Here is a 55,683-nt window from a genome sequence, read left to right as displayed (position 1 = left end):
TTAATAGCTAGCTGTTAGCCCGCCCTCAATCCGGCAAATCAATGGCCTAACAATGTGTATTTACCCCACGCTGTGTGCCAACAAGTTGTACTGAGATCAAAACAACCCCGGCTTTGACTCGCAACCTGCCGCTAAAGCGATTGGACGATTAAAAGCTAGCTGTTAGCCCGCCCTCAATCCGACAAATCAATGGCCTAACAATGTGTATTTACCCCACGCTGTGTGCCAACAAACTGTACTGAGATCAAAACAACTCCGGCTTTGACTCGCAACCTGCCGCTAAAGCGATTAGTATTTAGCTGTTAGCCCGCCCTTAGTCCGGCAAGTCAAGGAGTTAGTATGAGTATAAAGCGGATCAACCAGTTTTTTAATCCCCGTTCGGTGGCGGTTATTGGTGCCTCTAGTAATCCAGGCCGAGCCGGTAACGTGGTGATGCGCAATCTGCTACACGGCGGGTTTAAAGGCCCTATTATGCCCGTTACACCAAAATACGCTGCCGTTCAGGGGGTATTAGCTTACCCAACCATTGCCGATCTCCCCCAGGTACCCGACCTGGCCGTTATCTGTACCAACAAAGCGACGCTGACACAGATTTTAACCGAGCTATCTGAGCGGGGGTGCAAAAATGCTATTGTTGTGGCTGCGGGGCTCGACAACGAGCAAAAACAACGCTTGCAGGCACTTGCCAGAGACAAGCAAATCACACTGCTGGGCTCTAATAGCCTGGGTATGCTGCTCCCTCACCTCGGGTTAAATGCCAGTTTTTCTCATACCACCGCCGACGCGGGCAAACTGGCCTTTATCTCTCAATCTGCCGCGGTCTGCTCAACCATACTAGACTGGGCTAAAAGCAAACGCATCGGGTTTTCCTATTTTATTTCTCTGGGCGACAGCCTGGATATCGACTTTGACGAATTACTGGATCTATTCGGTAGGGATGCCAAAACGAAAGCGATTTTGCTGTATATTGACAACATCAAAGATGTACGTCGTTTTATCTCCGCAGCAAGAGCTGCCGCATTTAGTAAACCCGTCATTGCTATCAAAACCGGCCGTACTCAAGCGGGTGCTGAGGCCGCGGTGATCCATACAGGTGGGTCAACCTCAGACGATGCGGTGTACGATGCCATGTTTCAGCGCGCAGGTATGCTCAGGGTCACCGATCTGCGAGAGCTATTTGCAGCCACACAAACGCTGGCTCTGCACCCAAAGCTATTACAGGTTGAACATCTCACCATACTCACCAATGGCGGTGGCCCTGGTATAATGGCCGTGGATACCTTATTACAGCGCAGCGGTAAACTCGCCGAGCTCAGTGACAAAACCATTGCGGCGCTCAATGCCGTGATCCCGCAATCAAACCACACTGCAAATCCGGTTGATATTTTCGGCGACTCAGCGCCTCACCGCTATCAACAGGCACTGGAGATTTTACTCAAAGCGGAGGAAGTGAAGAACTTACTCATCATTCATACGCCATCCGCCCTGGCCCCCAGTGAAGCGTATGCCCAGATCATTGCACAAACCCTGAGTACGTTACCTAAAATGGCTCGCCCCTTTGTGATGACCAACTTTATGGGCGAAGAAGCTGCCTGGGAGGCCCGCGATGTCTGTGTCGAGCACAGCATTCCAACGTATCGCACACCCGAGGGCGCCGTCGGGGCTTTTATGCACCTGATCAGCTACCGGCGTAACCAAAAACACCTGACGCAAACCCCGGAGTCCATCAGCCAGGATGAACTGATCCACAGCCACAGCGCCAAAGCGCAGATTGATAGCTACCTTGATCAGTCACTCACTCAGCTCTCGACCCATCAGGCCAGCCAGATCCTCTGCCATTACGGCATGGAATGCATAGAGACAGACATAGCACTGACTCCCAGTGAGGCCAAAGAGCAGGCACAAATACTCGGCTTTCCTGTCGCGCTCAAACTGCTCAGTCCGTCTATACCGTCAAAATCTGAGGTCGGCGGCGTGGTGCTCAACCTCAATGATGGCGATGAAGTGGAACAAAGTGCCTTCGCTATACTCCTGCGTATCAAGCAAGCCTACCCGGATGCCATTATCGAAGGTTTCTCTTTGCAAAAAATGGCGCCCAGGGCTGGCAGTCAGGAATTACGCATTGCGGTCAAAACCGAGCCCGATGTCGGACCCGTTATATTGCTCGGTGAGGCTGGCACCGGATATAACTTCAATCAGGCGGCCGTTGCCCTGCCCCCGCTAAACATGAATCTGGCTAAATACCTGATAGCAGCGGCGTATGATAAGGGCGTCCTGAAAGAACGCCTGTTACCGGAGAAAGTAGATAAGTATCGTCTGTGCGCGTTGCTCACCCGCGTCTCCCAGTTAGTGGTGGATCAACCAGATATTCAGGCTGTGGAACTGAACCCCATTTTAGCGACCGATGGACACTTTTTGATCCTCGATGCCAATATTGCTTTGCAGCGTTACGAACCGCTCCCCGGGCGCAAGCGATTAGCCATCAAACCCTATCCAAAAGAGTGGGAGCGATCGGTTACCCTGAAAAATGACACCCAGGCGCAGCTAAGGCCAATCCGCCCCGAGGATGAACGTAACCACCAGGAATTTGACCAGTCCCTGAGTAAAGAAGACAGATACCGACGCTTTTTCGGAGAGCTGCCACAGTTTACCCATGAGCAATTGGCTAAAATGACGCAAATTGATTATGACCGTGAAATGGCATTTATCATTACCGAGCCCTATAAAAGCGCGCAACGGACACTAGGGGTTTCGCGAGTGCTGATGGACCCGGACAATTTACTCGCCGAATTTGCTGTGGTCGTGCGTTCAGATTGCCAGGGTCTGGGCCTGGGTAAACTCCTGATGGAGGCAGCCATCAACTACTGTAAACGTCAGCGCGTCGGATCTATTGAAGGGATCACCTTACCAGAAAACACCGGTATGATTGGGCTGGCGAAAAAACTGGGGTTCACGGTGACCCGAGACTTTGAAGAAGGCACTGTGGTAATGAGAATGCCACTCACAGCACAGTCATGAAATACAACCCCAAATTGCAAGGTTAACAAGATAACTATGGATCTGACACTCAGACAAAAAACCGCCGGGCTACTGGAAGCCAGTGGGCGATTCAGAAAAGCCGGGCATGCCATAGATGTGTTTCTGATCTCGCTCATCATTATCAACGTCATTGCCATAGTACTGGAGTCTGTGCCAGCACTTGCTACGCGATATCACAGGTTGTTCTTTTTCATCGAAGTCACGTCAGTGGCGATTTTCACCATTGAATATCTGCTCAGGCTATGGTGCTGCGTTGATAAACTGGAATTTAAACATACGTCAGGCAACAACACGAAAAAACGTATGCGTTATGTGTTCTCGCCACTGGCCATTATCGATTTACTGGCCATTCTCCCCACGATACTCATGGTGTTCTTCACCTTTGACCTGCGTTTTTTACGAGTATTCCGTTTGCTGCGTATTTTCAAACTGACCCGCTACTCTCGCGCAATGCAGCTATTATTAGCGGCATTCAGAGAAGAGAGCAGTTCATTACTGGCAGCTTTCTTTATTATGTCACTGGTGTTGATTGTGGCGTCGTGTGGCATCTATCTCATTGAACATGACGTGCAGCCCGATAAGTTTGGCTCTATCCCGGCCGCCATGTGGTGGGCAATGGCCACACTCACCACGGTGGGATATGGTGATGTGGTGCCCATCACACCTTTGGGGCGATTTTTTGGCGGAGTGATCACCTTACTGAGTATGGGTATGGTCGCTATCCCCACGGGTCTGCTGGCGTCCAGCTTTGCCGATCAACTGAGAAAACGCCGCGATGCCTTTAATGAAGCCGTGCTGCACTCACTGATTGATGGGGTCGTCGATGAGCAGGAAAAAGAGCACCTTGAAGCCCTCCGAATTGAACTGGGACTCAGCGCAACGGAAGCCAATCAGGCCATCAAAATGATGACCAGCCAGCGCGTACACAACCACTACTGCCGTCATTGTGGCGGCAAGCTATAGCACAACAAAGGCCTGCTTCACGCAGGCCTGTCACTAGCTGGCACGTGCAAATACCTGATGCCAGTTGCGTCTTAATAGTGCGCCGGCTTCGCTCGCAGGTAAGGCTTTACTGAACAGATAGCCCTGGAAACGCTCACATCCCAGCATTCTCAGAAAAGACAGCTGCTCCATTTGCTCTACGCCTTCCGCAACACAATACTTACCCAGACTATGTGCCAGCGATAAGGTGGAGTGAATGATCACTTCGTGTTCCTTGTCGCAGCCAATGTCGCTGACAAAACTGCGATCAATTTTGAGCGCATCGACTGGATACTGTTTGAGGTAGGTCAGCGAGGAGTACCCCGTCCCAAAGTCATCCATATAAAGTCGGCAGCCCAGCGCCCTGAGTTCATGCATACGCACGATTGCCTGCTCCGCATCTGCCATCATCACTGATTCGGTGATTTCGAATACCAGATAGCGACCGTCTATACCATTACGTGCCAGAATATCGGTGATCCGGGCCAGTAACTCTTCGTACTGGAAATCCAACGCCGATAGATTAACCGAAATATATAGATCGGGATGGGTTGTGTGCCACTCTTTCAAATCGACCAGCGCCCTTTCCAGGGTTTGCAACATGACCCGGGTAATGATCCCCGTCTGCTCTGCGGTATGGGCGAGCTCCTCGATGCTATAACTGGGCGTTTGTGGCCAGCGCAGCAAGACTTCAAAGCCTTCTACCGACATATGTGTCGCATTGATGATGGGCTGATAATGATTACGAAATGCTTCTTCCTGATAAGCTTTTAACAGCGCCTGTTCGATAGCCAGAGCACGCTGAACCTGCTCATTGATCTCACTATGATAGAATTGATAATCCGTGACCAGAGACTGTCTCGCATGGTTCAGTGCCGTCTCCGCGGCCTGATTCAGGTCAAAGGCATCACTGGCATCATCAGGGAACATGGCAATCCCCAATTTCGCTTTCACATGGACCTGTTGCAGCTCAATCTCAAACCCTTTTTCAAATCGCTCAAGCAAGCAATGAATATATCGCATTACCTGTTCCACGCCTGTCAGCTGCTCCATTAGAATATAGAAGTCTCGCTCATTACCAATGGCCAGGCTGTCGACTTCCCGAAAACAACACTGCAAGTTGGTTGCAAGTTTTTGCGTAACAAGCGCCAGGAAGTCGTTGCCATAGGTATCCGCGAATCTTTGCAAGCGGCTGAACTTAATCGCAATAATCGCCAGAGGCTGACGTGATAAATGCGCCTGCTCTATCGCATGCTGCACGCGGTCCATGAACAGTACTTTGTTTGGCAGCTTGGTCAACGCATCATAGTTGGCCAGTTGATACAGCTCTTTCTCTGTACGCTTTTGTTTGGTGATATCGGTCAGTACTAAAATATAATGCTTATCTTCCGTCGCACTGATTTTTAGCAGTACCTGGCGCTTTTCGCCGCTGGGCAGTCGCAAAGTTTCCTCGGCAACATATAAGTCATCGACTTTTAATTTACTGATTGCACGCAGATACTTCATTCTGACGTCTCGCTCCAGACCCAAAGTAACACTGGTACTGGATGAGGGCGCCGCACTGACAGAGAAGGCACTTTGCAGGGCTTTGTTGCAAGCCAGAATACGCAAATGCTTGTCAAAGATCATGACCCAGTCACGAGTTTGCTCAAACGCCGCACCAAACAGGGTTGCCCGCTCTTCGAACACACGCTCCCGAGTCAGGTTAGTATAGGTCCCGGCAACCTGCACTGGCACGCCATCCTGCCACGCCATCACTTTGCCGTAGTCCTTGTACCAACGCCATTGACCATTGATGTGACGCAGACGATAAGTGCAGTCAATAAACCCTTTTTCGGTTGAGACAAATTCCAGCCATTCAATCCGGAACAGAGCGCGGTCCTGTGGGTGGATCAACTCCAGGTATTCGTCTAACACCAGGCTCTCGTTACTGTAACCCAGGTCGCTCACGAGCCGTGGCTGGTACACAAACTGGCTTCCGGATTGCCAATCCCAGACGCCCGAGTTACTGCCCTCCAGAGCCATCTTCAGGCGCGTTTCGCTGTTTTGTGTCTCTCGGTGCGCAGCCAGGATCATACCCGCCACTTTGTTTTTCCGGTGCACCCAAAAAGCGAATAAAGCGGCAGCCAGCAGGACATAGCAAAACAGTGCCCAGGGCGCACGCCAGATGGGGTAATGCACCACAATCTCTAATTGAGCAGGTGGGGTATAATCCCCCGTCAGTGGGTCCTTCGCCCATACTTTGAGGCGATAATTGCCGGGGCTTAATTTAGGAAAAACCACCCGGTTACTATTACGGCTCAGAATGCGCTGCTCACCCGAGAGCTGATATTCATAAACGATACGCTCTTGCAGCGTAAACGCCATGGCCGAAAACGACACTTCCAGCCCAATATCATCATGATTCAGTTCGATGTATGAAAATGACTTGAGCCCGGATGGCAAAAGATCCCGAGACATCAGATCAACATCGGTTATGTTCACCCGATTTAGCAAGGATTTAGCAGGACGATGTGCCTTGGGATCGAATAGCGTGAAGCCCTGTAACGAGCCATAACCAATGCGGCCATCCGACAGCTTGACTGACGCCCCACCGTTAAATTCATTGCTCATCAGACCGTCGGCCGTGGTAAAGCCCTGAAGATGAAAGTTGTCCGGATCCAGCCGCCAGATCCCCTGGTGAGACGACATCCAGATCATGCCGACATCATCCTGCACCATTTCATACAAGATATTATTGGTGACGGTATGCTGCTCATTGGGCATAGGCAACAACTCGTAACCATCTGCTGTAAGGCGCACCAGCCCATGCCTGGCAAACGACAGCCACAGTACATTATGCTTATCTATGGTATAGCTCAGTAAATCGACCGCACTTTGCTTATGTGCTTTGGGCACCTGGTATATCTCAACCAGCTGGTGCGCCTGCGTATCATAACGGAACAACCGACCCTCGCTATAAAAAACAGGGTCCTGAGGGTGTGTACTTAATGGCTTATAAAAACCATAGCTCAGGAAAGGGTCAAACCGATCGAATTCTTCGCCTAATTTCGAGAGCGTGCCGGTATTAATGTCAAACACATAAAAGCCAGTTTTCTCATCGACCAGATAGAGCTGACCATCCCCTACAATTACCGCACCTTTGACAAACCCGGACAGTACGGCAGTGGCAGTGTCATCCTGTGCCTGGGGCCGGTAAATTTGCTCAGAATCAGGCTCGAAAATAAACAGCCCACGGTTACTGCTCAGCCATAGTTTGTCCTGATAATTCAGTAAACCAAAGATGGTAAACTCGGGATAAAAACCATCCCCCAAAAAGCCCGCTAAATACTGTTCGGAAGTTCGGGTTTGTGGATCATAACGGGTTAACCCATCTCGTGTACCGGCCCAAATAAAGCCATCGTACTCGACCAGGCCCCATACCGTGCCTTTCGAAAAGCGTCCTTGTACAGATCCCGGATGAACATTATCAAACCCCTGCGACTCTGCCGGTAAGTAAAATGCGCCGTCTTTTTTGGTCGCGATCCAAATACCACCAAAATCATCACGAATGAAGTAAATCACGCTGCTGTCCGAAACCGCATAATGACTACTGGCAAGCCTTGTATCGCGATGGACTGCACCAGTGGCGATGTCATAGTGCATCAGACCATGATCTGTCCCCAGTAACAGCTGTGTGCCATTGCGCTCAATTTGCCAAATATTGAGCTCTTCAATCAAGGTTTGGTAAGGCACGTCGGCCTCAAAATCACGGCGTAATGCACTGATATCCAATTGGTACATGCCAATTACGGCCCCCAAGATCAAAGTGTCGTCATCGAGCAGATGCATTGATTTGGTATTGGTCTGAAAAGGGTGCGTGATCTGATCACGGTGAGTAATAGCGCGCAACTGCTCTGTATCCGTGTTATACACAAACAAGCGTTCAGCCGATGCTATGAACAATAAGTTATCGTGTTTAAGTAGACCTCGCACTGCCATTTGACGATCTTCGACAGGCAACATTATCTCCTGAGTGATGTTCCCTGTACGCGTATCCATCACAGCGACATTTTGTGCTCTGCCCAACCACAGCTCATACCTACTCTTACTGAGCATTTGAAACACGCTATTTTTAAAGTAATCCTCTTCAGACTCTGGCGCTGACGTATAACGACGATAGCTGTCTTTCTCGGGGTCATAACTAAACAAGCCTGCACGCCCCGACGCTATCCAGATGATGCCATTTTCGTCCTGATAAATGCGGTCGATCTGCATTTTGTTCAGGTCCTGATTTGGCCCACCGACCTCTAGCACCTGATACCCATCATAGCGATTCAGGCCGCCTTCGGTTGCCAGCCAAAGGTATCCATTGTCATCGACCAGCAAGGTGTTCACATAGCTTTGCGACAACCCCTCTGCCGGAGATAAGCGAGATACCTGCGCCAACGATAGGGAGGTAAACACAACAAGGATAAAGCTGAGAATTATTCGCAACATAGTCGATTCTACTCAGGGTTAATACATTGCATTGGCAGGATCTGCCGACCTTGTGCAACATAGGTATGATATTTGTCTGCCAGTCCCTGAGGCAGTGCCAATGGGTCAATCGCCTTAAAGCCCAGACCTGCGTAAAACGCACTCAAATGACGATAAGCAAAGGTGTACAGTGGAGCCTGTTGGTGTGCCAGCACGGCATTCAAGAGGACTTTTGCAAACCCCTTGCCTCGTTGCTCAGGCGCAACCAGCACTGTTGACAAAAAACAATGTCCTGTGACGTGCTGTACTCTGCACGCCGCAACAATATCCGGGCCTTTAAGCACCCAGTTTTGATCCTGGCGAGTCGCCTTCCCCCGGGCTTTGTGGGTTTGATAAAACTTATTCACCAGAGGTGTCTGAATGGCCGGTAATACCTGAGCAACAACTTTCATGGCTATGCCAGCATCAGCCCCAGATAAAATTCGAATTTTTCTTTCAACATCGCCTGCTCTGACAGAGGGCGCTGATTAATCGCATCATAAATGGCCTCACGGCTATTCTTGCCGCGTTTGATTTGATAAGCCCAGAAAGACGCTTCGTACTCTAATTGAATTTGATATTTATCTTGTCTCGATAAATTACACAGGTTATAGCTCATAGTAAATTTGGTTACAGCAATCTCTGTAAAAAGTGTATCATAATTACGCTAAGGTGTATCCGTTCATGTACACGCTCAACGCATGTTACCGACGTGCTACTTTCTGCCGCAGCGCCACTGCTAAAATAAGTGGGGTCGATTTTTATAGGGAGAACCATTGCGAATTTTCAGTTTGTTATTGTTATGCTGTCTGAGTGCACACAGCGTCGCAACCGATAACCGCACACTGTACTTTAATCGCCCGGCGGATACCCCTCAGGCGAGATACGTGATTGAGTTATTACAAACCGCTTATCAGCAGCTGGGTTATAAGTTAGAGGTTGTTGATTTTAATCGCCAAAGTGCCCTTATCGCTGCCAATAATGGTGCCCTGGACGGGCAACTTGGGCGGATCCATGGCGTGACCAAGGCCTACCCCAATTTACTCCAAGTACGCTTTCCTTTGTATACTTTTAACTTACAGTTACTCAGTCGCTGTTTAAGTTGTAGCTTTGAGCAGCTCGACTCACTGGTTATTCAAAGCGGTTATCTGGTTTCAAACCAGTATCTGGATAGCGCGCCCTTCAATGGCCAGCTAATCGAGGTAAAAAACAATATCACTCAGCTCAATCTGGTTACCCAGGGAAAAGTGCAGGCAGCGTTGGTGGTTGACTTTCACTTGCGAGAGCATCTGGCGGATATGGATTTGGAGACATTTAAAATTGATACGCTGCTGACCATTGAGACTTATCATTATTTACACATTAAGCACAAAGCCCTGATCCCCCGCCTTGAAGAGGCCTTACATACCCTGGCAAAAAAGGGCACTGTGGCCATGCTCAAAGCAAAATACCAGATTTAAAATAAGTCTTCCTGATCCCCTTGCTGTTGAGCATCCGCTGGTTCAGCCTCTGCGCTGCGCTTTTTCGCCGCCATCACCCGCTTTTGGCGTTGCGCGCATAGCTCAATCACCTTACGCTTTTGCTGCTCACTCAGCGCATGCCAATGAAAGCGCTCTTCGCGACTGCGAAAACACCCTTTGCAATAACCCCGATTATTCACCTCACAAATACCCCTGCAAGGGCTGGGAATTTCAAAAATCTCAATCTGTTCCATATGCTTCACTGGTTACTCTTTATCCGGTACTATGGCCAAATTGATACTCAGATCGCGGCTTACCAACATTAATTTGAGTATAATATAGACTAAAATTAATTATCCATAACTGTATAGTCTCAAGGAGACACCACACATGAAAAAATGGTTTTACCTATTCCTACTTTTGCCCTGTTTTGCTTACGCAGATTGGCACAGTGGCAAGGTTGAAATGATAGCAATAGGCTATGATGGCAAAACAATTTCTATTGGCATGGAAGGCTCAACAAAGACAGAATGTACCTGCTATCCAACCTGGCCAAACCGGTTTTGCCTGAATAGAAACAGAGTTTCATTCAACGAGGAGTTTTCGTTACTATTATCTGCCAAAGCGCAAGGTAGAAGTGTTTCACTGCAAATAGATGAGACCACTTGTATGGTGAATGCCATGTATGAAAATTAATGCCTGTTAATTTGATTTTAAATAGCCTGACTGTAGGTAATTGAACTCAAAAAGAAAGCCTGCGGATGTGAGGCTTTTACATAACGGTCCAATGAGTTTTGCCTACAGTGCATGTTTTTAGGGAAATGGTGATGTGACCCCGCCTTAGCAAAGCGTTCGGAAGATCACCAGCAGGTATATCTTGTTCAATTGAATAGGTGCCACATTCAGTTCCTTTATTGTTGCTCGTACATGCCGCAATCCGCTAGTTCTTCCATTCGTATTTATCGATAAAATAACCAAAGTGATAAGCAATTATAAAAGTCACCAAGAGAACTAATAGAGAGACTCCCAACCTCTTCCAAGCAACGACTTTTAATTCAACAGGGTTCATCAGAGTAGCCAATAAATTCCCCAGTACACTAAAGAAAGAACCTAAAAGCATAAACAAAAGAGCAAAGCCCAATATTTTATCAGTCATTTAATTACCATATAGTGCTTTCGCGCTCTTTTTAAAGTGAAATATATAGACGCTCTCGCGATGTCCATTCAACCACGTCTAGCTTACAAAAAAGCGCTCACTGAGCGCCGATTTTAAAAGGGTGTCATCTTAAACTATTTCTCTTATTTCACCTTAGATTCCAAGCGGTACTGTTCTTCAAAATCCTTTAAAAACTCCTTTGCCAAATCTTGGCCTAGCTTATCTGCTTTTAATAGTAGCCTCTTAGCCTCGGTAAAGTTACGCTCTTTAACAAAAATAATAGTCGCTAGCGCTAAAATTCCATCTGCATTATTAATATCTTCAGCATGCCTGAGATAGCCTAAGATCACCTGACTATCCATAGTGGCTAAAGCGCCTTCTGAATCGTGGCTCAACTCATTCAAGAATTTTGTTGTTAAATTTACACCTAACAGAACACTGGCCTGCCTATTACCTTGATCTGCTGAGCTTTTTAACCATTTATTCGCAATTTCAATATCATGTCTGACAAACAAACCATGGTTGATTATGAAACCCAGAAAATACTGAGCTTCATGATCACCATAACGTGCTGCTTCAATTAAATAATTAACCGATTCATGAGCTTTCTCTGAGAGAGAGTCTGTGAATTCATAAAACACCAAAAAAGACATCACCTTCGATTTAATATCACCTAACTTTGCCAAGTTACTAAATTTCTCATACGCTTTTATTTCTGAAAAATCAGCACCTCTATTTTCATAATAAGACAAAGCATCATTTAGTAAATTTGGGGCAGCGTCATCAGCCTTCACTAAATTTGAGTAAATCATTATGGATAAAACAAAAAACAAAAAACATCTCATTCTACTTTATTCCATTTGGACTTGCCGCTTCACGACTTGCTTCTAAGTTAATTTGAATTAGCTTTTGAAAATTATTAAAAGCATTTACTGGCGCGAAAGAACTTGAAAGTTCGACTGCATGGTTTTCAAAGTATACCTCACCTCCGAGTCCCAGCTCATAAGTGCTATCAACTGAAACTTTAGGTGCTATACCAAATGTATCATTTCCAATAGGCCTGCTTATATTAAGTGCATACTTACTCTCGCCGGTAGATAAATTCGTCACATGCTCGATATTAGCATCAATTACTTTAACACTGCCACTCACAAGCTCCACGCTTAACTCTGTTTCGCCTTCATTATTATGACTTACAGCGAAAGGACCTTTTTTCCTCTGTATTTTTCCTGTTGCATTTACTACACGCTCAAACTTCGTTTGCTTAAACTTGCTATTCCATTTACTTGCAAGTCTTTTATAATAGTCATTCGAACTTACATGTGTAGAAAGTTCATTAACCACAAACTGTATAGCTGCAGTCGTTGCACCATTAGCAAACTTGCCACCGGTAATCCTCGAAACAGTACCACCTGCTATTGCCTGCAATACAACACGTCCAGGCGAAGGGCCATTTGCTAATTTACCCACGCCTTTCATGATACCTGCGGATACAAATCCATGTCCAAAATTTCGACCCTGAATATCGCTGAGTACGCCACCGGCTACGGCATGTATACCCATTTGAGCCGCAGGGTTTGTAATACCCCCGGCTGACATTGCTTTACCTATACCGCCAAATACTGCGCCCGACAATGCACCGCTCCACGCGCCTTTGCCTGAGCCTGTAGCAATATAACCACCTACAGCCCCTGCTATAGCTCCTGATATTGCTCCAGCAACTATACTACCCGTTGTAGATACTGCTGTTGCCGTAATTGTTGAGCCCATGACAGATATGGTCGCGGTTTGTGACATCCCCATACTAATCGCCCAGCTGTTAGCCCAACCCGCGGCTGCCCCTGCTGTAAAGTAGGTTGCCGCAGCGGCAGCTATCACCCGCCAGTTTTTCTTCAGGAACTTACTAACACCTTTAAGTGCACTAAACAAATACCCACTTGGATCCGTATACGACAGCGGATTATTCAACACATAACTATAAGCGTTATAGTTCTGCAAATTCGAAGGTGCCTGAACAAACGGATCCGCCTGCATAAAGCGGCCTGTCTCCGAGTCATAGATACGGCCATTCATATGAATGATACGTTTATCACCACCTAGCGAGACTGGCTCATGACCTGTATAGGCTCTCAGATTGTCACTGATATTGTTGAACACTTCGCCAATCAGATCCGTATTCTGCTCAACCTCACGCTGCTTACCAAATATATCGTACGCATAGCGTGTCAGGACCGTATGTTCGCTGTTAGTCACGACAATGGTGGACCCCTGATGATCGGTAAACAACCACTTGGTTTTACTCATCCCTGTATCAAAGTAGGTTTGTTGTGCGTCGTTGCCGATATAACGATTAATCACAGGCTTGCCATCCTCACCTTTTGGCTTGGTCAGCTCCAGAGCGCCCACGTAATATACCGTGTTTGACCCATCCACTCGCTTGTAGCGACGATTATTCGCATCATATCTGAAGGTGACGGTCTCACCATTGCCCGTTATTTCAACCGCTTTATTACGCGCACTGTACTCAATTGACGTAGTGCCATCACTGCCTGAGCGCGCAGTCTGATTACCATTGGCATCATAACTAAACGACTCTGTCTTAGCAGGCAATGTGCCCAAACAGCTCGAACTCGCTATACGGCTTCTTGAAGAAATAGCATGTAGTGGCGTATTGTCTTCATTATATCGTTGAGTCCAGCGACCCAACACCAGCACTGATGAGCCTTCATAGCCAGGACAGTCAACATCTGTACCAATCAGATAATCCGCTTTCTCGATTAAATTACCCGATGCAGAGTACTTGAACAGATCGACATTATTTACCCCCAGCACACGGTTCATATCATCATAATGATAATTGCGGGTATCCATGCCTATCTGCTTACGGCTTTTCAGGTTACCCAGACTGTCAAAGCTGTAAACATCATTTTGAATTGCAAAGTTGCTGTCTGAAATCTTTTCGACCATGCCCTTTTGGTCATAGGAGATGTTCATAGTCACCCCCCCTTTTTCGTACGTGGTAACCTGACCACGAGCATTAAGCGCCGTCACTTTGTAGTAAACCTGACCTTTACTGCTATTGCGCGCCTCTGTTTTTGCCAGCAGCTGACCGTTTTGATAAGTCATCGCAACACCGCGCGCTTCGATAAAGTTGCCCTGTTCGTCACGACGATAATCATCAAACTGCAAGGCCAAACGACTGTAGCTATCATAGAAGCTCTGTTGGATCACACAGAGATTGTCAATTGGGTCCAGGTTTGAACCATCCGTAATACGTAAATCGCCCGTTGATCCCACAAAACTGACTTGCCCTGCGCACTGACTCGTACCATCCAGTGACGTCAGCGTCGCTGCCGCACGCCCTAACCTGTCGTAATAATAGGTTTGCCCCCAGCCAGACCCCTGCGTACTTGATATCAAGCGATGAACGGTGCCGCTTGTATCTCCATACACCCAGGTACTGGTGCCTTCGGCAAAAACCCCCTCTGGCGCTATTTGCTCCTGCTTGATTTTTCGACCTAAGAAGTCGTAGTCCATGGTCAGTTCCACACCACGCGCATCAGTTTGCTTGCGTAGTTCGCCAAAGGCGCTGTACGTGTATTGCCAGTAGCCTCTGTCTGAATCCTGCACAGACTTTTTACGGCCCATGTTGTCGTAAGTAATGCTGCTCACCAGACTATTATTGGTCGCTTCTGCCGATGAATGAACGGTGAGCTGAGCGCCCAGTGCGTTGTAGGTGTAGTCCAGCGTGTGATTGATGTTGTCTATCACCTGCACTGTCTGGCCAATGGTATTACTCAGCGTAGATTTAACCTGATCACGGATATCCGAACCGCTGACAGTGACAGTGCTCTTTCGACCTTCAAACGTTGTATCTGAATTTGTGCCAGAATTTGCATCATAGACATTCGTAACCCTATCCAGCGCATCATAGGTGTTTGTCACAGCCTGTGAACCGGCCTCAGTAACCACATCGTTACGACCGTAGCGGTCAAACTGATAGTCAGAGGTCAGCCACTGGTTCTCAAGTACTGTCAGCTTGCTCACTGAGTAAGTGCGTCCCAGTTTATCCAGCAAGTGCTTTTCACGCAGTACGCCGTTAACTTCTTTATTCAGGCGTACCACACAGTTTTCATTCGAGCCACACGCCGTGAAATAGCTATACGCCTGAGCTCCAGTCGTACGGTACGACCCCACTTTTCCGCCAAAGTGATCATAAGTTAGGTAAGTCAATACGCCATTGCTGTCAATCAGCTCAAGCGGCTGGCCGAATGCATTGCGACGTGTCAAAGTATGCTGGCCCATCTCGACGGTACGGACTTTTTCAGAAATTAACGACAGCGTACTTTTGCTGCCACTTTTCTTGGTGTAAAGCACATAACGCCCTTGCGCATCAAAGATAGTTTCAGAGGTACGCGTTTCACGCTCCAGCCCTGTACACGCTGTGTTTTCGCTTTCCACTTTTACTTTGTTACCAAAGTTATCGTATGAATGTTCTGTCGTTAATTCATATTCACAACCTAAGCCTTTACCAACGACCTCCTTGTGCAGCATGTTTTCGTGAGCATGGTTCTGGGGATAATATTCAAAGTAACTGGTTTTAGAGATAGCATCGAGGCCTGCGCCACTGTAAGTCACCTTAGTTTCAGACAATCGACCCAAGCGCTGATGCTCTTCCGTTGTGCCATATTGGCTTTCAGTAACAACACTGTGCTGCACAGTGCCCGTTGCCCCAGCGGAGGTGAAATGCTCGGCACCGGAGGCACCCACATCGTAGGTATTCACGGTCAGGTTTTTAACATTGCCATACGTGTCTTGTAAGGTTGTCGTATCTGTACAAGTGTAAACACTCACACTCATTCCTGAATCAACCGCGGCGCTACATTCCCGGCTGTCCGAATTGTAAACCCGATAAGCGGTCACCCCATTTAGTTGCTGCGTTTTCTGCTTGCTGTACTCATTAACCGAGATGCTGAGCAACTCATTGGTGCCTGCTGATTTCATTCGTTTTTGGGTTGAATACGGCATGCCAGTGAACGGAAACGCCTGATGGTAGCGTGTGGTTGTCTCAAAAGTCTTGCCGTCTTTTTGTGTGGTGGTCTTGAGCGTTTTAAAGCCCAGAGGTCCGCGACCACCAAATTGCACGCGTGCACCCTGATAATGATAATCCACTATCGCTTTATCGGTCGACAATGCACCACTGCGATTACTCGGGCTGTCGGTTTCAACACTGGCAACCAATACACCCGAACCAGTCATCTTGCTGACTAATAGCTCTTGCGTATTGAAAATCCCTGAATCTGTCGTCAGATCATCGTTAAGGTCTGTATAAACCGCCCTGTCCGACATTAACCCATAGTGGATCGTGGTGTTGTTTGTATGACCGGTATACCCTTGATTGACCTCAAGTAACATGCCTGCTGTGGGCCGCTGGCTCAGGTTATACCTGACACTGACACCGTAGTCGTGTTTAATCAGAATGTCTGCAACACCATTGCCATCGTAGTCACTGAAAAAGGCAAAGTCACCACCTCTGGTATCAACGGCAAGCTCAAACGCGTTGTCACTGACCTTGGTAAAGCGTTCATCTTGAATCGACCACTCATAACGACGCCATTTTTTCGTTTTCTTTTCTTTGAAGAACAGATCCGCTTTGCCATTTTTGTCTATGTCCATCGACATTGGCGGAATAAGCTCACTGACCGACAAAGTGTCATTACTGGATTTAGCTGTAGCAATAAACACTTTTGTAAATTTAACTCGCTCACCGGATTGATTGAGCTGTACATGCCACTGCTTTACATCATGATTGTACGTGGGTGTAGCCAGATACATCAGATCCACCAGGCCATCACCATTGACGTCACTTGGCGTTAGCAGCTCTATTTTCTCATCCGATGCAATCGTTTCCGTCAGGAAAGGATTTAACCCGCCATAACCAGTTTCTCCCTGGTTGTAGTGCACCGCCAGACGTTTAGCGTCGTCGTTGTTACAGTGGGTAGAGTCACATTTCAGCGCAACAATATCCGCCAGGCCGTCAAAGTTCATATCAATGACATGCCAGTCTGTGCCCTTACTCGTAAAGTCACCATATCCATAAAAACTGCCATCGCCCACGTCGGTACCGAGCACATACTGATGACCAAATGCTTTGGTTTCAGGATCTGCCAATCTGACGTACAAGTTAGGATCGTCTTTTTTATGCTTATAAACCAGGTCTGCGTAGCCATCGCCATTAAGATCGGCTGGCTTAATTTCGCGCATGTAATGATTAGCAGGCCAGCCTTCTGGCAGAGTCAACGATTGCAGCTGATTGTTGTCACTCAGTGCGTAATGGGCCCAATAACCCGGATTAGCATCAGATGTATGTTCAGAACGCATATTGATCATCAGAGTCTGTCGGCCATCCAAGTCATGATCTATGGCAAACATACTGACACTTTCCTGATCATCCTTTCGGTATATATCCCGACATGCCAGCTCTTCGGCCGCTTGATAGGTATGGCCTTGATAAACACATAATGTATAACGTTTAGCGCCCTTGTCTGTCTGCTCCAGCGTGACCAGTTGTGCCAGACCTGTGGCTTTTAAATCGGCTAAAGTGACAGACGACAGTGCATTTTCCATCCGCTCTTTTGAATACACATTACTAAACGCTTCAAAGTCCAGTTTGCTGGCAAAAGTATCATAAATGAAAGAGACAGGTGCACGGCAAACGCTGCCACGGCAGTGCGCAACACTTTGCAGCAAGCGTGTGCCATTAGTCGCATCCACAAAATCCAGGTCATAATGGGCAAGCTCCGCCCCGTGATGATTGAATACCTCGATATTGCTAAGGCGTGCAAACTGAATCACTTTTGCTGTATCTACGTAGCCTGCATGGCGTAGCGCCCCTGCTTCATGTGTAAACACGACTCGATTTCCACTGTAGATAATTTCTGACAGGACTTTTTCAGAGTTTGCACTGTTATTTGGGTCTACCAGCTCTGTGTATTCATAGTGGATGGTGGTGCTTTCGTGACCCAGGTTATCTTTCACTTCTGATAGCATCCAGCTCGTGGTATGAACAACACCATCGGCATCCGTCAGGTTGGTACGGCTAGTGTCTGATGCACCGTATCGTTTTACCGAGCCATCCTTTGCAAGCACAACAAACTGAGACTGACTGCCCTGACCCAGTTTATAAACGGTTATCTGGGCATCTATCTCAGTCATAAATTCATCAGCAATTTGCTCGCCCTCGAAGCTACCACTGTGCGTTTTCACCGCCTTACTTATCAAGCGCTGACCATCAAGGCAATAGCGATCATCCTCGCTTAATGTCAGTCCTTTGAACTGACCGTCTTGTGCTTTGGTTTGCCGGCAACGTGAAATGCCTGATGCCGCCCCCAGGCTCCAGCCCAGAGCAACTAATCCATCACCACCTTGAGAGCTGTAGTTCAGACTAACCTCAGGCTGTACACCTGTGATACCCACGGGGAGCGCAATTGGCACGCTATAAGATGCAGCGCCACTTTCGGTCACCCGAAAGCTGCCAGTGGTTGGCTGTAAACGAGCATGGGCAAGCAACACACTTTCACTCGGTATTTGCTTCTGGGCAACGTCAACGGATGGCAATGCAACAGACGGGCTTCCCTCGACAGCAGAGCTGGTGATGGTAATTAACTCTTCATTGGAGTAATTATTACTACAACGAGACACCACTTTATCCGCAAGAGAGGCTGGGAGTTTTACACATGCCAGTGCCTTAAACTGATAACTGCCGTTGTGCTTGAATATTTTACTCAGGGAACCGACATTATCGGCTGTGGTTTTGTCAGCATCCAGGGTTGCAAGCAGTTGATACTGAGGGTTGCCCGGCTGCAGCGCATACAGTTGATATTCTTCAACCCGACCCGGTGCACTCAGTGTGAAATCGATGATACCGCTTTGCTCCGTTGCAATTAGCGTGGGGCTTTGCAGGCCATCTCGATGGTCCGCCGAGTTAGTGCCGATTGCTTCTTCTACCCTGTCACTCAGACCATCTTTATCACTGTCATAATCAAAGTCACAGTAGTCACTTACTAAACAATGGCCATAAAAGTATTTAAGCAGGTTAAAAGTGGCGTCTTCATAGTGGCGATTGCTCTCCCCTAACAGATCAATGATCACATCAGCCCGGGTAACCCCCATTTCGAGGATGCCAACCCAATAAGCCTGATCACCAGAGCCATATGTGGCTCCACTCAACACCTGATCGGCGCCGTCTTGTAGCAGCAAATATTCAAATAACGTACTGATGAATTGTGCATTGGACGACTCAGACAAAGATGGCTCAATGTTAATCAGTGCGTTGACCATCTCATTAAGCGGGTGGCCATTAGCCATCAGGTAAGCCATAAAACTCAACTCAGTTTTACTGGGAGTTCTTTGCAACAGGATCAGCATGGCTTTGGTCAAAATCACAAGGTCATCGGTATTTTGGTCCGGATGCCACCACTGAGTTTCCCACTCTTTTATTTCGTCTTCGAATTGCAGCGCTAAAGCACCGATTTCGTGCCATTTCACAGCGTTGGCACCAATCATACGCTGATCGATGACGTGTACCTCTCTATCTGCTGTCGTGACATAGATATGTCCGGAAGCCGAAACCTGAGGCGGCATCACAACCCCGCCACTCTGAGGGAATTCATAGTGCCAGTTCGCTAACCCCGTTTTTGCGTCCAGTGAGTAAAGCGCTTCATCCATAGAGCCTATTAACAGGGCATCATTTTGATTAAATTGTGCACCGGCGCGGATCTCACCTTGTGTTTGGAATTGCCATTTTTTGGTCACTTCCAGGTTCGCGATCGGATCATAAGTCAGACGATAGAAATGATGGTTTAGTGAACCAAAGTAGATATTGTCTATTTTTCTGGCACCGGCAGTATCGGAAATAGGCTCGGGCCTGACCAGAGGTTTCGCTGTAACCGAAACATTCTGCGGGTCTGATTCAGGATAAGTCCACAAATATTGAAGATCACCATCCAGGTTCACTTTATGTGCTTTAAGGCCACCTTCCTCACCACCCACATACAGTACTTTGTTTTCACTAACCGTAAATTCACGTCCACGCAGATTGGGCCGTTGCGCTGACCCCGTTTCATCCAAAATAATGGTGTTTTCCAGGTGTGTATTGTTTTCAGCATCACCCGACAGCACGCCATTTGTAATGGTGATCTCTACCCCATTGTCCAGCAGGGCATCATGCACTATTTCTGGTAAGGTGCCTGTCAGCGTGTATCCACTTAAAGACAAGTCCTGTGGTGAAATGTAAAAAGTATCCCCCGTCCCTCGTAAACGGGCATAAAGAGCAGACTGAGACGCACTAAATCCGACCCCGGAAACCGTCACTTTGGCTTTGGGCACAGTGCACTCAGCGCCACATTCCTCTATCTTCGCGGTATCAATATAAGGCGCAATATGCTCAACAGTATGTTGTTGGCCTGCGGTACACACGCCCTGGCTGTTACAAGCACGGATTTCATAGGTGTAGTGACCCTGAACTACGTCCGTGACCTGATAGCTTGTGCCCGTCGTGGTTGTCAGCACGGAGTGAGGTGCACTGAACCTGTCACTGGGCAGCCCTTTCCAGGCGGCTAATTTATAGCTTTGTGTGACGCCATCCGTGTTAGCGACCCAGTTCAGCGTAAAATGACCACCTGCTTGCGTGATATCACTGTTAAAAACCGGTGCGTGAGACTTGGTCTCATGGTTTACGACCGTAATTGGCTCTGAACTGCCTTCTTCACCTTTAATTAATTCCCGGTTATGAATCCTCGTTCCATATGCATAGACCCGAAGTTGCTTGCCATGGTCTGCAATCTTAGTCTGGACCGTCGTTATATATGAAGTCTTACCATGAACGTTTACCGCACTTGCTTTCATCGGGTAAGGAGCACCATCCAAGGTCGCTCGCATATTAAGCGTACTCGTATTGCGAAATTGTGAGAAACTTACTTCAATCAAACCCGCCCCAAGGTCCTTTAATTGGAGCTCAGGTACTGCAGGCTTTTCCACTATTTCCTCAATGAGCCTGACACCTGGGAGACGAGCTCTGGATGAATGGCCATCATTATCTGTCGCAACTAAAGTGAGCTCAATATTGTCACCCGCATCACTATTGGATGGGTTCCAACTAAAACTAATACGCATTGCTTCTGCTGCGGAGCTGGCCAAAGGCAACTCTAAATTATCTATGGCAGGTGAAATATAGATACCGTCAGATACGGGAGAGCCATTTCTATATAAGGTCAGGGAAGTCAGTTTAGGCAACTCACCGTTAGCAGTACGCCGCGAAAAGGCTGACGCAAGCACCGTAAAACGAAGAGGCTGCCGGCCTATAACATAAGATGACGATGTTGGCGGGATAACATAAATTCCAAAAAAGTTCGCATAATTGATCACTTGTGGAAAGGCATTGGCAACGCCCTGGTTCGTCACCGCATAAGCATAATAGGTAAACTGACCCGGCCAACCAGGTGCAGCAAGGTTCACCGTACAAGGACTGCTATTGGTACTACACGTTTTTACCGCCGTGACACACCCATTATTGATCGCCGTATAATTACCCGGCGCACGGCAAATTTTATACTCTTGTAAGCCAGACGCATGGCTGGCAGTAGCCGTCAAAGTGACAGATTCATCAATAAAGGGGCTGGTATTAGTTGCTGATAAAGTAACCGCCGGGGGCGTTGCCAGAGTAACGTTAAACGACTTTGTCTGGCTTGCGCCTTTTCGGTCTGTCACCCGGACTTCCATCGGAGAGATAGACTCTGTAACCGGGATGACGATGCCGGTGCACTCCAACGTACGTCCAGACCGCTCACAGGTGTTACCGGTAAAAGAGGTTACATTAGTATAACCATTACCTATATCGAGCTCTATTTTGTCAATTTGATTGGAGTAAGCGTCATCGTTATCGTGTCCTGTCACTTCTAAGGTTAGGTTACCCCCTGACACGACCTCATATTCACTCCCATCCTCAGCTTCTGTGCCATCTATTTTTACTTGGAGCGTAGGGGACGTGTTTTCTTCTCTGATCAAAAAAGAATAGTTATGTGAGGCTTTATTACCTTTTTTATCTTCTACTTCAGCTTTAAATCTGTAGACCGCATTCGCAAGAAATCGGCTCCTATAGATAGATATGTTGCATACGTAGTAACCCTCATTATTTAGTCTTAAACTGCATGATTTATTGCCTTCTCTCCTAAGGCCATTTGCCTCGGCTTTGTATGACAGTTTGAAAGAGGTGACATCTTTATTGACATCTTTAAATGTAACTTGGCTAAAAGCGCGCCATGCATCATAACTGACTTCATTGTTTGTACCCGAGTAAGTAGCAGACACTAATCGGGGTGCGGTATTATCATTTACTATGATGTCTCTATCACAGTAGTAGTCTGGATCGGTTTCACTATTTGTATTTATCAGTCTAAGTGTCACAGTGTATACACCGGCGCTCGGAAAAGTGTAATGCGCTGAAGTATAAATAGAACTACTGTGTAGGGTCGTGGTCCCCCGTTTTAGCGTAAGCCGTTGATAAGGTTTGTTACTAAAAGTAAGACTTTTTGTACTACTTCCAAGTGTCACATGTGTACTATCACCGGTAATAGCATGTAGATCAGACCCATTACATACAGGTACACGTGCGGTATAGGTAAGGGCTTGCACGGTACAGGCTAGCAGCGTAAAGCAAACCCATACAATTGATTTGAATAAACTCACAGCTTTTCCCTCCACACCACTGGCAGTATTTGTATTTGATTATTTGTAGAAGGAGTCTGAGTTTGCGGCGGCTCTGAGCCAAACCATTGATTCATTGAATTACTGATAGTGGATGGTACGGTCCGTGTCGGCACATCAACTCCAAAGATTTCATTTTCACTGTTTTGCATAATAAATTGCTGACGCTCACCTGAGTCATCAACAATTAGCGAAGGTGTGTTTATAAATTCAGCGGTTACACCACCAATTCGATACTCATTGAGTACGATACTCATGTCACTTGGGTCTAAGACTTGTATCAAACCATCACGCTGGAAAATGTATATCCCACTCTGTACTGCTTGGGATTCTGCAAAGAATGTGCTGAGTGCACTCAGGTTGCTTGACGGGGCCTGGTTAATGATTACAGGGCTGGCGAGCACATTGCTGCTCTTCTCTTCACTGCATGAATGCATCCTGCCATCAACTAGAAATGCACTACATACCTTTCCTTTGCCATTACGCATGCTAATCGTAAAGATGAGTTTATCCCCTTCGATTATCGGGGCGCTGTTTACCACTCCGACCAGAGGTATGTCCCAATCCCCATGCCAGTCAATAATCTTCCCAGCTTCTTTGGTAACCGAATAACGATGCAACCTGCCGCCATGCGTTGCAAAATACAGATTATCTTCGTGCTCCAGAACAGAACGCTCAACAACATCGAGGCCGGACAAAAATAATGGCTGGAGAAAGTTGCCTTTTACACCGTTCAACTGAACCGGATTTTCAGGTAACGTTGCGATTGATAGTACTCTAGAAGTTGTTTTACCATCAAAGTCATGGGCTGTCAGAGTGAAACTGGACATGCTATCTAAGTGGCTTTTTATGGTCCCTTGTGTTGGGTTCGCCGCGTTCCAACTACCTGCAGTTCTACCCTGTGTTGTTTGCGTTATGGACACGGTGGCAGCACCGCTAACCTGCCAGTTCACTTCGACCCATCCATAATCATCAACCTGGCTGCGATTGCTGTAAAAAGCTTTGACCGATAATGATTCGCTGACTACTCTGTTTTGCTGCTTCGCCACAGCACATCCATATTCGTCACAAGCGGTCACACGATAAATGCCTGATGCCGTTACAGGCAGTGTGTACTGGGTGCCTGACACATTCGCGTTTACCATCACCCACTGGCCGTCGACATATTGTTCGATCCGATAATATTTTGCTAAACGTGCAGCCGTCCACACCAGCTTATCACCTGCACTATCGGGTTTAACCGAAACATAACTAGGTGCATCAGGAGTGCGTTCAATTGGGATCATAATGACTCTTGGCCCGATTTTAATAGGCGCATATGCCTGCTTAAACTCCGATGCCATGGAACAATTAATGAAGAGAAAGCTCAGTAAAACAAACAAAATTGAGAGTCGATTAGCCATGCAGATTTTCACCTGATTTTATTTATCAAAATAAATCCTTTTACATATGCTATTTCAAAAAAACACACAAAACAACAAAACAAATACATCACGAGAACATAAATAACAAAACAGTAAAAATAAGTAATATAGAAGAGTGAATTAGATAAGAGTACTTGAAGGCATTTCATGAACAGATTAAATAACAACACATTTAAAATGAGTATTTATCTACCCAATTTTTAGTAAATTAAAAATCATGAATATAGATTCTATACAAGTAAAACTGCGATTAATACGTCCATCAAAGATCAAACCTACCATGAAAATGTGACACAATAGTTGCTCATTCAATCCGTATTTATTTAATCAACTTATACAAGTACATACCCCTAATTATGCGACACTTGCACTAGCAGTGTCCCACGCTTCCAACAACGTTAGTGCATTTCCAGCGCCACCCTTACCGGCATCAAGCAGAAACGAAAAAACCCCGCTAATGCGAGGCTTTTGAATAACGATGCTCAGAGGCGGACAAAGTAGCCCGGAATCACTTTGAGCAGCTTTAGCTGGCCGCATGCGGTGAAATACAAGGACGTATTTCATCATCGAACCACCCGCAGGCGTGTTTGATTACGCCGCCACAATTCAAACAGAGCGCGAAAACAAAAAAGCCCCGCTAATGCGAGGCTTTTGGGTAATGGTGCCCAGAGGCAGACAAAGTGGTCCGGAACCACTTTGAACAGCTTTAGCTGGCCGCTTGCGGTGAAATACAAGGACGTATTTCATCATCGAACCACCCGTAGGCGTGTTTGATTACGCCGCCACAATTCAAACAGAGCGCGAAAACAAAAAAGCCTCGCTAGTGCGAGGCTTTTGAACAATGGTGCCCAGAGGTGGACAAAGTGGTCCGGAACCACTTTGAACAGCTTTAGCTGGCCGCTTGCGGTGAAATACAAGGACGTATTTTATCATCGAACCACCCGTAGGCGTGTTTGATTACGCCGCCACAATTCAAACAGAGCGCGAAAACAAAAAAGCCCCGCTAATGCGAGGCTTTTGAATATTGGTGCCCAGAGGCGGACAAAGTGGTCCGGAACCACTTTGAAGAGCTTTAGCTGGCCGCATGCGGTGAAATACAAGGACGTATTTCATCATCGAACCACCCGCAGGCGTGTTTGATTACACCGCCACAATTCAAACAGAGCGCGAAAATAAAAAAGCCTCGCTAGTGCGAGGCTTTTGAATAATGGTGCCCAGAGGCGGACAAAGTGGTCCGGAACCACTTTGAACAGCTTTAGCTGGCCGCATGCGGTGAAATACAAGGACGTATTTCATCATCGAACCACCCGTAGGCGTGTTTGATTACGCCGCCACAATTCAAACAGAGCGCGAAAACAAAAAAGCCTCGCTAGTGCGAGGCTTTTGAATAATGGTGCCCAGAGGCGGAATCGAACCACCGACACGAGGATTTTCAATCCTCTGCTCTACCGACTGAGCTATCTGGGCTAAAACTGGTTATATTGTGCTACTCTTTCGTCCATGAAGCGGTGGCCTGTCGTCGTCCTGACTCCACCTCAACAAGCTGCGAAGCGGTGCTTCGTTCTTGTTTCGCCCAACTGAGTTATCTGGGCTAAAAATAAAAATGGTGCCGACTATCCGAGTCGAACGGATGACCTACTGATTACAAGTCAGTTGCTCTACCAACTGAGCTAAGTCGGCGCACCTTAATAATGGTGCCCAGAGGCGGAATCGAACCACCGACACGAGGATTTTCAATCCTCTGCTCTACCGACTGAGCTATCTGGGCTAAAACAGGTTATATTGTGCGTTCTATAGTTAAACGCATATCAAGACAATGTCTTGATAGTGACCGAAACTTTATCATTTCAGTCGAACTCAAATTATGAGTTAATAAATGGTGCCGACTATCCGAGTCGAACGGATGACCTACTGATTACAAGTCAGTTGCTCTACCAACTGAGCTAAGTCGGCACACTTAATAATGGTGCCCAGAGGCGGAATCGAACCACCGACACGAGGATTTTCAATCCTCTGCTCTACCGACTGAGCTATCTGGGCTAAAACTGGTTATATTGTGCTGTATAATTCATCCTGAAGCAGCGTTTCGGCTCGACGTCCTGTCTCGCGTTCGATTAGCTGCGAAGCGTTGCTTCGGTCTAATCTCACCCAACTGATTAAGTCAGGCGCACCTTAATAATGGTGCCCAGAGGCGGAATCGAACCACCGACACGAGGATTTTCAATCCTCTGCTCTACCGACTGAGCTATCTGGGCGTGCGGCGTATTAAACGGGTTTTGCCTTGTTAAGTCAACTTTTTTTTTAATCTCTGTGCTCGACTGAACACTATTCCGACAAAACCCGTCTATTCGCTTAAATTTCCCTCTGTATTTGGTATTTTGAAGCACTTTATGGCGCCGTCTTATCTCTTGTCATGCGCAAAAACGGGGAGAATTCATCCAGCATAGGTGATAGGATTGCAACCAACAAAGAAACATAGCACAAAAGTTGGGTCCGGAATCACATAATGGAAAACTCGTCTAATACGAACATAAGGGGCTTTGTTCCTCTATTTATTGTCGTTACCATCATTATTGCAGCCATTTCTGCTGCCGCAGCCTTTACCTGGCCTGATGCAGATCAGAAACAAGCAGACTCCACCCAACGACCAGACCTGGTGCTGCTGGCAAAGGATATTTCAACGCCTTTGTCCAATACCATGATGAAGCTGGGCTATAACTATGCCAAACAAATTCTTTCTGCATTTGAAGCCAGCAACCCCGGCATAGAACTGTATCTATATAGTGACAGTGGTATTGGACAAGCCAGTTTAGTGTATCAAACTAATGAACAAAGCATTGCCCCAATCAAAAGACAAGCCAAGGTAGATCAGGGTGGTGAGTTTGTCGTACACCAGCCACTCGTATTAGATGATTTGCCTGTGGGTGAACTCATTTTAAGATACGCCCCCCAACAGCCAGAATCGAACACTTCGCCGGTAACCAGCATTGGCTTAGCTGTGTGTGCTTTATTACTGACAATCGCTTTTGGTATCTTCCTCAAGCGCCAAATTATTGGTCGTCTCAGTAAAGACCTCACAGAACTCAATGAAGAACTGCAACACCTGCTTGATCAAAAGTCCTATGACATCCATGTGACTGAAAAACTCAGCTTTGGGCTATCAAGAACCGCCGTGGGGATTAACCAGTTAATCAACCAAATCCGTGACATTATTCAGGGAAACCAAGCTGCACAAAGAGAACTAAAGCAACTGCAAACCAGTTTGGAATCTGAAGTACAAGCCAGAACCCTGGCACTGGAGAAAGCCACGTTGAATGCAGAGCGAGCCAGTGAAGCCAAGACCACGTTCCTGGCCACGATGAGCCATGAAATCAGAACCCCCATGAATGGGGTCATCGGTACGATTGATTTATTACGCCAGACTGAGCTAGATGGCGCACAGCACCGTCTGACTACCATCATTCGTGACTCCGCGTTTTCATTACTGGGCATACTGGATGACATTCTCGACTTTTCTAAAATTGAAGCCGGTAAGCTGCAAATGGACAACAGTGTCTTCTCTGTGGCTGAAACCATTGAGGAAGTGGCACGGGTGCTGTCTTCAGTGGCCAGAAAGCGTAAATTAGACCTACAACTGGCTGTTGCACCAGACATTCCTAACAACCTGGTTGGTGATGCCGTACGTGTTCGTCAAGTTTTATACAATCTGTGTAGCAATGCCATCAAGTTCACAACCACCGACGATGCCAGACGCGGCTTTGTTAAAATTTCAGTGGAAGTTGCACAAAACACTTCTGAGCACTACACCCTACGCTTTACCGTCACAGATAACGGTAAGGGCATGACGCAAGCACAACTGCGGGAAATTTTTAATCCCTTTATTCAGGCAGAAGGCTCCATTACCCGAGAATACGGCGGTACTGGCCTGGGCTTATCTATTTGTAAAAGTTTGGTTGAACTCATGCTGGGCTCAATTCATGTTAGCTCTGATATCGGTATGGGTAGTGAATTCGTTGTGGAACTTCCGTTTAGCGTAAAAGGTCAGATAGCCTACGCAAACAAAGCCGTTCTAAATAGCCAAAGAGTGGCGGTACTGACTCATGCTCAGGCACGTCGTAATATTGTCGCCCGCTACTTGTCCTTCATGGGTGCTGATACCGTTGTCCTGAGAGAAGCTGACGAACTCAGCGAGTATCAGTACGACAGTGATGTGATCTGGGTACTGGATGGTCTGGATGGCATGGACAAAGTCAACGGCCAGCTACGCGACCTGCTCTACTCAATTGAACACAATAACCAGCAGGTCATTGTACTTAGTACAATGGATGAACCGGCATTAAACCACGACCGTATTTTCTACCTCAATGCCGCGCCTTTGTGTAAATCTAGTTTTATGACCGCGATTTTGGTTGCTGCCGGTCTGCACAAGCCGAAAAAGCTCAAGCCATCACGTTCATTAAACAAATACCTGAATGTCGAAGACGCGAGAGCTGCCAACAAACTGGTGCTGCTGGTGGAAGACAATGTGCTCAACCAACAGGTGTTAACGGACCAATTACATTTGCTTGGCTATGGTGTTGAAGTGGCGGAAAATGGCGAGGACGGTCTGGCCCGCTGGCAACAAGCTCATTACCCGATTATTCTCACCGATCTACACATGCCTAAAATGTCCGGCTATGACATGGTCGCTAAAATTCGTGAAGAGGCAGAACAAGCGGAAGACATTAATGCACAGCCGTATATCATTGCCATTACGGCGAATGCACTTAAAGGTGAACGTGACCGTTGTCTGGCAGCGGGCATGAATGACTACATTACCAAGCCTGTTGAACTCAATGTACTCGAGGCCACTTTGGATACCTGGCAACAATCTATCGGTAACTCAGGCCAACAACAAACAGACAGCGCAAGCCCAAGTGAACCCGAGATGCCGTCACAAACACGGCTTGAGCCGACGCTGCCCTACAGTGAACCAGTTGAATCACAACAAACCGTGGAGCCAGAGAAGGTTGAATCTGAAGTACAACCAGACGTAATAGCGCAGGCACCTGAACCTCAGCAAACAGAGTCTGATGAACCGATTGATCTGGCGCAGCTGGATAAGTATGTCAATCATGACGCCAACAAGCGCCTGCGCTTTTTCCGCATGTACCTGGAACAAAGCAGTGAGCTGGCCAGAGACATCAATGGTGCTGTGATCTCAATGAGCCAGGAAGAAATCATAGAGGCGTGTCACCAGCTCAAGTCCATATCTAAAACCATTGGTGCACACGGCGTGGCCGACATGGCCGCTGAGTTTGAACAACGCTGTAAAGGAGAGGAATTGACCAGTGACGACCTGATCCAGTTACGGGACGCCCTGGAAGCACACTACCAGCGAGCCACAGAGTTCATTCAACGCTATTTGCAGTCACAAGCTGATTAATTCAGCATCGCGCTCAGTAAACAAGTTACTGAGCGCACGCTCCTACCCCTGGACCATACCGTAAATCAGGCGGATCACGATGGAGACCATGACCAGAGGCAATATATACTTACCGTACTTCTGCATCTTATCCAGTCCTATCCGGCTTTGATACTTTTCCAAAAGTGGGATCAGGATCAGCAAAGCGACAATCAGGCTCCCTAAAATAATCAGAACATTCATTACTACGCGCTCCTTATGTTGATAGCGATACCATGCCACAGCCGTGCCCGGTTTGCCAAATAAGAAACAAGTATAAAAAGAAAAAAGCGCGAAGCAGTACTTCGCGCAACAGGTTGGAGAGTGCTAACCGACCAGTGCAAGCAAGATACCCGCAGCAACGGCACTTCCCAGTACCCCTGCGACATTTGGTCCCATAGCATGCATTAATAAGAAGTTGTGTGGGTTACTTTCTAAACCGACTTTATTCACGACCCTGGCTGCCATAGGCACCGCAGATACCCCGGCTGCGCCAACCAGTGGGTTAATAGGGCTGTCACCGGCGAAGCGATTCATTACTTTGGCCATATAAACCCCGGATGCTGTGCCAATACTGAACGCGGCGGCACCCAACACCAGGATCCCTATGGTCTCAACTGTCAAAAACTCATCTGCCGCAAGCTTAGAGCCCACTGCCAAGCCCAGGAAAATCGTCGTGATATTGATAATTTCGTTCTGCGCTGAGTTACTCAGGCGGTCAACCACCCCAGATTCGCGCATCAGATTGCCCAGACAAAACATCCCAACCAGCGGTGTTGCGGCCGGCAGGAATAATAAGGTCAGGGTCAACACGCCAAGCGGGAACAATATTTTCTCCTGCTTAGAAACCGCTCTCAGCTGAGGCATGGCAATATTACGCTCTTCCTCTGTGGTCAGTAACCGCATGATCGGAGGCTGAATGATCGGTACCAGCGCCATGTAAGAATATGCTGCAACGGCAATGGCTCCCAGCAACTCTGGTGAAAGCCTTGATGCCAGGAAGATGGCGGTTGGCCCATCTGCTCCCCCGATAATGGCAATCGCTGAGGCATCTTGCAGAGTAAATTCAAAACCTGGGACGTAGTTAAGTAATATTGCGCCAAACAGGGTAGCGAAAATACCAAACTGTGCAGCGGCACCCAGCAGCAGCATTCTGGGATTCGCGATCAGTGCACTAAAATCCGTTAGCGCCCCGACCCCCATGAAGATCAAGAGCGGGAAAATACCACTGTCGATCCCGATGTAGTAGACGTAGTATAACAAGCCACCCGGATCTGCCAGGCCCGCAACCGGAATATTGGTCAGGATTGCGCCAAAGCCAATCGGGACCAACAGGAGTGGCTCAAATCGCTTTGCTATTGCCAGGTAAAGCAAACCACAGCCAACGGCAATCATAGCCAATGCAGGTAAGGTCATATTGGCCAGCCCAGTGGCTGACCATAGATTCAATAGTCCATCCATACCCTGTCTCCTATGCCAGCGCTACAATGGCATCACCAGCCGACACTGAATCACCCTCGTTGACCAGGATATCGGCGATTTTACCGCTATGCGTAGCACGCACTTCGGTCTCCATTTTCATCGCTTCCATGATCAATACCAGATCGCCCTGCTCGACTACATCACCTTGTCGGGCATGCAGTTTAAAAATATTACCTGCCAGCGGTGCATTCAGCGTTTCACCGCTGCTGATCGAGGCCGACTGGGGCATCAGCTCACTGTCCTTAACCTCAACTTCTTTGAGTTCTCCGCCAGGTGCAACCACCACGTTATATACCTTTCCTTCCACTTGCACACTGTAACGTTCTTGTTGAGGTTTACTCACCTGAGCGGGCACAGGGGCTGGTTGAGTCGGCTGAACCAACTCGGGTTTAGGTTCAAATGCCGCCGGATTATCACGATTTTGCAGGAATTTAAGACCAACTTGTGGGAACAAGGCATAAGTCAACACATCATCAATCACCGCTTCACTCAGCGCAATATCCAGGTTTTTTGCTTTTTCAACTAAGTCACGCTCAAGCTCAGCCAACTCAGGCTCAATCAAATCAGCAGGGCGACAAGTGATGGCTTGTGCGCCGTCCAACACACGCTGTTGCAGCGCAGCATCAACCGGCGCTGGTGTTTTACCGTATTCACCTTTAAGTACACCCGCCGTTTCTTTGGTGATGGACTTGTAGCGCTCTCCTGTTAGCACATTCAGAACAGCCTGAGTACCAACAATCTGAGAGGTTGGTGTCACCAAAGGTAAGTAGCCCAAATCCTGGCGCACAGATGGGATCTCCTTAAGCACCTCATCTAAACGGTCATCAGCCCCTTGCTCTTTGAGCTGGTTTTCCATATTCGTCAACATACCGCCGGGTACTTGTGCCGATAAAATACGACCATCTACACCTTTAAGACTGCCCTCAAAGGCCGCATACTTTTTACGGACATCGCGGAAATAAGCCGCTATCTCCTCAAGCTGCAATAAATCCAGCCCGGTATCTCGCTCAGTCCCCTCCACAATAGACACTAAGGTTTCGGTGGCACTGTGACCATAAGTCATACTCATTGAAGAAATCGCGGTATCCAACATATCAATGCCCGCATCAACCGCTTTTTGGTAGGTCGCGGTGCTCAGACCCGTCGTAGCGTGGCATTGCATGGCAATCGGCACAGACACCGTGTTCTTCAATTCGCGGATCAGAACTTCTGCGTCATAAGGTTTCAGTAACCCAGCCATGTCTTTGATACAGATTGAATGACACCCCATTTGCTCAAGTTGTTTCGCCTGTGCTAACCACATATCCAGAGTATGTACCGGACTGACCGTATACGAGATAGTACCCTGTGCATGCGCACCAACTTTAATCGCAGCACGAATAGCCGTTTCCAGGTTACGTACATCATTCATCGCATCGAAGATACGGAACACGTCGACACCGTTGTGGTGGGCACGCTCAACAAACTTTTCAACAACATCGTCAGCATAATGACGATAACCCAGCAGGTTTTGTCCCCTCAACAGCATCTGCTGCTTGGTGTTTGGCATCGCTTCTTTCAAAGCGCGGATCCGATACCAGGGATCTTCGCCCAGGTATCGAATGCAAGCATCAAAAGTCGCCCCACCCCAGGATTCGACTGACCAATAACCAACCTGATCCAATTGCTCAGCAATGGGCAACATATCTTCCAGGCGCATACGTGTGGCCAGTAACGACTGATGTGCGTCGCGTAGTACCAATTCTGTAAGTTTGAGCTGTGACATAAGTGACCCCTTGAATTATTTTTCTGATTGGAAGTGCTGATTACGGTACTGCGAAATCGCTGCGCTAATCGCTGCCAGATGCTCGCCTGGTATTTTTCCGGCGTCTGAAGCCTGCGATCTGGTTGCCCTTGAGCTGGGCTGTGTTTGCGCTTCTTTCGGCGCGGCAAATTTAGATAGCCCCTTCACCGCAACAATCAAAATAGACAAAAATACAAACACCCCGACCATGCCGGTCAGCATTAAGCTGGCTGCCTGAGCCAGTAAGGCGGTTATGTCCATCTCTGCTCTCCCCTTGTTGTTAACATTTTTTTGCGTGGCATCATGCAGACACAATAGATAGCCACAATTTATAGATAATTATGCAACCATCATAACAAACCCGACCGCTTTGTAAACCAGCGTGTAAATTGGTATTACCAATAAGAATTAATACTAAATTTCAAACTGTTACGAGAATCCAAATGAAAATTTAATGAAAACAGCCAAATAAATATGAAAAATAGTCAAGATACTTAGCAGAAATAGGCAGGTGGCATAAAAAATATTCACCCACAGACTTCCCTTCAACAGAAACATACAATTGGTATTACCAAAGATAACTTTTTAAGACATGTTAACAAAAACCTTTGGCAGCGATCCGCAGTTTACGTAAAGTCTGCGCAAGCCACCCAATTCAGGGTATAATGGGGAAATGAAATAACTGGAGTTATGTGCGTGTTTCACTGCGAGTTTACACTGGATAAAGATTACTTCCGTGAGTGTTTTGATCAATCTTTGCCTTACAGCAATGTCAGCAAACCTAAGTATGCCCTGGTGGCATTTTTATTTGTTTTAGGCTGTGTTGCCATCTATGGCCTGGACAACGCCTATCTAGGCAACTTTTTGATTTTACTTGCCGTTTTGGAGTGTATTGCGCACTATTATCGACGTCCCTGGTGGGTAGCTAGGCAAATGGTGACGCGGGCCAGTGGTAGCAAGATAACACTACAAATTGACGCGCAGGGGATCACGGCAACCAATCCCTATAAATCGTATCAGATCCTCTGGTCAGAGGTGAATAAGGTAGCAGAAACCCAGCTGGGTGTGGTGCTGGTGCGCGCGGGTACAAACCAGTACATTTCTAAAAAAGCCCTCTCCGCAGAAGCCTTGGAGTTTATTTTAAGCAAAAAAAATAGCCACGACTGAGTGGCTACCTTTTCGTATTCTACCGGGCTATTGTCCGGGAATCAGGTATTACATATTACCCGTGGTCGGGTTAGACTTTTCAGCCTGAATACGCATGTAGATCTCTTCACGGTGTACAGAAACATCTTTAGGGGCGTTAACGCCAATACGAACTTGATTTCCTTTAACACCTAATACGGTTACAGTTACTTCATCACCTATCATTAGAGTTTCGCCTACACGGCGAGTTAGAATTAGCATTCTCTTGCTCCTGTTATTCCAAAATTTAAAAGATTCCGCGTCTTGGTCATTTTAATGAAAAGTTTCCGTAAAAGTAAGCAAAATTATTGCCTAATCGTCACTTTCCAGTTTAAAAGCGTCATGCAAAGCACGTACAGCCAACTCAAGGTATCGCTCATCGATTAATACTGAAATCTTTATTTCCGAGGTTGCAACTAACAGAGGTGAAATATTCTCTGCTGCCAGCGCCGAAAAGAATGTGCCGACGTTCGCAGAGTGCGACTTTAAACCCACCCCTACCGCTGAGATTTTTACAACCGCTGTGTTACTGACGATTTCAACTGCGCCAAACGTGTGCTGATGCGTCCTGAGCAAATCCAGCGCCTGCAGATGATCATTGCTGTGCACAGTTAAAGCATAGTCTATTTTGCCAGTATGTTGATTCATTTGACTGATCATGTCGACTTCTATCGCATATTCACCAAAAAGTGACAAGATTTTAGCCAGGGTTGTGGGGCTGTCAGATGCCTGTTTAACTATCATCAGACATTCATCTTTTTGATGCGCAATCCCCGATACCACTTTCTTATTCATGGGGCTTTCCTCGTAAGTAATCAAGGTCCCGGCATCTGGTTTAAAGGTAGATAAAACACGTAATGGTAAGGTATAACGTCCAGCCGCTTCGACAGAGCGGATCTGCAACACTTTGGCACCGAGGCTTGCAAGCTCCAACATTTCCTCGAACGTAACCCGGGCCATGCGGCGCGCTTTTGGTTCGATACGGGGATCACAGGTATAAACACCGTCTACATCGGTGTAAATCTGGCACTCGTCAGCCCCCAGCGCGGCAGCAATTTCAACGGCGCTGGTATCCGTCCCGCCTCGTCCTAAAGTAGTGATATTACCCTCAAGATCACGGCCCTGAAAGCCGGCAATGATACTGATATGATGCTGTTGCAGCTCTTGACGTAAACGTGAAGTATCTATATCAGCAATGCGGGCACGACCAAACATATTGTCTGTGACAATACCAACTTGATCGGCCAGTAAGCTGATGGCGGAATGGCCCCGTTTAATGATGGCCATTGCCAGTAATGCGATAGATACCTGCTCACCGGTGGTCAGCAGCACATCGAGCTCTCTGGGGCTAGGTTGCGCGTCTATCTGTGTGGCCAGATTAATCAGACGATTAGTTTCACCTGACATAGCGGACAACACAACCACCACCTGATGGCCAGCTTGTCGGGTCTTAACCACCAGGTCAGCGACAGCTTCGATACGCTCAATCGAGCCGACCGAAGTGCCACCAAACTTTTGAACAATCAGTGCCACGTGTTACTGAGTTTTCTCAGTCAGCCACGCTGAAACACTGGCCAATGCGGCGTCCAGATTTTGTGGTTCTGAACCGCCAGCCTGGGCCATATCAGGACGGCCACCGCCCTTACCACCTACCTGTGCAGCCATATGATTCACCAACTCACCGGCTTTCACACGACCAACCAAGTCTTTAGTGACACCAGCAATCAGGCTGACTTTGTCACCATTCGCTACACCCAGAGCGATAACCCCTGAACCCATCTTGTTCTTCAGGTCATCGACCATACCACGCAACGCTTTGGACTCTGTACCGGCTACATTCGCAATCAACACTTTAATGCCATTGATGTCTGTCGCAGACTCGAGTAATGACGCACCAGCAGCACTTGCCAGTTTATCGTTAAGCTGAGACACCTGCTTTTCTAACCCTTTGGCTTTTTCAATCAGGGCCGTCACTTTGTCCAGCGCACTGCTGTTATCGCCTTTCACTAAGGCTGCAATTTCGGCTAGCGTTTGCTCTTGATTAGCTACGTAAGCAATGGCCTCAGCACCGGTTACCGCTTCGATACGACGCACACCTGCAGCAATACCGCCTTCCGAGACAATCTTGAACAGACCAATGTCGCCAGCACGAGACACGTGTGTACCACCGCACAGCTCAATAGAGTAGTCGCCAATCGACACAACACGTACTTCATCGTCGTACTTCTCGCCAAACAGCGCCATGGCACCCTTCTCTTTCGCCGCGTCTATGTCCATTAATTCAGTATTTAGCGCGAAGTTAGTGCGGATCTGTGCATTGACGGCATCCTCAATGTCACGCAATTGCGCTTTATTCACCCCTTCGAAGTGAGAGAAGTCAAAGCGCAGTTTATCAGCCATGACCAATGAGCCTTTCTGTGCAACATGCTCACCCAATGCCTGACGCAGTGCTTCGTGCAGAATGTGCGTTGCAGTGTGGTTTTTCTTGATGTCTTCACGACGGGCTGCATCAACCTGCGCATCAGCCTTGTCATTAACACCAATACGACCTGTCACACGACCGTGATGGGCAATGGCATTGCCGAGTTTTTGCGTATCTGTCACAACAAACTCGCCAGCCGCGACTTTCAGGCTACCGGTATCTCCAACCTGACCACCTGACTCAGCATAAAACGGTGTGCGGTCCAACACCACAATGCCACTGTCGCCTTCCTCAAGCACAGAAACAGACTGGCCTTCTTTGAACAGCTCCACCACAGTGCCGGTGTAGTGTGTCGCATCGTAGCCTTTAAAGTCGGATGACTTCTCAGATTTCAGCTGCTCGTTGTAATCGGCACCAAACTTACCCGCCTGCTGAGCCATCTTACGCTGTGTTTCCATACACTCTTTAAAGCCACGCTCATCGATGGTCATAAAGCGTTCACGTGCCACATCTGCAGTCAAATCTGCCGGGAAGCCATAGGTATCGTACAATTTGAACACCACATCACCCGGGATCACATCGCCTTCTAATGAAGCCAGGTGCTCTTCCAGGATAGCCAGACCGCGGTCTAGTGTCTTACCAAACTGCTCTTCTTCAATACGCAGTACCTTCTCGATGATGGCACCTTGTTTAACCAGCTCAGGGTAAGCTTCACCCATTTGCTCACTCAATGCGCTCACCAACTGATGGAAGAATGCGCCCTTAGCACCTAATTTGTTACCATGACGAACAGCACGACGAATGATACGACGCAGCACATAACCACGCCCTTCGTTAGATGGCATCACACCATCAGCAATCAAAAACGCACAAGAGCGGATATGGTCCGCGATAACGCGCAGTGACTTATCTTCCAGATCTTGTGCGCCCGTTACCTTCGCAGCTGCCGCAATCAACGCCTGGAACAGGTCAATCTCATAGTTTGAATGCACGCCTTGCATGATCGCAGAAATACGCTCAAGACCCATGCCGGTGTCGACCGACTGTTTGGGTAGCGGTTCCATGGTGCCATCGGCATGACGGTTGTATTGCATGAAGACCAGGTTCCAGATTTCGATGAAACGATCTCCATCTTCTTCTGGCGACCCTGGCGGTCCACCCCAGATCTCTTCACCATGGTCAAAGAATATTTCTGAACAAGGGCCACACGGACCGGTATCACCCATCGACCAAAAGTTATCCGAGGTCGCGATACGAATGATTTTATCCTCCGCAACACCCATCTCTTTTGACCAAATGTCATAGGCTTCCTCGTCATTGTGGTAAACAGTGACCAGGAGTTTGTCTTTGGGTAGTTTGATTTCTTCAGTCAGAAACTCCCAGGCAAAACGGATGGCATCTTTCTTAAAGTAATCACCAAAGCTAAAGTTGCCTAGCATTTCGAAAAAGGTGTGGTGACGCGCAGTATACCCAACATTTTCCAGGTCGTTGTGTTTACCCCCTGCACGCACACAGCGCTGTGAACTGGTCGCCCGGTTATAAGGACGCTTTTCCCCGCCCAGAAACACATCTTTAAACTGCACCATACCGGCATTTGTAAATAACAACGTAGCGTCATTACCCGGGATCAGTGAACTTGAAGGCACCACCTGGTGTTGTTGTTTGGCAAAGTAGTCAAGAAAGCTCTGCCTTATCTGTGCGGTCGTCATCTGCTGCATGTGCTCATTACCCTTTATTGCTGCTGTAGTGACAGGCATTACTCACCGTGTGAGTGTGCCTCGATAGCATAATCTATTTCGTCATAACGAAATCCGCGCGACATCATGTAGCGAATTCGTTTTGACTTCTCTTTATAATCCAATTGAGTTGTCGACCGGCTGTACTTTTTCTCGTAGGCACGCAACGCCACGCTAAACCAGTCGACTTCTTGTTCTTCTATTAAGTGCTGTAAATATGATTTGTCGACACCTTTGCGCTGCGCGTCCATCATAACACGTTTTTCACCCAGTCCCTTGGCCACTTGTTGTGACAAGAAACTGGCGCAATAGCGCTTATCGTCCAGATAACCAAGCGATTCAAGCCAGTCAAGTAACCGTGTGATATACGCCTCTTCTGCCTCTTTTGCCCGTAACTTCTGAGCAATTAGCTGACGCGAATACTCCTGCCTGGACAGAAGCCAAAGCGCATAGTTCTTCAGCTTTTTTTCATGCTCTTGTTGTTCCATCAGGCGTCAAACCGGCCGCTTTGCTGTTGCTGCTGCGGAGGTGTATCGTCACTTGACGCAGGCGGCTCAGAGACAGACATAATGGCCTGAAACGAGACAAAAAACCCGATGTAGGCAATGGGCATCACGACCAAGAGTGGTACCAGCGACATGGGAACAGATAGCAGCATTAATAGCGCCACCAAAACCCCAAATACAGTCAACGGTGCCATATTGTGATAAAACACCAACAAAGACTGTTTCATCGCCTGAATAATACGGGGTTCATCGCGGAAAAATACCAGCGGTAGCGCATAGGCAAAGGCCATCATCGCCAGCGATTGTATAACAACAAAAATCGCTATATCTGCAATGGTTATCTGCGCCATGACCTGCGCCAGTACTTGCGCTTGATCACTGTGCTCACTCACATTCTGTAATACTTCCAGTGCAGGACCAAACAATACGCCCAGTAAAGCACTCAGTAACAGCGCGACCCCCATTTGATACAAACCAAAGCGAAACAAATTAAGACGGCGGCCTTTAGTTGAAAAGGGCACTAAGATGTCGGCCAATGTAATCGCCTCACCCTGCTGTTTTTTCACCACTGCCAGATAAAAACCTGCGGTCAGAAAAGGCGACACCAGTACAGCCGCGAGCTGCAATGGCGGAAAGACAAAAGGCACCAGACTCACAACAACCATGAGCAGGTACATCATGACAAAGGTAAAAGGTTGAGACTTGAAAATAATCCACCCGGCTTTAAGCCATTGCAAGCCAAACCCTGCGGTAAACGTTTTAAATTCTGTTGGCATATTCATCAATTCATTGTGAAACAGACCGATTATACTGGGTCAAGGAAGGACTTAAAAGGTCAGATGGGGGAAATTTCAACTCGTTACCTACAACATCTGAGTCGAATCTGGCCAATCGACAAAACCGACCGACCAGAGGGTTGCCAGCGGCCTAGATTTCATCCGGCTTTTTGATCTTCTTTATGTCTAACATGTGCGAGCCATGTTTTACTTTGGTCTCAAGGTAATTTTTGTTGCCGGCCACACCCACTTTAACATGCGCATGCGTGCCCACCACTTCCTCAACCTCAATCCCGGCATCTCTGAGTGCGTTTAGCTTACGGGGGTTATTGGTCATCAGACGAACGTGGTCTAGGCCAAGTGCCTGCAACATCAGTACCGCATCCGAAAAGTCACGTAAGTCATCATCGAACCCGAGGTGATTATTCGCTTCATAGGTATTCATGCCTTGTGACTGTAGCACGTATGCGTCGATCTTATTATATAGCCCTATCCCTCTGCCTTCCTGACGCAAATATAGCAACACACCGCCCTGCTGATGCATCGCTTCGATGCTCTCATTAAGCTGTTCACCACAATCACACCGTGAAGAATGAAATACATCACCCGTTAAACATTCTGAGTGCATTCTAATCAGCGGTACTGGCTGCTTGCTATCGGCACGATTAAACACCAGGGCAACGTGTTCCTGGCCGTCCTGTAACCCTTCAAATGAGACGATTTCTGCGGGAATATGACTACGCTGCCCAACATTCAGCTCAACTCTTGCTCTTACTTGTGCCACGACTACAAAATACCTAATTGCAAAGATGTGATAATATCACAAAAAATACTGTAACTGACTATATGGTGGCTAAGTCACCCAGTTACAAGTCCTCAGACTAAATACTGGCAAATACACCGAACACCGCTAGGCTATTAATATCAGACCAGATTAATTTGCAGCCAATTAGAGCGCATCTATCAGGCGCCTACAGATTAAAAATTTCTCATTTATAACAAATAAATAGCAAATTTTTACTGCATTATTGCCGAGTTTTCCTCATTGTAAGATTGGCGACTTAATTAAACGGGTTTGATATCAGAACTGCCCGGTGCCACTCGCACTTGTGCATTTTCTACTGAAATAATATCGTAATGGTAACTGATGCGCTCGAAAATTGTGATGTTTTTATCCCTGATCTGGTGCCTTGCGCTACCTTCGCAGGCAGATCAGTTAAAAGTGGATGGCTTTGCCACATTAGATATCAACATCAGTAACTCTCAGACAGCCGGGATCCGACATGTGATCTCACAGCCCGACGCCAGCTATTTAGGTGAGTCCAGCTTTGCCAACTCCTCCATTGGCGTACAGTTCGAATGGCAATCGTCTTCGCAACTGCAGTGGGTGGCGCAAACTGTGCTCAAAGAGCGAAAAGAATACAAGCTTGATTACCTCATTCAAATGGCTTTTGCTCGCTACACCCTGACACCCAACTGGCAATTTCGCATTGGTCGTACAGGTCTCGACCTTTATATGATGACGGAGTATCGGGATATTGGCTTTGCATTTAACTATGGCCACCCACCCACCGAGTTTTACGCGGTTGTGCCACATCAGAATCTGGATGGCATTGATGTCACTTATACCTACCCACTTGAACAAAGTGTCCTGAGTTACAAATTGTTCGCTGGACGTTCAAATGCACCGATCGTCAGTGATGAGGATTTTATCTGGGATGTTGAGCTGAAATCGATATATGGCATGAGCCTGTCGCTGCAAACCCAAAACTGGCTGCTGCGCAGCAATTTTACCACCACTCAAGCCGGCAACACGAATGAACAGCAGGTGCAACTGCTCAGCGCTTTACAGCAAATACCAAATGTCGTCTGGCCGACACGCCAGGCACTCATTGAATCTTTGCAAATAAAAGGCAAACGGTTTAATTACTTTACGCTCGGAGCCCACTACGACGACAGTCATTGGATTTTACAAAGTGAGCTCGCCTATATCGACTCAGATTCTGAGGTGCTCAATCATTTAAAAGCTGGCTACATCAGTGTCGGCACACACCACGATGACGACACCTGGTTACTGACACTCAGTGCTGCAAAATCTAACAACCGTGTTGATCCGGGACCTTTACTGACTACGCCCCAGCTCGATGCGCTCTATCATGGCGTGATCCGTCACACCAATTTTTACCTGATAGATCAGCATACCTGGTCGGTAAGCTGGCGACGCGATCTGACTTCTACGCTGGCAGCGAAAGTCCAACTTGATCACACCCAGGCCAATCACTTACCGTCGGCCTTTTACCTTCATAAAAACTTATCGTCTGGAGATCATGATAGGTATTTTCAGTCACTTGGACTCAGTCTGAATTGGGTGTTCTGATGCGGCGACAAGTACTATCAAGTATTCAGCGTACCCTGACAAGGCTGCGGGTATTCTTCAGATTGATCTTATGCGTGACGCTATTCACCAGCTTTACCGCGGACGCCACTGACCCTTTGGTGGTGATTGTACACAAAGACAATCCTAATCAGCAGATCTCCCAGCACCAGCTGGTTGATCTTTATATGGGCAAATACACCGCCTTTCCGGACGGTACCTTGGCTAAGGTTCTGGACTATGAGCAGGGACATCCTTTACGCACTTTTTTTCTGACTTCGTTAACAGGGCGCCCTATTAATCAGATAAATGCATACTGGTCACAGGTAAAATTTAGTGGTAAGGCCTCTTTTCCACAAGCATATCAATCAATCGACGCTATACTTGAAGAAGTCGCATCTACGCCCGATGCAATAGGTTATGTGCCCGCAACTGCGGTTACTGAGGACGTTAAAGTGGTGTATCGTTTTGTTCAATAAACACAGCTTGATCACACGGCTAACCCTTTTACTGAGTCTGGTGACACTGCTCTTCAGTGTGATCTACGCAAAGCTCTATTATCGGCATGTGTTTGATGAGGAGCTGGCCCGTGCCAGCGATACGGTTATGCAAATAGGGAAAACCGTGTCGTCCACTGCGTCTATCGCAGCCTACCTTGAGGACAAAGATCTAGCCACGGAAGTCGTTAACGGACTGGTGAGCAACGATATTATTTTATCAGCTGCACTCGTAAGTAAAGATACTTTGCTGGCCAAGAGCATCTTACACAGTGGCCCAGGCAGTATTCAAATCAAACTGGTTAACCCTTTTTTTCTATCCGAGCATATCGGCTTAATACATATCGCACCAAATACCCAAATCATTGAACAGAACGCGCAAAATATCGCACTGGGCGGCGTCAGAACCATGCTAGTCGTGATCCTGCCCATCATAATCTTACTGACGACTCTGGTTTATTGGCAAGTTACCCGACCGTTGAATCATCTCGGCAAACAATTAGTGAAAATTCTCCCGGGCAGCGCTCAGCGCCTGCAAGTAGACAAACACGCCCATCATAATGAGATAGGCCGTATAGAGCTGGGGATCAATACCCTGCTTGACAAAGCCGAAGTGTTATTCGAACAAGAGCGTAGCCTCAGGGCAGAAGTCGTGGAGCTGGAAAAACGCTTTCGGTTGATGTTTGAGCAGTCGTCTTCGCCCACCTTACTGGTAAAAGACGAAGGCGATATTTTGTTGATCAACGATGCAGCAAAAGATCTGCTGGTTGGTATGGGCGTAGACATAGACGAACGATTTCCTGAAAATCTCGGGCTGTACTGTAAAACCCCGGATATTCTCTACACCTTCACTGAAAACAGCATCAAACAAAAACAGGTGATGCAATCTGAATTTGAATTCATTAACCCCCTGACTCAAACCACCGTATGGTTGAGCATTATCGTACTTAATACACTCAGCGACGGAAAATGGTACTTTCAGGTGTTCCTTGCCGACATTACGCTGCGTAAGACCATGCTCAACCAGCTCAACAAGCGCGCGCAAAGAGACAGCCTCACAGGACTGTATAATCGCTACGGTGCCGAGCTCATGTTACTCGACTGGATAGATAATCAATGTACATTTAGCCTGTTGCTCATAGACTTAGACAAATTTAAACCAATTAACGATGTTTATGGCCACAACGCCGGAGATGCACTGCTCAAACACGTAGCCAGTCAATTATCTAACACTATGGGCACCACAGATCTGGTTTGTCGCTGGGGGGGAGATGAATTTTTGGTTGCCCGGCTGGATATCACCCAACAAGAGCTTACACGCCTTGCTCAGTCACTGCTCGAAGCAATCAATCAGCCAATGCCATTTGAACATCGCGAAGGGCAGACCGAGCTGGTGGTAGGTGCCAGTATCGGCATTGCGCACTTCCCTCAGCATGCAGAAAACTTAAAAGGCCTGGTGGAATGTGCAGACGTCGCGATGTACAGCATTAAAAAGACCTCCAGAAATAATTTTACCTTTTATTCCAATTAAACACAGTTGCATGGCACAGCGATTATCTAACTGAGCCACCTTCCTGTTTTAATCGCCCTCAGAACTTATCCAACAGAGCGGAGTCGTATCGAGCCAAATCCAGTGTTACCTGATATTGTTTGGTCAGTACATCGAGTTCTGCCTGCCAGATGCCCAGTTCTTCCATCGTCAATGTATTATCGTCAAGCTGCCATAGTTGACGCGAGCCACTGTAACTAAACTGCATGGCGAGCATGGCATCGACATCGCCCTGCTGTGCGGCCACCTTCACTTTGGCCATTTTTCGGGTAACCTTGTTCAGCGCCTGTTTGAGTTGCCAGACATAATTCACTTCATACATGAACGGGTGATATTGCAGCTGTTTAAGCACCGCAGCGATTATCACACATGTCAGCACAACCCCTGTCAGATTCCAATGGAAGTGACTTCCATCCGGATCCGGGAAAGCGACAATCAAAATCCGGGCAAACCCTAAGCTGCCAGCGACCAGGGCCACAATACAGGCCGCGATCACTATGTTCAGGTGTTTTCTGTAACGTGTTTTATCTATGTCCAGTAATTGCATCTTTTCTCCTACATACTGCAAAACTATCGCGCAGGCCTGGCTGTTACGCCTGCTTAGCCAGTAATGATGACCAGGTAACCAGGTAGGTCTGTTCAGTTATTTTGCGCATTCTAACGTAACCAGAAAAAAAAACGCTAACTAGTTCACCCCTTTTTGACCTCAGCCCCGTTTTACTGATAAATCATCAAGGAGCATGCTTATGAACGGTCAATTTCTAGCACAACAGTCACCTCGCCCTTACCAGACCCTGAACAAGGTGTTACTGTCGTTTTTGGGGGCCTGCGGCGTCACTTTTGCTGCCTTCGCTTTTATGCAGCACTTAATCAGTCAGGATCTGGAATTTAACCAAGATCCGATCACTTATACACCTGTACTTTTACCCACATTAAAAGAGGATAGTCCGGTTGAAGTCAGAGAAAAACTGCCGCCCCCGCCTAAACCTGTGCCAAAAGCCCCGCCTAAACCAACGGTGGATGCAGAAACGCCAACCGTGGCGTTAAACGGGCTTGGCAGTGCGCCAGTCGTCGAAACAGGTCCTATACAAATGGGCTCATCGATGAAACCAACCGATATGCAGGCAACGCCCATCGTCAGAATTGAGCCTCGTTACCCGACTATCGCTGCACGTGATGGCATGGAAGGGTGGGTTGAACTGCACTTTACAATTTCTGAAACAGGCGAAGTAGTCGATGCCAGAGTTGCCAATGCTGAACCTAAACGTGTATTCAACCGTGAGGCATTGAAAGCCTTAAAGCGCTGGAAATACCGCCCTCAAGTCGTGAATGGTCAGCCCCAGCGACAGCCCGGACAAAAAGTCGTTCTGGAGTTCAAGCTCAACCAGAATTAATATCTAGACTGGGCACCGGGTTTATTTTCCTGGTGCAACCAGGCACCAGACAATAAAAACAAGGACCTGCCTATGCTACTTGCTTTGAAAAACTGGCTGTCGGCAAACGAATCCGAACCTGCCGACCCTTTATATGAGTTTAAATTGAGCGGAGACAACAAGTATCTGGAACTGGCGATAGACAAGTACAATCACGATTTATATCACTTTTTGCTGACCCAAAGTGACAGCGAACTGGCCAAAGACGTGTGTCAGAAAATCTGGCTAACCGTCGTTGAAAAACGTCAGGCCTATCATACCAGCCAGGCACCGAAAGCTTTTTTATTCAAGCTTGCCCGAAATGCGCTGATCGACGAATTGCGTAAACAAAACCGGCTTACCTATATGGAACATCCGGAACAGCAGCTATCTGTTCCGGCAGAGCACAGTGTACAGTCACATCAATCCTTGTACGATGCGATTTTATTACTGCCACTACAACAAAGAGAAGCCATAAGCCTGCAACTGGAAGGTTTTTCCTTGCATCAAATCGCCAGTATCACTGACGCCCCGCAAGAAACCATTAAAACGCGTCTGCGTTATGCCCGCACAGCGCTTAAACACGTATTAGGAGAAGATGATGAGTGACAAATCGCAGGCAGATCGGCTCAAGCAGGCCTATCAACACGCAAAGCAACAGCACAAGCTTTCGGCACTTGACCAGCGCCAGCTCAAGCAAGTTTGTCGTGCAGCCAATACTTCAGCGAAACAGATAAGCTGGTGGCAAAGAGGCCAGTGGGTTTTAGCATGCGGGGCACTCATGGTGTTGGCGACAGTCATGCTATCTCAGGAGCACCGCCAGCAATCGGCGCAAGCTTTATACGCCCTGAGTTTTGATGATTATGAACAGGTTGAAACTCATAGTGTCGAACAGGGCCACTACGTTACTCAACTTCGGGCCCAAAAGCAGACTTTAGATAAGCAATTTAAACAACAGCATCAACAACTGAGCGAACAACGCTTTTATGGACGACTGGTGCACAGTGACGCCAATACCTGGTTTGTTGCCGACTGCCGCAACAAAACGCTTTTGGAAATTAAACATTCAGTGCTCGCAGCACTGCAAGACGACGTAATGTTGTCAGACATGTCACCAGGACAGATGTTAGCGCTGGATAAAAATACGGATGGCCATTTAACGACCATCGCAGCGGCTCCTGGCAAAGTATATGCCTGTCCTTAACCTCGCCAGCCTCAGAGCAAGGCTGGCAAATAACGACATTTAGATCATTACGATACTGGCAACGAAGAAGCTGATCAGTGCCAATACACCACCGACCATCGCATAAGGCAGTTGCGTTTTCACGTGAGTCAGCAGATCGCAGCCAGATGCCAGCGCTGACACGGCGCTGGTATCTGAAATCGGTGAGCAGTGATCACCAAAAATGCCGCCGCTGAGAATTGCGCCGACAACCAGCGATGGTGGCAGCCCCAAGGTTTGGATCAATGGCACGCCTATCGGGATAAGAATAGCAAAGGTGCCCCAGGACGTGCCCGTCGTAAACGACATCACGGCGCCAGTTAGAAACAGCACAGGCACAATGAAGTAAACAGGTAAGTAATCACCCACTAACGATGCAACAAACACCCCAGTGCCTAACTCTTTTAAGCTTGCCCCCAGCGTCAGTGACAACAATACAATACTCACCAAAGGCAACAGCTCTCCCATACCTTTGAAGCCCACGTCAACCAGTTGTTGATGTGTAAAATGGCGAGCTTTGAGCAGCAGTAAATAGGCTACCGCCGTTGCCAATACTGTGGCATACAAAACCGATTTAGAGCCACTGCCTTGAGCCAGTTCACCCCCACCAGTCCACAACATAAAACCCAGCATACTGATGATAAGTGTCGCCAGTGGCACTAACATAAAGCGCGCTTTACTGGCAGCCGGGCCTTTGTCTATTTCCTGGTCCTGCTTTGCCAGCGCCTGTTCTGCCACTTTCATTGGGCCATGTACTTTGTCAAACACTATGGTGTAAAACACAATCAACAATGCAATGATGGCATAAAAATTAAATGCCACACTGCCCCACAAAATACTGACCGCCGATTGCTCCAGCTCATAATTACTCAACAGACCCAACACATACGCACCCCAGCCATTAAGCAGAATCAGAATACACACAGGGGCACTGGTGCTGTCGATAATATAAGCCAAACGTGCGCGACTCATTTTGAATTTATCAAACAGGCCCCGGGATACTATCCCTGAGGTTAGTACACTCATGTTAGACTCAATAAACACGGCCATCCCCGTGAACATGGTCAACAGACCAACCTGACGCTTGCTTTTGGCAACGCCAATGTTCAGCAGTTTATTTACTGTCGCGCCGACACCACCTGATTCTCTGATATAAGCCAGTAGCGCACCAATCACGATACTAAACAGCAAAATTCGACTGTTTCCGGGAGAGGTGGCAACGCTCACGATGCGCTCAATACTATTAATAAAGGTGGAAAATAGCGCGTTACCACCACCGTTTAGCGCGAGCAAAAATTCCGACGAGATCAACGCCAGGATCAGCGCCACTATGACCTCTTTGCGCCAAAACACCACGGCAATAGCTATCAAAGGCGGTAAAATCGAATACCAGGACATAAGTTCCCTATTACTAATTATTAGATCAGGCTGTAAACCCGTTAGCTTAATTAGTTGCGGGGAAAAAACCAAGCTTTTCGCAGCTGAATTTACAAACGCAACAAAAAGAACTTTTTTAGGTACCAACCAGATTAAAAAGCGCAATAATATATCTTTCTGATCTATTACATTGTTCACTTTGAACCTATAATATGGACATCTCTGTCAGTACAGGTTACCAAGTGAAGCGCATGTCTACTTTTATTAAAATAAAGGCATTAAGGCCAACTCTCTCACAAAGTGAGGCAAAACTCGCCGACTTTACCCTAAGTTCGGGGACCCAGATCCGCACCTTGTCGTCCATTGAACTGGCCAAGGCTGCCGGCGTCAGCCAGTCCAGTGTCGTAAAGTTTGCACAAAAATTGGGGTACCGGGGTTTTCCGGCTTTCAAACTCGCGGTTGTGGATGCACTGAATGAGCAAACTTCCGAGCAGGCATCTCGCTCCACCCAGTTTGAGCAAAGCGATTCGCTGGCTGATATCAGCGAAAAGCTCATCGCCAATCAACACAAAACGCTGAGTGCAACTCAGAAACTCAATAATGACTCAGAATTTGAGCGCACGGTGCAGGCCTTAAAAGCGGCACGCAAAGTACTGATCTGCGCCAAAGGTGCATCCTGGTCTGTTGCGCAAGATTTTGCCTTTAAACTACAAAAAGTAGGCATTTCTGCGGTATGTCACAGCGATGAATATAATGCAGCCAGCTATGTCGCGTCGATGGGCAAAGAGGATCTGCTGGTTGTGATCAGCAATTCAGGTCAGACAAAAGCACTTCTGAAACTGGCCGAACAGGCAAAACGTAATGAGTGTCGCTTGTTTGCTATCACGCGCTACGGCGACTCTCAGCTCAGTGAGATGGCGGAGCATGTCTTGTTTACCGTACAAGAGGCTGAGCCGGTTAATCACAGCGCGATACTCACCCGGGCATCCCAATGCTACCTCATTGATACGCTCTTTGTTGCCCTGGCTCAGTCAAACTTGCACTGGCAACGCAGGGTTGAACGGGCAAATGATAATATGCGCGCGATTTTCAACGACTGAGGTCGTTTTAATCCCGCTCATACAGCAGGTAAGGCAGGCGGCGTGTCTTAAACGCCTGTACTTCCTGCGCCCAGATAGCTTCTATCTGATGTGCTTTCAGGCCCTGTGTCAGTGCCAGGCGGATCACATCGGTTCCCGCCAGTTTGTCAAAAAACCCCGGTGAATTAATCAATGCCTCAGGGTGTTGCTCAAATGCACTGTAGGCCTGTACTAACCAGTCTAACGACAGACCGCGCTGCTGAGAGTCGCGTAAGTCTCTGGCATAAACCGTTTTGCCTTTTAGCTTAGGGTGCATGGCTGCACCAGGTATAGAACGTGGCGAAAAAGCCAAGGTGCCAAGCTGGACCTGATCATGACCAAACACCTGAAACGGAAAATCACTGCCTCGACCCACAGAAACGCGCGTCGCCTCAAATAAACATAACGAAGGGTACAAATAGATAGCGCGCTGATTCGGTAAGTTGGGGCTCGGCGCTATGGGTAGCCTGTAGTCATCCTTTGCACTGTAACTGGCAACCGGGATAACCGTCAGGTCAAGCATTACACTGCTGTCTAGCCACCCCTCACCGACACTCATCAAGGCCAGCTCACCCAGCGTCATACCATGCAAGACTGGCACAGGCAGCATACCGACAAAAGAGCGAAAACGTTCATCCAATACCGGGCCATCGACATAGGCAATATTCGGATTGGGTCGATCCAGTACCAGATAGCTGACACCACTTTGCTGCGCGGCCTCCATCGTCAGAAACAATGTACTGAGGTAGGTGTAAAAGCGTACACCCACATCCTGAATATCAAATACTAGAATATCAATATCTGCCAGCTGTGCTGGCTTTGGTTTCTTGTTCGTACCGTACAAGGAGACGATTGGCACGCCCGTTTTTGTGTCTTTACCATCCGTGATGTAAACACCTGCTCCTTTGTTGCCCCGAAATCCATGCTCTGGTGCAAAGATCCGGACCACATTCACCTGATTGTCTGTCAGATAATCCAGCAAGTGTTGATCATGTACTCGGGCACTTTGATTCACCACCAGACCGACCCGTTTACCTTCCAGCATTGGCAGGTACTGGTCACCGCGCTCAGCAGCAACCTCAATCGCCCGTGTTTGAAATGAGCAAAGGAGCACACTGATGATAATCATCAGCATCAGAAAAGCATGGATAGTCTGGCGCACAAAAGTTCTCAGGGGAAAGCAAACTGTATCGAGATTGTGCGGTGCGATAACTCACCTTTGCAAATATTTACGACGGAAGAGTTCGTACAAATTCATGCTCCGATCGCCGGGTTCCAAGTCAGATACTCTATCCTGCCGAGACCACTACCCCAAAATACAGACACAAAAAAACCGACTCTCGTCGGTTGATTGCTCACTTCTTTAAGAAGTGGCGGGCTCGGGACGTCTTTTGTGGAGAGTGAACCTCCGACCGCCTGGTTCGTCGCCAGGTACTCTATCCAGCTGAAGTAACTCACACCAAATTTCAGACACAAAAAAACCGACTTTCGTCGGTTGATTGCTCACCTCTTGAAGAAGAAATGGCGAGCTCGGGACGTCTTTTGTGAAGAGTGAACCTCCGACCGCCTGGTTCGTCGCCAGGTACTCTATCCAGCTGAAGTAACTCACACCAAATTTCAGACACAAAAAAACCGACTTTCGTCGGTTGATTGCTCACCTCTTAAAGAAGAAGTGGCGGGCTCGGGACGTCTTTTGTGGAGAGTGAACCTCCAAGCGCCTGGTTCGTCGCCAGGTACTCTATCCAGCTGAAGTAACTCACACCAAATTTCAGACACAAAAAAACCGACTCTCGTCGGTTGATTGCTCACTTCTTTAAGAAGTGGCGGGCTCGGGACGTACTTTGTGGAGAGTGAACCTCCAAGCGCCTGGTTCGTAGCTAGGTACTCTATCCAGCTGAAGTAACTCACACCAAATTTCAGACACAAAAAAACCGACTCTCGTCGGTTGATTGCTCACTTCTTTAAGAAGTGGCGGACGCGGGAGGATTCGAACCTCCGACCGCCTGGTTCGTAGCCAGGTACTCTATCCAGCTGAGCTACGCGTCCGTTGTTTAATTCTATTTTACTACCTGAATTAGTGTAGTCTTTTTATTTAACCACTTAAGAAAAGTGGCGGACGCGGGAGGATTCGAACCTCCGACCGCCTGGTTCGTAGCCAGGTACTCTATCCAGCTGAGCTACGCGTCCGTTGTTCAATTCTATTTTACTACCTGAATTGGTGTAGTCTTTTTATTTAACCACTTAAGAGAAGTGGCGGACGCGGGAGGATTCGAACCTCCGACCGCCTGGTTCGTAGCCAGGTACTCTATCCAGCTGAGCTACGCGTCCGTTTTATCATGTTTAACACTTGATATGTGCTTCTTTTTATTTAACCACTTAAGAAAAGTGGCGGACGCGGGAGGATTCGAACCTCCGACCGCCTGGTTCGTAGCCAGGTACTCTATCCAGCTGAGCTACGCGTCCGTATTACTACAAAGACACCATTTTAATAAATGGCGGAGAAGGAGGGATTCGAACCCTCGATAGGGCTACAAACCCTATACTCCCTTAGCAGGGGAGCGCCTTCAGCCACTCGGCCACCTCTCCGTCTTTGTGGGGCGTATAATATAGAACCGTGAAAATATGTCAAATACTTTTCTTGTAAAAAAGCACTGTATGGTGATAGATTGTTCAGCTTGGTCTGTTTTAAGGCACTTTGTCGATTATTTTGTCATAAATTAGTCACTTTTAGGGCCTGACTGTATATTATAGTGGTCCAAAAGAGTTTGCTTACGCGTGCTTTCTTCAGCAATAAAGGCATCTACATAGCCTAAACGCTGAAATTCGCTGATACAGCTACGACAATAATTCATCCTGGCTTGTTCGTGCTGTGATTTTGATTTTTGTTGCGACATGGTCTGAGTTCATTTGCATCCTTTCATAACCAAAGCAGTATAGGCTAAAAAGTCTCATATGCCAGTCGTACCCAACTAGCAACCATTCGCCAATAGCACGTCGGTACACCTTCTCTGTGCCTAACCCCTGTTCTTACTGAAGTTTTACAAATATATTGAGAGTTCAACTGACGTTTAGCAGAGATGTCTTACATAGATAAAAGAAAAGCGCCTAAGGCGCTTTTCTCAATTGTACATTCAATGTAACCGGACTAGTCAGCCTGAGGTCGCATATGCGGGAACAAGATAACGTCTTTGATCGTCGGAGAGTCGGTAAATAGCATCACCAAACGGTCGATACCAATCCCTTCACCAGCCGTTGGCGGTAAGCCATACTCCAGCGCGCGGATGTAGTCATCATCAAAGTGCATTGCTTCGTCGTCACCAGCGTCTTTCTCTTCAACCTGACGCGCAAAACGCGCGGCCTGATCTTCTGCATCATTAAGCTCCGAGAAGCCGTTTGCCAGTTCACGTCCACCTACGAAGAATTCAAAACGATCAGTGATAAATGGGTTTTCATCATTACGACGTGCCAGCGGCGAAACTTCCCACGGGTATTCCGTGATGAAAGTCGGCTGGATCAGTTTGTGCTCAGCGGTTTCTTCAAAGATTTCACATAAGAACTTACCGGCACCCCATACACATTTTTCAGGGATCTTCACGTGTACTTTCTTCGCGTATGCCACCAACTCGTCAAAGTGGTTTTCTGGATCTTTAAAGATGTGCGCAGAGGCTTCAGCGTCCGGGCCATATTTGATGATCGCATCAGCCATAGACAGGCGCTCAAACGCTTTACCAAAGTCGTACTCGATGGTCTCAAGGACTTCGCCTTCTGCGTTCTTGACGGTATTAGTCACAATGGTCGTGCCCAGTACATCCTGTGCAACGGTACGCAGCATGTCTTCTGTCAGGTTCATCAGATCTTTGTAATCTGCGTATGCCTGATAGAATTCAATCATGGTGAATTCCGGGTTGTGACGAGTCGACAGACCTTCGTTACGGAAGTTACGGTTGATCTCAAAGACGCGGTCAAAGCCACCAACCACCAGGCGCTTGAGGTAAAGCTCAGGTGCAATACGCAGATACATGTCGATGTCCAGCGCATTGTGGTGCGTCACAAACGGACGTGCCGTTGCACCACCTGGGATCACTTGTAGCATTGGCGTTTCAACTTCCATAAAGTCACGCTCAGCAAGGAAGCGACGAATGCCTTCAATCACTTTAGAGCGAATACGGAAGGTCTCACGCGTTTCCATGTTAGTGATCAGATCAACGTAACGTTGACGATACTTGGCTTCCTGATCCGTTAAACCATGGAATTTCTCTGGTAGCGGACGCAGCGATTTAGTCAGTAGTTCATACTGAACCATATCAACATACAAGTCGCCTTTACCTGATTTGTGCAGCGGACCAGACACACCAATGATGTCACCAATGTCGAGCTGACCATATTTGGCTTTCAGCTCTTTTTGTACATCTTTAGACGCGTAAGCCTGGATACGGCCTTTCATGTCTTGCAGAACCAAAAATGGCCCACGTTTAGCAAGGATACGGCCAGCCACAGAGACCTGATGATCTAACTCAACCAGCTCTTCTTTAGACTTATCACCAAACTTAGCCTGTAGATCAGCCGTATAGTCTTCACGGCGGAAGGTGTTCGGATGGCCATTGGCACTGCAATTATCACGAATTGCATCCAATTTAGCACGACGCTCAGCAATGAGTTTATTCTCGTCTTGGATTTGCTCTGTCATTTTTTAGCTCTTAGTTTAGCTTGTTGATTATAGGCCTGATTTCAGGCTGGCTTCGATAAATTTGTCTAGATCACCGTCCAATACCGCCTGGGTATTACGGTTCTCAACACCGGTGCGCAGGTCTTTAATACGCGAGTCGTCCAGTACGTAAGAACGGATCTGGCTGCCCCAACCGATGTCAGATTTGGCATCTTCCTGAGCTTGCTTTTCAGCATTTTGCTTTTGCAGCTCAAGTTCAAACAGTTTTGCTTTTAACTGTTTCATTGCCTGATCTTTGTTTTTGTGCTGTGAACGGTCGTTCTGACACTGCACCACAGTGTTCGTTGGCAAGTGCGTAATACGTACCGCAGACTCTGTTCGGTTAACGTGCTGACCACCCGCGCCCGAAGCACGATATACGTCGATACGTAAATCTGCCGGGTTGATGTCAATCTCAATGTTGTCATCAATTTCCGGATACACGAATGCTGAGGCGAACGAGGTGTGACGACGACCGCCTGAGTCGAACGGGCTCTTGCGGACCAGACGGTGTACACCGGTTTCTGTACGCAACCAGCCATAAGCATACTCACCGCTTACACGCAGTGTTGCGCCTTTGATACCTGCCACGTCACCATCGGTTGCTTCGACGATCTCAGTTTTAAACCCTTTGGCTTCTGCCCAGCGCAGATACATGCGCAACAACATGTTGCACCAGTCCTGAGCCTCTGTACCACCGGAACCGGCTTGCAGATCGAGATAGGCATCGTTGCTGTCTTGTGCGCCGGAGAACATACGGCGGAACTCCAGCTTTTCGAGCTGGGCATTCAGGCCTTGCACTTCTTGCTCAGCTTCCGCAAAGGTCTCTTCGTCTTCGGCTTCTACAGCCAGCTCAACCAGACCCTCTGCATCATCTGCACCGCTCACCAGGTTGTCTATGGTTTCAACGATGGTTTCCAGACTGGATTTTTCGCGACCCAATGCCTGTGCCTTCTCAGGCTCATTCCAGACGGCTGGATCTTCCAGTTCCGCATTAACTTCTTCTAACCGCTCTTGTTTCAGAGCATAGTCAAAGATACCCCCGAAGAAGTTCAGTACGCTCGCGAATTTCCTTGATTTGATTAATCACAGGATTCACTTCAAACATTCACATTACTCCAATTTACGTGATGGTGACGCAGCCAATGACCCACCTAAAGTAGCCACCGGACTGAAAATTTTGCGACCACTGTGTGTCAACACATTATACCAAGCGGTCTAAACGGCCAATACTAACAAATAATGGGCTCAGATATCAGCCCTTGAAGAGAACATTTTATACCTTTCTCGCAAATGTTAGCAGGCACGGATCTCCCGAACTATCAACTGTAAGGTAAACTTACCTCTAAACTCATTGATATCCAGCTGATATGCTAACTCTGCCATCTGTGCCGAGGTGTTTGGCCAGGCCCGCACATCTATGTTAAACGCAATGGCATCAACCAATTTACCACTGGGGTGTTTAAGCACCAGCTTGAGATGTTTCTCTCCGACAATGCGCTGCTGCACTAGCTCGAACACGCCGCTGAATACCGGCTCAGGGAAATGCTGTCCCCAGGGCCCAGCCTGTTGCAGTAACATGGCAAAATCCATATTAAAACACTCAGCTGGTAACTCACCATCTGTCAGCAACACAGATTGCTTATGCTCTTCGCTGAGGGTATCGCTGACCAGGGCCTCAAAGGTGCGTTTAAAGTCGCTAAAGTCGGCTTCTCTGATGGTCAAGCCGGCCGCCATCGCATGACCACCAAACTTCACTATCAAGTCGGGGTGGCG

At 47.6% G+C, this 55,683-nt stretch carries 37 protein-coding genes and 11 tRNA genes (1 of these 48 cut by a window edge); 13 read left to right on the top strand and 35 right to left on the bottom strand.

Translation table 11 applies throughout. The features are described 5' to 3' along the window. Positions 1–339 precede the first annotated feature (339 nt). On the top strand, positions 340–3,018 hold the full coding sequence (locus QNM19_RS19805; protein WP_284027127.1) for a bifunctional acetate--CoA ligase family protein/GNAT family N-acetyltransferase: 2,679 nt from the start codon (positions 340–342) through the stop codon (positions 3,016–3,018). Positions 3,019–3,054: 36 nt separating this feature from the next. After that, the gene (locus QNM19_RS19800) at positions 3,055–4,002 is read left to right on the top strand and encodes an ion transporter (protein ID WP_049866417.1); all 948 of its coding nucleotides are present in this window, start codon (positions 3,055–3,057) and stop codon (positions 4,000–4,002) included. A gap of 33 nt (positions 4,003–4,035) precedes the next feature. On the opposite strand, the gene QNM19_RS19795 is transcribed toward QNM19_RS19800, so the two are convergent. From QNM19_RS19795 to QNM19_RS19785, 3 genes are read right to left on the bottom strand one after another with little or no spacing between them, the layout of a single operon-like run. After that, positions 4,036–8,499, bottom strand: a complete 4,464-nt coding sequence (locus QNM19_RS19795) for an EAL domain-containing protein (RefSeq protein WP_284027126.1) — start codon at positions 8,497–8,499, stop codon at positions 4,036–4,038. Positions 8,500–8,507: 8 nt separating this feature from the next. Next, positions 8,508–8,930: a GNAT family N-acetyltransferase gene (locus QNM19_RS19790; protein ID WP_049865453.1), complete on the bottom strand. Its 423-nt coding sequence runs from the start codon at positions 8,928–8,930 to the stop codon at positions 8,508–8,510. 2 nt (positions 8,931–8,932) lie between these two features. Further along, positions 8,933–9,136 carry a DUF3283 family protein gene (locus tag QNM19_RS19785; protein ID WP_010387258.1) on the bottom strand — a complete coding sequence of 68 codons (204 nt, stop codon included), beginning with the start codon at positions 9,134–9,136 and terminating at the stop codon, positions 8,933–8,935. Between the two features lie 157 nt (positions 9,137–9,293). Here QNM19_RS19785 and QNM19_RS19780 point away from each other — a divergent pair, with 157 nt between their 5' ends. Further along, positions 9,294–9,977 (top strand): substrate-binding periplasmic protein, encoded by a 684-nt coding sequence (locus QNM19_RS19780; protein WP_284027125.1) that lies wholly within the window; start codon positions 9,294–9,296, stop codon positions 9,975–9,977. Here the strand turns inward: QNM19_RS19780 and QNM19_RS19775 are convergent. Continuing rightward, the gene (locus tag QNM19_RS19775) at positions 9,974–10,231 is read right to left on the bottom strand and encodes a DUF1289 domain-containing protein (RefSeq protein WP_082225512.1); all 258 of its coding nucleotides are present in this window, start codon (positions 10,229–10,231) and stop codon (positions 9,974–9,976) included. The genes QNM19_RS19780 and QNM19_RS19775 overlap by 4 nt on opposite strands. Before the next feature lie 136 nt (positions 10,232–10,367). On the opposite strand from QNM19_RS19775, the gene QNM19_RS19770 reads away from it, so the two are divergent. Beyond that, a complete protein-coding gene (locus tag QNM19_RS19770) occupies positions 10,368–10,673 on the top strand; it encodes a hypothetical protein (protein WP_049865455.1) in 306 nt (101 codons plus the stop codon). A gap of 244 nt (positions 10,674–10,917) precedes the next feature. Here the strand turns inward: QNM19_RS19770 and QNM19_RS19765 are convergent, their stop codons facing one another. From QNM19_RS19765 to QNM19_RS19720, 10 genes are all read right to left on the bottom strand, one after another. Beyond that, positions 10,918–11,133: a hypothetical protein gene (locus QNM19_RS19765; RefSeq protein WP_049865456.1), complete on the bottom strand. Its 216-nt coding sequence runs from the start codon at positions 11,131–11,133 to the stop codon at positions 10,918–10,920. A gap of 143 nt (positions 11,134–11,276) precedes the next feature. After that, positions 11,277–11,966 (bottom strand): tetratricopeptide repeat protein, encoded by a 690-nt coding sequence (locus QNM19_RS19760; protein ID WP_156202370.1) that lies wholly within the window; start codon positions 11,964–11,966, stop codon positions 11,277–11,279. A 13-nt stretch (positions 11,967–11,979) separates the two neighbouring features. Continuing rightward, positions 11,980–22,197 (bottom strand): SpvB/TcaC N-terminal domain-containing protein, encoded by a 10,218-nt coding sequence (locus QNM19_RS19755; RefSeq protein ID WP_284027124.1) that lies wholly within the window; start codon positions 22,195–22,197, stop codon positions 11,980–11,982. A gap of 677 nt (positions 22,198–22,874) precedes the next feature. Beyond that, entirely contained in the window at positions 22,875–24,182 is a 1,308-nt protein-coding gene (locus QNM19_RS19750) for a fibronectin type III domain-containing protein (RefSeq protein WP_049865461.1), read from the bottom strand. Positions 24,183–25,711: 1,529 nt separating this feature from the next. After that, positions 25,712–25,787: transfer RNA gene (locus QNM19_RS19745), tRNA-Phe, on the bottom strand. A gap of 137 nt (positions 25,788–25,924) precedes the next feature. Beyond that, positions 25,925–26,000 (bottom strand) — tRNA-Thr (locus tag QNM19_RS19740). Between the two features lie 12 nt (positions 26,001–26,012). Further along, positions 26,013–26,088 (bottom strand) — tRNA-Phe (locus tag QNM19_RS19735). Between the two features lie 109 nt (positions 26,089–26,197). Then, positions 26,198–26,273, bottom strand: a tRNA-Thr gene (locus QNM19_RS19730). Positions 26,274–26,284: 11 nt separating this feature from the next. Next, positions 26,285–26,360: transfer RNA gene (locus QNM19_RS19725), tRNA-Phe, on the bottom strand. 139 nt (positions 26,361–26,499) lie between these two features. Next, positions 26,500–26,575 (bottom strand) — tRNA-Phe (locus QNM19_RS19720). A gap of 251 nt (positions 26,576–26,826) precedes the next feature. On the opposite strand from QNM19_RS19720, the gene QNM19_RS19715 reads away from it, so the two are divergent. After that, positions 26,827–29,745 (top strand): hybrid sensor histidine kinase/response regulator, encoded by a 2,919-nt coding sequence (locus QNM19_RS19715; RefSeq protein ID WP_284027123.1) that lies wholly within the window; start codon positions 26,827–26,829, stop codon positions 29,743–29,745. 42 nt (positions 29,746–29,787) lie between these two features. Here QNM19_RS19715 and QNM19_RS19710 read toward each other — a convergent pair whose 3' ends face one another. The 4 genes from QNM19_RS19710 to QNM19_RS19695 all read right to left on the bottom strand — a co-directional run bounded on the left by QNM19_RS19710 (position 29,788) and on the right by QNM19_RS19695 (position 33,289). After that, the gene (locus tag QNM19_RS19710; protein ID WP_049864032.1) at positions 29,788–29,967 is read right to left on the bottom strand and encodes a hypothetical protein; all 180 of its coding nucleotides are present in this window, start codon (positions 29,965–29,967) and stop codon (positions 29,788–29,790) included. A gap of 123 nt (positions 29,968–30,090) precedes the next feature. Then, positions 30,091–31,224 (bottom strand): sodium ion-translocating decarboxylase subunit beta, encoded by a 1,134-nt coding sequence (locus tag QNM19_RS19705; protein ID WP_010386833.1) that lies wholly within the window; start codon positions 31,222–31,224, stop codon positions 30,091–30,093. A gap of 10 nt (positions 31,225–31,234) precedes the next feature. Continuing rightward, entirely contained in the window at positions 31,235–33,010 is a 1,776-nt protein-coding gene (oadA, locus tag QNM19_RS19700; RefSeq protein WP_049864033.1) for a sodium-extruding oxaloacetate decarboxylase subunit alpha, read from the bottom strand. 15 nt (positions 33,011–33,025) lie between these two features. Then, a complete protein-coding gene (locus QNM19_RS19695; protein ID WP_049864034.1) occupies positions 33,026–33,289 on the bottom strand; it encodes an OadG family protein in 264 nt (87 codons plus the stop codon). A 429-nt stretch (positions 33,290–33,718) separates the two neighbouring features. Between QNM19_RS19695 and QNM19_RS19690 the strand changes: the two genes are divergently transcribed. Further along, entirely contained in the window at positions 33,719–34,195 is a 477-nt protein-coding gene (locus QNM19_RS19690; RefSeq protein ID WP_049864035.1) for a YcxB family protein, read from the top strand. A 48-nt stretch (positions 34,196–34,243) separates the two neighbouring features. Here the strand turns inward: QNM19_RS19690 and csrA are convergent, their stop codons facing one another. From csrA to QNM19_RS19660, 6 genes are all read right to left on the bottom strand, one after another. Continuing rightward, on the bottom strand, positions 34,244–34,435 hold the full coding sequence (gene csrA, locus QNM19_RS19685; protein ID WP_010386837.1) for a carbon storage regulator CsrA: 192 nt from the start codon (positions 34,433–34,435) through the stop codon (positions 34,244–34,246). A gap of 90 nt (positions 34,436–34,525) precedes the next feature. Continuing rightward, on the bottom strand, positions 34,526–35,746 hold the full coding sequence (locus tag QNM19_RS19680; RefSeq protein ID WP_049864036.1) for an aspartate kinase: 1,221 nt from the start codon (positions 35,744–35,746) through the stop codon (positions 34,526–34,528). Positions 35,747–35,749: 3 nt separating this feature from the next. Next, positions 35,750–38,353, bottom strand: a complete 2,604-nt coding sequence (gene alaS, locus QNM19_RS19675; protein ID WP_049864051.1) for an alanine--tRNA ligase — start codon at positions 38,351–38,353, stop codon at positions 35,750–35,752. A gap of 38 nt (positions 38,354–38,391) precedes the next feature. Next, positions 38,392–38,859: a regulatory protein RecX gene (locus QNM19_RS19670; protein ID WP_049864037.1), complete on the bottom strand. Its 468-nt coding sequence runs from the start codon at positions 38,857–38,859 to the stop codon at positions 38,392–38,394. Continuing rightward, a complete protein-coding gene (locus QNM19_RS19665; RefSeq protein WP_049864052.1) occupies positions 38,859–39,653 on the bottom strand; it encodes a BPSS1780 family membrane protein in 795 nt (264 codons plus the stop codon). The genes QNM19_RS19670 and QNM19_RS19665 overlap by 1 nt, the downstream gene beginning before the upstream one ends. Before the next feature lie 151 nt (positions 39,654–39,804). Beyond that, complete coding sequence (locus tag QNM19_RS19660; protein WP_049864038.1) at positions 39,805–40,437, bottom strand: GTP cyclohydrolase II; 633 nt, start codon at positions 40,435–40,437, stop codon at positions 39,805–39,807. A gap of 363 nt (positions 40,438–40,800) precedes the next feature. On the opposite strand from QNM19_RS19660, the gene QNM19_RS19655 reads away from it, so the two are divergent. Genes QNM19_RS19655 through QNM19_RS19645 form a run of 3 tightly spaced genes read left to right on the top strand, consistent with a single transcriptional unit; the run spans position 40,801 to position 44,055 of the window. Continuing rightward, positions 40,801–42,030 (top strand): hypothetical protein, encoded by a 1,230-nt coding sequence (locus QNM19_RS19655; RefSeq protein ID WP_049864039.1) that lies wholly within the window; start codon positions 40,801–40,803, stop codon positions 42,028–42,030. Continuing rightward, positions 42,030–42,506: a type 2 periplasmic-binding domain-containing protein gene (locus QNM19_RS19650; RefSeq protein ID WP_049864040.1), complete on the top strand. Its 477-nt coding sequence runs from the start codon at positions 42,030–42,032 to the stop codon at positions 42,504–42,506. The genes QNM19_RS19655 and QNM19_RS19650 overlap by 1 nt, the downstream gene beginning before the upstream one ends. Continuing rightward, positions 42,496–44,055, top strand: a complete 1,560-nt coding sequence (locus QNM19_RS19645) for a sensor domain-containing diguanylate cyclase (RefSeq protein WP_197094268.1) — start codon at positions 42,496–42,498, stop codon at positions 44,053–44,055. The genes QNM19_RS19650 and QNM19_RS19645 overlap by 11 nt, the downstream gene beginning before the upstream one ends. A 58-nt stretch (positions 44,056–44,113) precedes the next feature. Here the strand turns inward: QNM19_RS19645 and QNM19_RS19640 are convergent, their stop codons facing one another. Continuing rightward, positions 44,114–44,620, bottom strand: a complete 507-nt coding sequence (locus QNM19_RS19640) for a DUF3087 domain-containing protein (protein ID WP_049864042.1) — start codon at positions 44,618–44,620, stop codon at positions 44,114–44,116. A gap of 199 nt (positions 44,621–44,819) precedes the next feature. Between QNM19_RS19640 and QNM19_RS19635 the strand changes: the two genes are divergently transcribed. The 3 genes from QNM19_RS19635 to QNM19_RS19625 all read left to right on the top strand — a co-directional run bounded on the left by QNM19_RS19635 (position 44,820) and on the right by QNM19_RS19625 (position 46,689). Beyond that, entirely contained in the window at positions 44,820–45,467 is a 648-nt protein-coding gene (locus tag QNM19_RS19635; protein ID WP_082225399.1) for an energy transducer TonB, read from the top strand. Between the two features lie 72 nt (positions 45,468–45,539). Then, entirely contained in the window at positions 45,540–46,094 is a 555-nt protein-coding gene (locus QNM19_RS19630) for an RNA polymerase sigma factor (RefSeq protein WP_049864043.1), read from the top strand. Further along, positions 46,087–46,689, top strand: a complete 603-nt coding sequence (locus tag QNM19_RS19625; protein ID WP_049864044.1) for a hypothetical protein — start codon at positions 46,087–46,089, stop codon at positions 46,687–46,689. The genes QNM19_RS19630 and QNM19_RS19625 overlap by 8 nt, the downstream gene beginning before the upstream one ends. Before the next feature lie 39 nt (positions 46,690–46,728). On the opposite strand, the gene QNM19_RS19620 is transcribed toward QNM19_RS19625, so the two are convergent. Continuing rightward, positions 46,729–48,105, bottom strand: coding sequence for a Na+/H+ antiporter NhaC family protein (locus QNM19_RS19620; protein WP_049864045.1), 1,377 nt, complete (start codon positions 48,103–48,105; stop codon positions 46,729–46,731). A gap of 230 nt (positions 48,106–48,335) precedes the next feature. Between QNM19_RS19620 and QNM19_RS19615 the strand changes: the two genes are divergently transcribed. Further along, entirely contained in the window at positions 48,336–49,184 is an 849-nt protein-coding gene (locus QNM19_RS19615; RefSeq protein WP_284027122.1) for a MurR/RpiR family transcriptional regulator, read from the top strand. Positions 49,185–49,191: 7 nt separating this feature from the next. On the opposite strand, the gene QNM19_RS19610 is transcribed toward QNM19_RS19615, so the two are convergent. The 9 genes from QNM19_RS19610 to recJ form a co-directional block, all read right to left on the bottom strand. Continuing rightward, complete coding sequence (locus QNM19_RS19610; protein ID WP_049864046.1) at positions 49,192–50,337, bottom strand: exo-beta-N-acetylmuramidase NamZ family protein; 1,146 nt, start codon at positions 50,335–50,337, stop codon at positions 49,192–49,194. Between the two features lie 834 nt (positions 50,338–51,171). Then, positions 51,172–51,248, bottom strand: a tRNA-Arg gene (locus QNM19_RS19605). A gap of 64 nt (positions 51,249–51,312) precedes the next feature. Further along, a tRNA-Arg gene (locus tag QNM19_RS19600) sits at positions 51,313–51,389 on the bottom strand. 64 nt (positions 51,390–51,453) lie between these two features. Next, positions 51,454–51,530, bottom strand: a tRNA-Arg gene (locus tag QNM19_RS19595). Positions 51,531–51,588: 58 nt separating this feature from the next. Next, a tRNA-Arg gene (locus QNM19_RS19590) sits at positions 51,589–51,665 on the bottom strand. A 30-nt stretch (positions 51,666–51,695) separates the two neighbouring features. After that, positions 51,696–51,788: transfer RNA gene (locus QNM19_RS19585), tRNA-Ser, on the bottom strand. Positions 51,789–52,347: 559 nt separating this feature from the next. Next, entirely contained in the window at positions 52,348–53,889 is a 1,542-nt protein-coding gene (gene lysS, locus QNM19_RS19580) for a lysine--tRNA ligase (protein WP_010386862.1), read from the bottom strand. A 27-nt stretch (positions 53,890–53,916) separates the two neighbouring features. Next, positions 53,917–55,015 (bottom strand): peptide chain release factor 2 gene (gene prfB, locus QNM19_RS19575; RefSeq protein WP_125562743.1). Its coding sequence is split into 2 segments (ribosomal slippage): positions 53,917–54,939 and positions 54,941–55,015, totalling 1,098 coding nucleotides; the frame shifts between segments, so codons are not numbered across the junction. 188 nt (positions 55,016–55,203) lie between these two features. Then, positions 55,204–55,683 carry the end of a single-stranded-DNA-specific exonuclease RecJ gene (gene recJ, locus QNM19_RS19570; RefSeq protein WP_049864048.1) on the bottom strand. The gene runs 1,245 nt beyond the window's last position, so only the last 480 of its 1,725 coding nucleotides appear in the window; its start codon lies beyond the right edge, outside the window; the stop codon is at positions 55,204–55,206.

The organism is Pseudoalteromonas ardens (assembly GCF_030125445.1).
Lineage (GTDB): Bacteria > Pseudomonadota > Gammaproteobacteria > Enterobacterales > Alteromonadaceae > Pseudoalteromonas > Pseudoalteromonas ardens.
The sequence above is the reverse complement of the archived record's forward strand: the minus strand, read 5'-3'. Positions and strand labels throughout refer to the sequence as shown.

Bases quoted from the DNA above. Each gene is read 5' to 3' on its own strand.
- QNM19_RS19805 (WP_284027127.1), top strand. From the start codon at position 340: ATGAGTATAAAGCGGATCAACCAGTTTTTTAATCCCCGTTCGGTGGCG.
- QNM19_RS19800 (WP_049866417.1), top strand. From the start codon at position 3,055: ATGGATCTGACACTCAGACAAAAAACCGCCGGGCTACTGGAAGCCAGT.
- QNM19_RS19795 (WP_284027126.1), bottom strand. From the start codon at position 8,499: ATGTTGCGAATAATTCTCAGCTTTATCCTTGTTGTGTTTACCTCCCTA.
- QNM19_RS19790 (WP_049865453.1), bottom strand. From the start codon at position 8,930: ATGAAAGTTGTTGCTCAGGTATTACCGGCCATTCAGACACCTCTGGTG.
- QNM19_RS19785 (WP_010387258.1), bottom strand. From the start codon at position 9,136: ATGAGCTATAACCTGTGTAATTTATCGAGACAAGATAAATATCAAATT.
- QNM19_RS19775 (WP_082225512.1), bottom strand. From the start codon at position 10,231: ATGGAACAGATTGAGATTTTTGAAATTCCCAGCCCTTGCAGGGGTATT.
- QNM19_RS19770 (WP_049865455.1), top strand. From the start codon at position 10,368: ATGAAAAAATGGTTTTACCTATTCCTACTTTTGCCCTGTTTTGCTTAC.
- QNM19_RS19765 (WP_049865456.1), bottom strand. From the start codon at position 11,133: ATGACTGATAAAATATTGGGCTTTGCTCTTTTGTTTATGCTTTTAGGT.
- QNM19_RS19750 (WP_049865461.1), bottom strand. From the start codon at position 24,182: ATGATCCCAATTGAACGCACTCCTGATGCACCTAGTTATGTTTCGGTT.
- QNM19_RS19715 (WP_284027123.1), top strand. From the start codon at position 26,827: ATGGAAAACTCGTCTAATACGAACATAAGGGGCTTTGTTCCTCTATTT.
- QNM19_RS19710 (WP_049864032.1), bottom strand. From the start codon at position 29,967: ATGAATGTTCTGATTATTTTAGGGAGCCTGATTGTCGCTTTGCTGATC.
- QNM19_RS19705 (WP_010386833.1), bottom strand. From the start codon at position 31,224: ATGGATGGACTATTGAATCTATGGTCAGCCACTGGGCTGGCCAATATG.
- oadA (WP_049864033.1), bottom strand. From the start codon at position 33,010: ATGTCACAGCTCAAACTTACAGAATTGGTACTACGCGACGCACATCAG.
- QNM19_RS19695 (WP_049864034.1), bottom strand. From the start codon at position 33,289: ATGGACATAACCGCCTTACTGGCTCAGGCAGCCAGCTTAATGCTGACC.
- QNM19_RS19690 (WP_049864035.1), top strand. From the start codon at position 33,719: ATGTGCGTGTTTCACTGCGAGTTTACACTGGATAAAGATTACTTCCGT.
- csrA (WP_010386837.1), bottom strand. From the start codon at position 34,435: ATGCTAATTCTAACTCGCCGTGTAGGCGAAACTCTAATGATAGGTGAT.
- alaS (WP_049864051.1), bottom strand. From the start codon at position 38,353: ATGCAGCAGATGACGACCGCACAGATAAGGCAGAGCTTTCTTGACTAC.
- QNM19_RS19670 (WP_049864037.1), bottom strand. From the start codon at position 38,859: ATGGAACAACAAGAGCATGAAAAAAAGCTGAAGAACTATGCGCTTTGG.
- QNM19_RS19665 (WP_049864052.1), bottom strand. From the start codon at position 39,653: ATGCCAACAGAATTTAAAACGTTTACCGCAGGGTTTGGCTTGCAATGG.
- QNM19_RS19655 (WP_049864039.1), top strand. From the start codon at position 40,801: ATGCGCTCGAAAATTGTGATGTTTTTATCCCTGATCTGGTGCCTTGCG.
- QNM19_RS19650 (WP_049864040.1), top strand. From the start codon at position 42,030: ATGCGGCGACAAGTACTATCAAGTATTCAGCGTACCCTGACAAGGCTG.
- QNM19_RS19640 (WP_049864042.1), bottom strand. From the start codon at position 44,620: ATGCAATTACTGGACATAGATAAAACACGTTACAGAAAACACCTGAAC.
- QNM19_RS19635 (WP_082225399.1), top strand. From the start codon at position 44,820: ATGAACGGTCAATTTCTAGCACAACAGTCACCTCGCCCTTACCAGACC.
- QNM19_RS19630 (WP_049864043.1), top strand. From the start codon at position 45,540: ATGCTACTTGCTTTGAAAAACTGGCTGTCGGCAAACGAATCCGAACCT.
- QNM19_RS19625 (WP_049864044.1), top strand. From the start codon at position 46,087: ATGAGTGACAAATCGCAGGCAGATCGGCTCAAGCAGGCCTATCAACAC.
- QNM19_RS19620 (WP_049864045.1), bottom strand. From the start codon at position 48,105: ATGTCCTGGTATTCGATTTTACCGCCTTTGATAGCTATTGCCGTGGTG.
- QNM19_RS19615 (WP_284027122.1), top strand. From the start codon at position 48,336: ATGTCTACTTTTATTAAAATAAAGGCATTAAGGCCAACTCTCTCACAA.
- QNM19_RS19610 (WP_049864046.1), bottom strand. From the start codon at position 50,337: ATGCTGATGATTATCATCAGTGTGCTCCTTTGCTCATTTCAAACACGG.
- lysS (WP_010386862.1), bottom strand. From the start codon at position 53,889: ATGACAGAGCAAATCCAAGACGAGAATAAACTCATTGCTGAGCGTCGT.